Annotated in this window: 42 protein-coding genes (1 of these 42 cut by a window edge); 24 read left to right on the top strand and 18 right to left on the bottom strand. The window is 63.4% G+C overall.

Annotated features, from left to right (window positions below):
• A partial coding sequence (locus ACNFBR_RS14625) for an acetolactate synthase large subunit (RefSeq protein ID WP_416735555.1) occupies positions 1-948 on the bottom strand: 948 nt, incomplete at its 3' end.
• Between the two features lie 185 nt (positions 949-1,133).
• Between ACNFBR_RS14625 and ACNFBR_RS14620 the strand changes: the two genes are divergently transcribed.
• The 7 genes from ACNFBR_RS14620 (at position 1,134) to ACNFBR_RS14590 (ending at position 8,191) form a co-directional block, all read left to right on the top strand.
• Positions 1,134-2,015 carry a LysR family transcriptional regulator gene (locus ACNFBR_RS14620; RefSeq protein WP_416735554.1) on the top strand — a complete coding sequence of 294 codons (882 nt, stop codon included), beginning with the start codon at positions 1,134-1,136 and terminating at the stop codon, positions 2,013-2,015.
• Between the two features lie 353 nt (positions 2,016-2,368).
• Positions 2,369-3,334, top strand: coding sequence for an amino acid ABC transporter permease (locus ACNFBR_RS14615; protein WP_416735553.1), 966 nt, complete (start codon positions 2,369-2,371; stop codon positions 3,332-3,334).
• Between the two features lie 54 nt (positions 3,335-3,388).
• A complete protein-coding gene (locus ACNFBR_RS14610; RefSeq protein ID WP_416735552.1) occupies positions 3,389-4,114 on the top strand; it encodes an amino acid ABC transporter ATP-binding protein in 726 nt (241 codons plus the stop codon).
• 61 nt (positions 4,115-4,175) lie between these two features.
• Positions 4,176-5,015 (top strand): ABC transporter substrate-binding protein, encoded by an 840-nt coding sequence (locus ACNFBR_RS14605; RefSeq protein WP_416735551.1) that lies wholly within the window; start codon positions 4,176-4,178, stop codon positions 5,013-5,015.
• 97 nt (positions 5,016-5,112) lie between these two features.
• On the top strand, positions 5,113-6,408 hold the full coding sequence (locus ACNFBR_RS14600; RefSeq protein WP_416735550.1) for an NAD(P)/FAD-dependent oxidoreductase: 1,296 nt from the start codon (positions 5,113-5,115) through the stop codon (positions 6,406-6,408).
• Between the two features lie 20 nt (positions 6,409-6,428).
• On the top strand, positions 6,429-6,899 hold the full coding sequence (locus ACNFBR_RS14595; protein ID WP_012272218.1) for an Lrp/AsnC family transcriptional regulator: 471 nt from the start codon (positions 6,429-6,431) through the stop codon (positions 6,897-6,899).
• 107 nt (positions 6,900-7,006) lie between these two features.
• Positions 7,007-8,191 carry an MFS transporter gene (locus ACNFBR_RS14590; RefSeq protein ID WP_416735549.1) on the top strand — a complete coding sequence of 395 codons (1,185 nt, stop codon included), beginning with the start codon at positions 7,007-7,009 and terminating at the stop codon, positions 8,189-8,191.
• Positions 8,192-8,203: 12 nt separating this feature from the next.
• On the opposite strand, the gene ACNFBR_RS14585 is transcribed toward ACNFBR_RS14590, so the two are convergent.
• Positions 8,204-9,409, bottom strand: a complete 1,206-nt coding sequence (locus ACNFBR_RS14585) for a diaminopropionate ammonia-lyase (RefSeq protein WP_416735548.1) — start codon at positions 9,407-9,409, stop codon at positions 8,204-8,206.
• A gap of 79 nt (positions 9,410-9,488) precedes the next feature.
• A complete protein-coding gene (locus ACNFBR_RS14580) occupies positions 9,489-10,739 on the bottom strand; it encodes a Zn-dependent hydrolase (protein WP_416735547.1) in 1,251 nt (416 codons plus the stop codon).
• 159 nt (positions 10,740-10,898) lie between these two features.
• Between ACNFBR_RS14580 and ACNFBR_RS14575 the strand changes: the two genes are divergently transcribed.
• Positions 10,899-11,360, top strand: coding sequence for an Lrp/AsnC family transcriptional regulator (locus ACNFBR_RS14575; RefSeq protein WP_416735546.1), 462 nt, complete (start codon positions 10,899-10,901; stop codon positions 11,358-11,360).
• 31 nt (positions 11,361-11,391) lie between these two features.
• Here ACNFBR_RS14575 and ACNFBR_RS14570 read toward each other — a convergent pair whose 3' ends face one another.
• Entirely contained in the window at positions 11,392-12,657 is a 1,266-nt protein-coding gene (locus tag ACNFBR_RS14570) for a HAMP domain-containing sensor histidine kinase (RefSeq protein WP_416735545.1), read from the bottom strand.
• Complete coding sequence (locus tag ACNFBR_RS14565) at positions 12,654-13,346, bottom strand: response regulator (protein ID WP_416735563.1); 693 nt, start codon at positions 13,344-13,346, stop codon at positions 12,654-12,656. The genes ACNFBR_RS14570 and ACNFBR_RS14565 overlap by 4 nt, the downstream gene beginning before the upstream one ends.
• A gap of 197 nt (positions 13,347-13,543) precedes the next feature.
• Here ACNFBR_RS14565 and bamA point away from each other — a divergent pair, with 197 nt between their 5' ends.
• The 3 genes from bamA (at position 13,544) to ACNFBR_RS14550 (ending at position 17,501) form a co-directional block, all read left to right on the top strand.
• Positions 13,544-15,907 (top strand): outer membrane protein assembly factor BamA, encoded by a 2,364-nt coding sequence (gene bamA / locus ACNFBR_RS14560; RefSeq protein WP_416735544.1) that lies wholly within the window; start codon positions 13,544-13,546, stop codon positions 15,905-15,907.
• A gap of 230 nt (positions 15,908-16,137) precedes the next feature.
• On the top strand, positions 16,138-16,521 hold the full coding sequence (locus ACNFBR_RS14555; RefSeq protein WP_416735543.1) for a hypothetical protein: 384 nt from the start codon (positions 16,138-16,140) through the stop codon (positions 16,519-16,521).
• Positions 16,522-16,535: 14 nt separating this feature from the next.
• The gene (locus ACNFBR_RS14550; protein ID WP_416735542.1) at positions 16,536-17,501 is read left to right on the top strand and encodes an endonuclease; all 966 of its coding nucleotides are present in this window, start codon (positions 16,536-16,538) and stop codon (positions 17,499-17,501) included.
• 137 nt (positions 17,502-17,638) lie between these two features.
• On the opposite strand, the gene ACNFBR_RS14545 is transcribed toward ACNFBR_RS14550, so the two are convergent.
• The 8 genes from ACNFBR_RS14545 to ACNFBR_RS14510 all read right to left on the bottom strand — a co-directional run bounded on the left by ACNFBR_RS14545 (position 17,639) and on the right by ACNFBR_RS14510 (position 26,860).
• Positions 17,639-18,601, bottom strand: a complete 963-nt coding sequence (locus tag ACNFBR_RS14545; protein WP_416735541.1) for a 2-hydroxyacid dehydrogenase — start codon at positions 18,599-18,601, stop codon at positions 17,639-17,641.
• A gap of 10 nt (positions 18,602-18,611) precedes the next feature.
• Positions 18,612-19,904, bottom strand: coding sequence for an MFS transporter (locus ACNFBR_RS14540; protein ID WP_416735540.1), 1,293 nt, complete (start codon positions 19,902-19,904; stop codon positions 18,612-18,614).
• A gap of 58 nt (positions 19,905-19,962) precedes the next feature.
• On the bottom strand, positions 19,963-20,913 hold the full coding sequence (locus tag ACNFBR_RS14535; RefSeq protein WP_416735539.1) for a sugar kinase: 951 nt from the start codon (positions 20,911-20,913) through the stop codon (positions 19,963-19,965).
• Positions 20,906-21,685: a sugar phosphate isomerase/epimerase family protein gene (locus ACNFBR_RS14530; protein ID WP_416735538.1), complete on the bottom strand. Its 780-nt coding sequence runs from the start codon at positions 21,683-21,685 to the stop codon at positions 20,906-20,908. Before ACNFBR_RS14530 ends, ACNFBR_RS14535 begins: the two co-directional genes overlap by 8 nt.
• 66 nt (positions 21,686-21,751) lie before the next feature.
• Positions 21,752-22,771, bottom strand: a complete 1,020-nt coding sequence (ptxS, locus tag ACNFBR_RS14525) for a transcriptional regulator PtxS (protein WP_416735537.1) — start codon at positions 22,769-22,771, stop codon at positions 21,752-21,754.
• Between the two features lie 300 nt (positions 22,772-23,071).
• Complete coding sequence (locus ACNFBR_RS14520) at positions 23,072-24,313, bottom strand: c-type cytochrome (RefSeq protein ID WP_416735536.1); 1,242 nt, start codon at positions 24,311-24,313, stop codon at positions 23,072-23,074.
• A 12-nt stretch (positions 24,314-24,325) separates the two neighbouring features.
• Positions 24,326-26,110, bottom strand: a complete 1,785-nt coding sequence (locus ACNFBR_RS14515) for a GMC family oxidoreductase (protein WP_416735535.1) — start codon at positions 26,108-26,110, stop codon at positions 24,326-24,328.
• A gap of 3 nt (positions 26,111-26,113) precedes the next feature.
• Positions 26,114-26,860, bottom strand: a complete 747-nt coding sequence (locus ACNFBR_RS14510; protein ID WP_416735534.1) for a gluconate 2-dehydrogenase subunit 3 family protein — start codon at positions 26,858-26,860, stop codon at positions 26,114-26,116.
• A 273-nt stretch (positions 26,861-27,133) separates the two neighbouring features.
• Here ACNFBR_RS14510 and ACNFBR_RS14505 point away from each other — a divergent pair, with 273 nt between their 5' ends.
• From ACNFBR_RS14505 to ACNFBR_RS14470, 8 genes are all read left to right on the top strand, one after another.
• A complete protein-coding gene (locus ACNFBR_RS14505; protein ID WP_416735533.1) occupies positions 27,134-27,823 on the top strand; it encodes a histidine phosphatase family protein in 690 nt (229 codons plus the stop codon).
• A 2-nt stretch (positions 27,824-27,825) separates the two neighbouring features.
• Positions 27,826-28,644, top strand: a complete 819-nt coding sequence (locus ACNFBR_RS14500; protein ID WP_416735532.1) for a phosphatase PAP2 family protein — start codon at positions 27,826-27,828, stop codon at positions 28,642-28,644.
• Between the two features lie 301 nt (positions 28,645-28,945).
• Entirely contained in the window at positions 28,946-30,274 is a 1,329-nt protein-coding gene (locus ACNFBR_RS14495; RefSeq protein WP_416735531.1) for a hypothetical protein, read from the top strand.
• A 32-nt stretch (positions 30,275-30,306) separates the two neighbouring features.
• Positions 30,307-32,538 carry an Ig-like domain-containing protein gene (locus ACNFBR_RS14490; RefSeq protein WP_416735530.1) on the top strand — a complete coding sequence of 744 codons (2,232 nt, stop codon included), beginning with the start codon at positions 30,307-30,309 and terminating at the stop codon, positions 32,536-32,538.
• 15 nt (positions 32,539-32,553) lie between these two features.
• Entirely contained in the window at positions 32,554-33,027 is a 474-nt protein-coding gene (locus ACNFBR_RS14485; protein ID WP_416735529.1) for a curlin, read from the top strand.
• A 16-nt stretch (positions 33,028-33,043) separates the two neighbouring features.
• The gene (locus ACNFBR_RS14480) at positions 33,044-34,489 is read left to right on the top strand and encodes a curlin (RefSeq protein ID WP_416735528.1); all 1,446 of its coding nucleotides are present in this window, start codon (positions 33,044-33,046) and stop codon (positions 34,487-34,489) included.
• Between the two features lie 219 nt (positions 34,490-34,708).
• Positions 34,709-35,356, top strand: coding sequence for a DNA oxidative demethylase AlkB (gene alkB / locus ACNFBR_RS14475; RefSeq protein ID WP_416735527.1), 648 nt, complete (start codon positions 34,709-34,711; stop codon positions 35,354-35,356).
• Between the two features lie 169 nt (positions 35,357-35,525).
• Positions 35,526-35,813 carry a hypothetical protein gene (locus ACNFBR_RS14470; RefSeq protein ID WP_028612962.1) on the top strand — a complete coding sequence of 96 codons (288 nt, stop codon included), beginning with the start codon at positions 35,526-35,528 and terminating at the stop codon, positions 35,811-35,813.
• Between the two features lie 66 nt (positions 35,814-35,879).
• Here ACNFBR_RS14470 and ACNFBR_RS14465 read toward each other — a convergent pair whose 3' ends face one another.
• The 5 genes from ACNFBR_RS14465 to ACNFBR_RS14445 all read right to left on the bottom strand — a co-directional run bounded on the left by ACNFBR_RS14465 (position 35,880) and on the right by ACNFBR_RS14445 (position 39,840).
• The gene (locus ACNFBR_RS14465; protein WP_416735526.1) at positions 35,880-36,140 is read right to left on the bottom strand and encodes a DUF1652 domain-containing protein; all 261 of its coding nucleotides are present in this window, start codon (positions 36,138-36,140) and stop codon (positions 35,880-35,882) included.
• Between the two features lie 186 nt (positions 36,141-36,326).
• Positions 36,327-37,256 carry a DNA-3-methyladenine glycosylase family protein gene (locus ACNFBR_RS14460; RefSeq protein ID WP_416735525.1) on the bottom strand — a complete coding sequence of 310 codons (930 nt, stop codon included), beginning with the start codon at positions 37,254-37,256 and terminating at the stop codon, positions 36,327-36,329.
• A gap of 85 nt (positions 37,257-37,341) precedes the next feature.
• On the bottom strand, positions 37,342-38,229 hold the full coding sequence (locus tag ACNFBR_RS14455) for a pirin family protein (RefSeq protein WP_416735524.1): 888 nt from the start codon (positions 38,227-38,229) through the stop codon (positions 37,342-37,344).
• 96 nt (positions 38,230-38,325) lie between these two features.
• Positions 38,326-39,198: an alpha/beta fold hydrolase gene (locus ACNFBR_RS14450; protein ID WP_416735523.1), complete on the bottom strand. Its 873-nt coding sequence runs from the start codon at positions 39,196-39,198 to the stop codon at positions 38,326-38,328.
• Positions 39,199-39,219: 21 nt separating this feature from the next.
• Positions 39,220-39,840: a LysE family translocator gene (locus ACNFBR_RS14445; protein ID WP_416735522.1), complete on the bottom strand. Its 621-nt coding sequence runs from the start codon at positions 39,838-39,840 to the stop codon at positions 39,220-39,222.
• A 133-nt stretch (positions 39,841-39,973) separates the two neighbouring features.
• On the opposite strand from ACNFBR_RS14445, the gene ACNFBR_RS14440 reads away from it, so the two are divergent.
• The 5 genes from ACNFBR_RS14440 to ACNFBR_RS14420 form a co-directional block, all read left to right on the top strand.
• Positions 39,974-40,453 (top strand): GNAT family N-acetyltransferase, encoded by a 480-nt coding sequence (locus ACNFBR_RS14440; protein ID WP_416735521.1) that lies wholly within the window; start codon positions 39,974-39,976, stop codon positions 40,451-40,453.
• 124 nt (positions 40,454-40,577) lie between these two features.
• Positions 40,578-41,468, top strand: a complete 891-nt coding sequence (locus ACNFBR_RS14435; RefSeq protein ID WP_416735520.1) for a LysR family transcriptional regulator — start codon at positions 40,578-40,580, stop codon at positions 41,466-41,468.
• Between the two features lie 202 nt (positions 41,469-41,670).
• The gene (locus ACNFBR_RS14430) at positions 41,671-42,834 is read left to right on the top strand and encodes an acyl-CoA dehydrogenase family protein (protein WP_416735519.1); all 1,164 of its coding nucleotides are present in this window, start codon (positions 41,671-41,673) and stop codon (positions 42,832-42,834) included.
• A 24-nt stretch (positions 42,835-42,858) separates the two neighbouring features.
• Positions 42,859-43,653 carry a class II aldolase/adducin family protein gene (locus tag ACNFBR_RS14425; protein ID WP_416735518.1) on the top strand — a complete coding sequence of 265 codons (795 nt, stop codon included), beginning with the start codon at positions 42,859-42,861 and terminating at the stop codon, positions 43,651-43,653.
• Between the two features lie 163 nt (positions 43,654-43,816).
• A protein-coding gene (locus ACNFBR_RS14420; RefSeq protein WP_416735517.1) for an LLM class flavin-dependent oxidoreductase crosses the window boundary here: on the top strand, positions 43,817-44,364 show its beginning. It continues 553 nt past the right edge of the window; 548 of the gene's 1,101 nt are visible here — the first part of the coding sequence; it begins with the start codon at positions 43,817-43,819; the stop codon falls past the right edge of the window.

Raw genomic sequence — 44,364 nt, 5'->3', positions numbered from 1 at the left:
GGCGTTGGCGATGTCGCCGATCACTTCCACCTGCGGGAAGTACACGGCATCGACTTCGGCGGAGCGGAAGTTGATGTGGATGACTTCGGTGCCGCCACGGACCATGAAGAACGGCGGCTTCTCGATCACGTCGTGGCCGATGTTGATGATCAGGTCGGCTGCTTCGACGGCGCGGTGGACGAAGTCACCCGACGACAGCGCGGCGTTGCCCAGGAAGCGCGGGTGGCGCTCGTCGACCACACCTTTACCCATCTGGGTGGTGATGAACGGGATGCCGGTCTTGTCGATCAGCTGCTTGAGGACCTTGGCGGTCATTTTGCGGTTGGCGCCGGCGCCGATCACCAGGATCGGGCTGCGAGCGTTCTGCAGCTTCTCGACGGCAGCTTCGATGGCCACGTGCTCGGCCAGTGGGCGACGGTGCAGGCTGCGCGGGATCGGCAGTGCGTCGGTCTGCTCGGCGGCGATGTCTTCCGGCAGTTCCAGGTGTACCGCACCCGGCTTCTCTTCTTCGGCCAGGCGGAAGGCTTCGCGCATGCGCGACGGGATGTTGTCGGCCGAGGCGAACTGGTGGGTGTACTTGGTGATGGGGTCCATCATGCCGCACACGTCAATGATCTGGAAGCGGCCCTGCTTGGACTTCTTGATCGGCTTCTGCCCGGTGATCATCATCATCGGCATGCCGCCCAGGTAGGCGTAGGCGCTGGCGGTGACCAGGTTGGTGGCACCAGGGCCGAGGGTCGACAGGCTGACGCCGGTCTTGCCGGTCAGGCGACCGTAGGTGGCAGCCATGAAACCTGCAGACTGCTCATGGCGGGTCAGTACCAGCTTGATCTTCGACTTGCGCAGGGATTCGAGCAGGTCGAGGTTTTCCTCACCAGGAATGCCGAACACATACTCGACACCTTCGTTTTCCAGGCATTGCACAACGACATCGGCGGCCTTGGCCATTTGGGGTACTACCTCAAAATCTTTGTGGGATTGCAGATTTATTAAGCTGCGTGACTGAGATGTTGCAGGATGTCTCAGTGGCGCGCATCGTAGGCCCTCTGGTTAATAATAATAAATATATTGTTATGATGCCTAGCATCACAGATTGTTATGAGTGCAGCTCGCATGAAAGGTAGCACCCCTGAATGAACCTCAAGGCATTGCGTTGCTGTGTCGAAATCGTCCGCCAAGGCAGCTTCACCAAGGCCGCGCAGCACCTGCACATCGCTCAGCCAGCGCTGAGCATGGCCGTTACCCGGCTGGAAGAAGAACTGGGCGTGACCCTGTTCAACCGCACCACGCGTAAAGTGATCCTCACGGCAGAAGGCGAGCAATTTCTGCCACGCATTGCCTCGGCCCTGCGCGAGATGGATGTCGCCCGGCAAGAACTGCGCGACATGGCCGACCTGAAGCGCGGCGAAGTGCGCCTGGGCATTCCGCCCATGTTCGGCCTGCACTACGTGCCCGGTTTGATGAACGCCTTCCGCAAGTTGTACCCGGGTATTGCCATGACCGTGTTCGAAGGCAGTGCCGAAGACATTGGCCATCGCCTGGAGCAGCGCGAAATCGACTTGGCGCTCCTGGAATCCCGGCGTGTGCCGCCGGACAAGGAGTCGATCCTGCTGGGCAGCGACGAGATGCTGGCGTGCATGCACCCCGACCACCCCTATGCCGGCAAGGCCTTCCTCACCGCCGAAGACCTGCGCAATACCGACATGGTGGTGTTCGACCGCACTTTCGTGCAACGCCATCTGCTGGACGCGTTCTTCGCCGAACATGGGATCACCTACCAGGTCGCACTGCAGAGCAACTTCGTCTCGCTGGTGGTACAGGCCGCGCTGGACAACATGGGGGTGGCGACCTTGCTGCGCTCGGTGCAGCAACGCACGCCTGGCATCGTCGGTGTGCCGTTCCGGCCGGCCCAGCAGATGAGCTTCCGCTTGTGCTGGCGCTCAGGGGAATACGTGTCGCTGGCCAGCAAGCGGTTCATCGACTTTGCCGCGCAGACGCATTACCTGGAACGTTGAAGTTAGCCTACGTCGATTTCAAGACAACACAAATCCTGTAGGAGCAGCCTTGTGCTGCGAAGAGGCCCGTATCGCTGACACATCACTGTCAGTCGTACGGGCCTCTTCGCAGCGCAAGGCTGCTCCTACAGGATGATGCGCCAGCCTGAGTCGACGCAAGTGCCAGACGGCTGACCACCTGTCCAAGGGCAACAATCTGTCAGGCATCCCACTGCAGATGTCAGGATCATGCCTCGGCAATTGCAATCAGAAACGCTTGAATCACAGCAATTCGCCAGGTTCTTGCCTGCGCTTCGCCTCCCTACAATGACCCCACAACAACAAACGAGCCCAGCTCCGTGAGGCACGCCCCCATGTACAGAGACCATATCGTCAAACCGCGCGCGACTGACAACCCGGCATTCATGGGTGTGACCGCCGCCGTGATATTCGCCCTCGCCCTGCTCTACGGCGTGGGCGACGGTAGCCTGGCCCGGCTGATGGGCCCGATCGTGCTCGACCTGCAAGTACCGCAACTGCGCAACATTGCCGTGGCCGGCACCCTGGCCGTGACCTTGGTATTGAACCTGTTCATTCTTGGCCGCTTTGCGATGCGGGCCCAGGTGATTACGGTCTGGTGCGAGCTGTTGCTGTTGTTCCTGCTGTTCTTCGACACCTTCGACCTGTCCTACAGCTTCATCGCCAGCAAGGTCGGTTTCATGATCACCCAGGGGGTGTTCACCACCGTCTACGTGTCCACCCTGTCGATCGCCATCGCCTTCGTCCTGGCGTTGCTAGGCGCAACCGCTCGGCTGTCGTCCAACGGCTTCGCCATCGCCATTGCCAGCTTCTACACCTCGTTCTTTCGCGGTGTGCCGCTGCTGATCCAGATCTACCTGATCTACCTCGGCATCCCCCAGCTCGGCTATGTGGTCGGTGCCGTGCCGGCGGGGATCCTGGCGTTGTCGCTGTGCTACGGCGCCTACATGACGGAAATCTTCCGCGCCGGTATCAGCAGCATCCCGCGCGGGCAATGGGAAGCTTCGCGGGCGATCGGCCTGACGCCCTTCCAGGCCATGACCCGGGTGATCCTGCCGCAGTCGATGCGGCTGATCATACCGCCCACCGGCAACCAGTTCATTTCCATGCTCAAGGACAGCTCGCTGGTGTCGGTGATCGGTGTGTGGGAGCTGATGTTCCTCGCCCGCACCCAGGGCCGTGCGGAGTTCCGCCACCTGGAAATGTTGATCACCGCCGCCGTCTTGTACTGGGTGCTGTCGATCCTGCTCGAAGCCGTGCAGTCGCGCCTGGAAAAACGTTTCGACCGCGCCCATCGCTGATCGAGGAGCCCCATGATGAACCAGCCTTTCACCCCCGCTGCCGCCTAGGCCGCCGTGTCGATTCGCGGCCTGCAGAAATGGTACGGCGAGTTTCATGTGCTCAAGGGCATCGACCTGGAGATCGCCAGCGGCGAGATCGTGGTGGTTTGCGGGCCGTCCGGCTCGGGCAAATCCACCTTGATCCGCTGCCTGAACCTGCTCGAAGATTTCCAGAAAGGCCAGGTATTGATCGCCGGCAACCCGCTGAACCGCGATGCCGCCAGCGTGGCCGCCATTCGCCGCCAGGTGGGCATGGTGTTTCAGCAGTTCAACCTGTTCCCGCACCTGACCGTGCTGGAAAACCTGATGCTCGGCCCGCGCCTGGTCAGTAAGCTCAGCGAGGCCCAGGCCCGCACCCTGGCGTTGGAATACCTGGACCGGGTGCGCATCGCCAGCCAGGCTGACAAGTTCCCCGGGCAGCTTTCCGGTGGCCAGCAACAACGCGTGGCCATTGCCCGCGCGCTGTGCATGAAGCCACGCATCATGCTGTTCGACGAACCCACCTCGGCGCTGGACCCGGAAATGGTCAAGGAAGTGCTCGATGTGATGGGCGAGCTGGCCCAGGACGGCATCACCATGCTGTGCGTCACCCACGAAATGGGCTTCGCCCGCCGGGTAGCCGACCGCATCATCTTCATGGACCAGGGCCAGGTGATCGAACAGGGCCAGCCCAACGCGTTTTTCGACAACCCGCGCCACCCACGTGCCAAGGAGTTCCTCTCGCAGATCCTCAGCCACTGAGGCCTGTGTCTACCGCTGTGCCAACACTACAACAACAATTGCATGCCCGGAGACTTACCCAATGAACCCAGTCGCACGCTTGTTCGCACTCACCGCCGTTGCCGGCAGCCTGACCCTGATGGCCGGGGCCGCCTGGGCCGGGGCCACCCTTGACCGCATCCAGCAGAGCAAGGTCATGAAAGTGGCCACCGCCGCCAACTGGCCTCCGCAGTCGTTCCTTGGCGACGACAACACCCTCAAGGGCTTCGACATCGATGTGGCCAACGAAATTGGCAAACGCCTGGGCACCCAAGTAGCCTTTGTCACCCCCGAGTACGGCATCATCACGGCAGGGCGCTGGGCCAGCCGCTGGGACCTGTCGGTCGGTTCGATGACGCCCACCACCGAGCGCGGACGGGTGCTCGACTTTCCGGCCATCTACTACTACACCCCCTACGTCTTCGCCGTGCACAAGGACGCCGCCGGTGCCAGCACCGCCGACCTCAACGGCAAGACCATCGGCGTCGAGGCCGGCACCACTTCCGAGGACTACATCAACCGCCGGCTGAAGATCGACGCGGCAGATGTGCCCGCCTTCAGCTACAGCGTAGAGCCAGGCGAAGTGCAGACCTATGGCGACAGCATGGGCCCGCTGGACGACCTGCGCATGGGCAACGGCACCCGCCTGGATGCCACCTTGTCGGCACTCCCAACCGTCATGGGCGCGATCAAGGCCGGGTACCCGATTGCCCCAGTGCAAGGCAAGCCCGCCTACTACGAGCCACTGGCCATCGCCACCGACAAGGGCGACGAAGCCTTCAACGCCGAACTGGCCAAGGCTATCGACGGCATGAAAGCCGACGGCACGCTGAAGCAGCTGTCCGAGAAGTGGTACGGCGCCGACCTCACGCAAGTGCAGTAACCCCCAGCCCTGCAGGCCAGCGCCCTTCCCTTGAAGGGCGTGCGGCACCCTCATGCCCGCAAAACATACAGCGCCCAGCAAAAGGATGACCCAACCGATGTCCAGCTACAGCAACAACTACTACACCGGGACCATGCGCGCTGCCCCCCCGCGCCCGGCCCTGGCCGGAGAAAGCCGCGCCGATGTATGCGTGATCGGTGGCGGCCTGGCAGGCCTCAGCGTGGCCCGCGAGCTGCTGATGCGCGGGCGCTCGGTGGTGTTGCTGGAGGCGGCACGGGTGGCCTGGGGCGCCTCCGGGCGCAATGGCGGCTTCGTGCTGCAGGGCTGGTCCGAAGGGCTGTCGGCGATCGAGCGGCGCTGCGGCAAGCAGACCGCCGCCGCACTGTTCCGGCTGTCGCTGGAGGGCGTCGATATCGTCCGTGACACCATCGCCCACCACCAACTGCCAGGCTGCGCGGCAACCACCGGGAAACTCAGCGTGGTGCGCTACGACGACGCCGACAACTTGCAGCGCACCCGCGACCGCATGGCCCGCGACTTCAATTTCGACATGGAGTACCTCGATACCCAGGCACTGCGCAGCCGCCTGAACACCGACCGCTACTTCCAGGGGCTGCGTGATAGCCATGGCTTTCACTTCCACCCGCTGAACTACTGCCTGGGTTTGGCCGAACTGGTCGAGCTGGCCGGCGGCCGCATACACGAACAATCGCCAATGCTGCGGGTAGAACGCAAGGCCGGCCACCACCGGGTGATCACCGCCAAGGGCGTGGTCAGCTGTAGCGATGTGGTGTACTGCTGCGGCGGCTACGGCGGGCCTGAGTTCGGCCCGTTGCGCCGTGCGTTCCTGCCGATCGCCACTTATGTGGTGTTGACCGAGCACCTGGGTGAACGCTTGCACGATGTAGTACGTACCACGGATGCGGTGGGCGATAACCGCCGCGCCTCGGATTACTACCGCATCGTCGAGGGCGACCGCCTGCTGTGGGGTGGCCATATCACCACGCGCAACCTGCAGGACGAACAGCGCCTGGGGCAGTTGCTGACCCGCGACATCCTTAACGTGTACCCACAACTGCAGGGTTTGAAAATCGCCAAGGCCTGGTCTGGGCTGATGGGTTACGCCCGCCACAAGATGCCGCACATCGGCCCTCTGGGCCCGGGGTTGTGGGCCTGTACTTCATTTGGGGGCCATGGTATGAACACCGCACCCGTAGGTGCACGGGTGGTCGCCGAGGCGGTCTGCAACGAGAGCGACCGCTACCGCCTGTTCGACGCCTATGGCCTGCAATGGAACGGCGGGCCGTTCGGGCCCGCGGCAGCGCAAACGGTGTATGCCGGCCTGAAGCTGATGGACAAGCTCCAGGAAGCCCGCGCGCAGTACAACCACTAGAACAATCACCAGGAACCACCATGGACGCCCTTCCACCCGGCGCGCTGTTCAAACTGACCGAAAAAGATCGGCAACTGCTGGCACTGCTGCAGGCCAACGCCCGTGAGCCTACCGCCTCGCTGGCACGCAAGCTGGGCGTATCGCGCTCTGCGGTGCAGGAGCGCATCAACCGCTTGGAAAACGCCGGGGTGATCACCGGCTACAGCGTGCGCATCGACCAGGACAAGCTGCAGCAGGTGATCAACTGCTTCACCATGACCTCGTGCAGCAACAAGAGCTACACCGACGTGATGACCACCCTGCGCAAGATGGACTCGGTACAGGCGGTGTATGCGGTGTCGGGTGAAATGGACTTCATCATCCACCTGACCACCCACACGTTGGGGGAACTGAATGCCGAGCTGACCCGCATCAACATGATCAAGGGCGTGACCCACACCGCTTCGCACATTGTCATGGAGACCAAATTCAGCAAGAAGCTGACACTGTGAGTGCCCCACGGGCACGGCAAGTAACCGCCCGGCGTCCTCGACGTTGCAGTCACAGATTGACTATGATCCCGCCTTGAACGTTTCAGCATGTTTCAATAGGGATACAGATGTCAGTCCAGGAACTCCCCCCGCTTGCCAGTAAAAGCACCGTCGCCAAGATGGAGGCCGCCATGGCGCTGGGCAGCTTTGCCATCGGTACCGGCGAATTCGCCATCATGGGCCTGATGCCCGACATAGCCAGCAACCTTCAGTTGAGCGAGCCACAGGTGGGCCATGCCATCAGCGCCTACGCACTGGGAGTGATGGTCGGCGCCCCTACGCTGGCGATTCTCGGTGCCAAACTGCTGCGCAAGCACATGCTGCTGCAGTTGATGCTGCTGTATGCCTTGGGCAACCTGGCCACTGCCTTCGCCCCTTCATTCAGCGGCCTGGTCGCCTTCCGCTTCATCAGCGGCCTGCCCCACGGCGCCTACTTCGGCATTGCGGCGGTGGTGGCCTCGAGCATGGTGGCCAAAGATCAGCGCGCGGGTGCCGTTGCCCGGGTGATGATGGGCCTGACCTTGGCCATGTTGCTTGGCAACCCGGTGGCCACCTTCCTGGGCCAGTACTTCGGCTGGCGTTCGGCCTTCGTGCTGGTCGGCGCGATTGCCCTGTGCACCATCGCCCTGGTCTGGCGTTTCGTGCCCCAGCGCCACGACGAAGTACGCAGCGACCCGCGCAAGGAGCTGCAGGCGTTTGCCCTCCCGCAGGTATGGATGGCGCTGGCCATCGCCTCCATCGGCTTTGCCGGCATGTTCTGCGTGTTCAGCTACCTGGCGCCGACCATGCTGCAAGTGACCCAGGTCTCGCCGCAGTGGATTCCGTTCGGCCTGGCGGCGTTCGGCATAGGCGGTATCGTCGGCAACATTGCTGGCGGCAAACTGTTCGACCGCCTGCAATTTCGCGCGGTAGGGCTGGTGCTGATGTGGTCGATTGCCGTGTTGCTGTTCTTCACCTTCGCCGCGCAAGCGCTGTGGAGCCTTTTGCTGGGCATCGGCCTGGTGGGCACCATGATCGCCCTGGCCGCACCGCTGCAGATCCGTCTGATGGACATTGCCCATGAAGCGCCGAGCCTGGCGGCCGCGTCGAACCATGCGGCGTTCAACCTGGCCAACGCACTGGGACCCTGGCTGGGTGGCATGGCGATCACGGCAGGTTTGGGCTGGACCAGCACCGGATACATCGGCGCAGCGACTGCGCTGGTTGGCCTGGGTATCTACCTGGTGGCGCGGCGGATGAAGGGTGGGCACTGAAACACCCGGTCGCTAGGCCCAGCGGTGCTGACGTGCCAGCACCGAGGCGGCCGTTTCGCCCAACAGCTCGGCGTAAACGCCTGGGGCGGTGGCACCTTCGGTGTTGATGAAGAGAACACGGGCATTTTCGCCGACCCCCAGCTTGGCGGCTGCGCCGGTGTCCTTGACCAGGCGGGCCAGCCCAGCCAGCCCGGCGACACCTGACTCACCCGCGACCAATGGAATGTCCCGAGCGCTGCCGGCTGCCAGGCGGCGCATGGCAGCCACGGCCTCGTCATCGCTGATGGTCATGAAGCCATCGACGCTCGGCGCCAGGAAGCGCCATGCCAGGGGTGATGTCTCGCCACAGGCCAGGCCGGCCATGACCGAGTCCACCGAGCCAATAGCCCTGGCCGGCTTGCCAAGCAACGCGCTTTGGTACAGGCAGTCGGCCTGCTCGGGTTCGACCATGACGAACAGCGGGCGCTGCTCGCCGAAGTGCTCCCACAGGTAGCTGACGATGCCCGCTGCAAGGCCACCTACCCCACCCTGCAGGAACACATGGGTGAATGGCGGTTGCCCGGCTGTGGCTTCGATGATTTCAGCAGCGATGGTGCCGTAGCCCTGCATCACATCACGCGGGATCACCTCATAGCCTGCATAGGAGGTATCGGACACCACGGTCCAGCCATTGCTGGCCGCCAGCTCGGCAGCGTGCTCGACCGAGGCGTCATAGTGGCCGGCAACCCGCACGATCTGTGCCCCGTAGGCGGCAATCGCCTGTTCGCGCTCATTGCTGACATTGGCGTGCAGCACGATCACGCAGCGGCAGCCGATGCTGTGTGCCGCTGCCGCCAGGCCTCTGCCATGGTTGCCATCGGTGGCGCTGACGACGGTGTAATCGGTCACTAGGTCAGCGTAGCGGCCTTCCAGCAAACCACAGGGGTCGAAGTGCTGTTCGGGGAAGGTGCGCAGGATCAGGCGAACCAAGGCGATCGGCGCACCCAGGGCCTTGAAGCTGCCCAGCGCCGAGCGCACCGATTCATCCTTGACCGACAACTGGGCTATGCCCAACTCTGCCGCCAGGTCAGGCAAACCGTACAGCGGCGTAGCCCCGGCATTCAGGCAGGGCCAGCCGGCCAGCCACTGGCGGCTTTCCTTGGCTTTGGCGATGCTCATCAGCTCTTGTAACGCTTGCGGGTAAGGCTGGCGCCCAGCCTTGGGGTTGAAAACAAACATTCGGTACTCCTTTCTGCAGGCAACAGCAAGCCCATGCCGCTGCAGCCAGGCTTCAGCGAGCGGGGCGTTTCAGTGAGCATTACGCGCGAGTCAGGCGACGGCTCACCACATCCAGCAACACCTGCGCGCCCTGGATAAGCTGGTCGTCATCGGTGTACTCACGCGGGTTATGGCTGATGCCGCCTTGGCTGGGCACGAAGATCATCGCGGCCGGCGCGATACGGGCGATCATTTGCGCATCGTGGCCGGCGCCAGAGGTCATGCGCCGGTGGCTGAAACCAAAACGCTGTGCCGAGGCCTCGATGGCATCGGCCAGACCGGCATCGAAGATGACCGGTTCGAAGCGCACCAGGCGTTCTGTAGTGATGCTCACGCCTTCGCGCTCGGCGAGCGCATCCAGGTATTGGCTCAGGCGGCTTTCGGCGTAGGCCAGGCAGGTTTCGTCGGGGTCGCGCAGATCGACGGTGAAAGTGGCCCTGCGTGGAATGACGTTGATGACATTCGGTTCGAACCGCATGCACCCGACGGTAGCCAGTGTGGTGCCAGAATCCACGGCCATGGCGCGCAGTTCGGCGACAATCGCACTGGCCACATAGCCGGCATCATGGCGCAGGTGAGTCGGCGTGGTGCCGGCATGGTTGGCATGGCCCCGCACCTCTACCTGCTGCCAGGAAATGCCTTGCAGGTTCTCGACCACGCCAATCAGGGTGTTCTCGGCTTCAAGGATCGGGCCCTGCTCGATGTGCAGCTCAAGGTATTCGTGTGGCACGATGGCCCCTGGCTGCAGCGTGCCGGCATAGCCGATACGCGCCAGTTCGTCGCCCAGGCGCGTGCCGTCGGTGCCAAGCGTATCCAGGGCCTGCTGCAGCGACAGGCCACCGGCGTATACCAGCGAGCCCATCATGTCGGGCTGGTAGCGCACGCCCTCCTCGTTGGTAAAGGCGCCAACCGTGACCGAACGCTCGGGCAGCCGCCCCGCCTGGCGATAGGCACGGATCACTGCCAGCCCCGCCAGCACCCCGTAGCAGCCATCCAGGGCACCTGCGTTGGTGACGGTATCTATGTGCGAACCGATCATCAATGGGCGCTGGGCGCCGCTGTCAGTGGCTGAGCGCAACGTGCCGAAAATGTTGCCGATGCGGTCGATCTGCACCTCGAGATCAAGCTCATTCATCCATCCGACCAACAGGTCGCGCCCGGCCTTTTCTGTATCGGTCAGCGCAATCCGAGTGCGCCCACCGTGGATGGCGTCTGCGCCTACTTGCCCCAGCGCACTGATTTGCTGCAACAGCAAGGCGCCGTCCAATTGCAGCGGGGTGCTCGCATTCATCAATCGTTTCTCCCTGGGTGCCATGGCAACGCACCGTTTTTTGGTCATAGGAGAATTCTATTCGCTGGAAACGTACGAAAAACTTGATTTTCGGCCTTTTCATGCACTTTCATTACGCTTTTCCAGCCTTTGGTGCTGCTCAGCAACGGAGAACCGCTCATGCCCCTCGATCACTTCGATCTGGCCCTGCTCGAGGCCGTACAGCACAATGCCGCTACGTCGCAGTTGGACCTGGGCACGCAGGTCAACCTGTCCTCGGCAGCGGTCAACCGGCGCCTGAAGAAAATGGCGGCCGACGGTGTGATCCGTGGCACGCTGGCACAGGTGGATGCCGCTCAGCTGGGTTACACGCTGACCGTGATCACCGAGGTCGAAGTGGAGAACGAGCGGCTGGACCTGCTGGACGAGATGAAGCGCACCTTCCTCGCCTGCCCGCAGGTGCAGCAGTGCTATTACGTGGCCGGTGAATGCGATTTCGTGCTGATCATGCTGGTGCGGCACATGGAGCAGTACACCCAGCTGACCCGTGAGTTGTTCTTCGAAAACAATAACGTCAAACGCTTCAAGACGTTGGTCTCGATGAGCAATGTGAAGACCGGTATGTTCGTGCCGACGCTTTAGATCGTCGGGACTGCTTCGCAGCCCTTAGCGCTTAAGCAGGGTTCGCCTGTGGCAACTCGATACGCACCCGCAGCCCGCCACTGTCAGCAGCCAACGCAGCGATGCTGCCGCCATGCAGCGCAATGGCCCGCTGGGCAATCGCCAACCCCAGGCCAAAGCCATCGTCACTGTTGTCGGTACCCCGGTCGAACGGCTCGAAGATCCGCGGCAGGCGCGTTGGGTCTACGCCCGGCCCATGGTCGCTGACACTGACCTGAAACCATTGCCCACCCGGTGCCAGCGCGGCCTCCACCAACACCTCCGTACCGGCTGCGGTGTAGCGCACCGCGTTGCGGATGATGTTCTCGAACGCCCGGTACAGCAGTTCTTCATGCCCATGGATGAGAAACGCACCCTGGGCTTGCAAAGACACCTGGCACCGCTTCATGCCGGCCTCGAAACGGGCGTCTTCGACGATTTGCGCCAGCAGCTCCACCACATCCACGCTGGCAAAGTCGCCATCGCCCTGGCGAGCCTGGGCGCGGGCCAGGGTCAGCAGCTGCTCGATCAACTCATCCATGCGCCGCGATTCGCGCTCAACCCGCTCCAGCATGTCGTGCCGGTCCGGTTGTTGGCGCATCAGGCCGATGGCGGCATGCATGCGGGTCAGCGGCGAGCGCAGTTCGTGGGAAATATCGTGCAGCAGGTTCTGCTGCGCCTGCACCAGCGCCTTGAGCTGGCCGGCCATACGGTCACAATCCTCGGCCAGTTCGACGATCTCGTCGCGGCGCTTGCCCAGCCTGGGCTTTACCCGCACATCGAAGCGGCCTTGGGCTACCTGGCCCATCGCTTCGCGCAACCAGGCCAGCGGGCGAGTCAAATACAAGCTGCACAGGAAGGCAAACAGTGCACTCATCAGCGTGCCGGTAAACAGCGGGCCCATGCCACGCGGGCGCGGTGGTTCGCCAAGCAGCGTGGCCACCGAAGCACGCAGCACCAGCGGTCGACCTTCACGGTCGCTCAACACCTGCTCGAAACGCGCCACCGCCACCGCTCTGCCGGCAAGCAACCGGCCTTGGCTGTCGTAAAGGCCCACTTGCACATCCGGCGGTTGTGGCGACACCTCAAGCAGCTGCCGGCCCGCCTGTTCGCCGTAACGCTGCAACAACTGCAGCTCGGTGCTCAGCAGCGAACGCAGCGCCGGCGTATCGCCACGCCAGTCATTGAGCATGAAAGCGCCCGCCCCCACCAGGAAGGTCAGGCAGTTGGCCAGCCAGAACGCCAGAAACAGCTTCCAGAACAGGCGCCGGCGCATCATTCGACAATCAGCATGTAGCCCATGCCACGCACGCTCTGGATCCAGCTGCTGCCGTCGGCGCGCGGGCCGAGCTTTTGCCGGATGCTACTGACATGCACGTCGATGCGCCGGTCGTATCGGGTCAGCGGCCGGCCCAGGGCGTTGAGCGACAGGTCCTGCTTGCTGACCAACTGGCCAGCCTGACGGGCCAGCGCTTCCAGCAGGCTGAACTCCGAGCCGGTCAGCTCCAGCGTGGCGTCGCCCCAGTGCGCTTCACGGCGGCCAGGCCACATTTTCAATGCCCCGGTGCGTACGTGTTCGGGCGCACTGGCCTCGCCCATCTGCTGTGGCTGTACCCGGCGCAAAATCGCCCGCAGGCGTGCCACCAGCTCACCCGGGGAACTGGGCTTGGGCACATAGTCATCGGCCCCCAGCTCAAGGCCGGCAATGCGGTCGATATTGTCGCCACGGGCGGTCAGCAACAACACCGGCACCTGGCTGCGTGCCCGCACGCGGCGCAGCACTTCGATACCGGAGATGCCGGGCAGCATCACGTCCAGCACCACCACCTGGAAGTTACCGGACAAGGCCTGGGTCTCGCCCTCTTCACCGGTATCCACGGCCGTGGCCTGGAAGCCTTCGCGGGCCAGGTACAAAGCGAGCATTTCAGTCAGTTCGCGGTCGTCGTCGACCAGCAGCACAGGGATCATCAGGGCCAGATATCGCAATTGCAGGGGCGGCAATGATCGCCCCGCAGGCCGGCACTGTCACCGCCAGCCGGTCGGACTTTACACATCTTTACCCTCGGCTAACCGCGCCGTACACGGCCCGCCCGTATCCTCATCGCCCGCTGCATGCGGGTTGCCCGCGCTTGCTGTCTTCCGAATCCGCTTGTCTGGAACCCCTGATGAACTACCCGCGCCTGTTGCTCTCCATCCTGTTGCTGAAAGCCACGCTGGCCCAGGCCTCCCCCTTCAGGATCGCCGACATCCGCGTCAACGGCCTGCAGCGGGTTTCCGCCGGCAGTGTGTTCGGTGCCTTGCCACTGAACGTCGGCGACCAGGCCGATGACCGTCGCCTGGTGGACTCGACCCGTTCCCTGTTCAAGACCGGGTTCTTCCAGGACATCCAGCTGAACCGCGATGGCAATGTGCTGATCATCAACGTGGTCGAGCGCCCGTCGGTGTCGAGCATCGAGATCGAAGGCAACAAGGCGATCAGCACCGAAGACCTGATGAAGGGTCTGAAGCAGTCGGGCCTGGCCGAAGGCGAGATCTTCCAGCGTGCCACCCTCGAAGGCGTGCGCAACGAGCTGCAGCGCCAGTACGTGGCTCAGGGCCGCTACTCGGCCGAAGTCGACGCCGAAGTGGTGCCGCAGCCGCGCAACCGTGTGGCGCTGAAGATCAAGATCAACGAAGGCACCGTCGCCGCCATCCAGCACATCAACATCGTCGGCAACAACGTGTTCGACGATGAAACCCTGGGGCAGCTGTTCGAGCTGAAGACCACCAACTGGCTGTCGTTCTTCAAGAACGACGACAAGTACGCCCGCGAAAAACTGTCCGGTGACCTGGAGCGCCTGCGTTCCTACTACCTGGACCGTGGTTACATCAACATGGACATCGCCTCCACCCAGGTGTCCATCACGCCGGACAAGAAGCACGTCTACATCACCGTCAACATCAACGAAGGCGAGAAGTACACCGTGCGCGACGTGAAGCTGTCGGGTGACCTCAAGGTGCCGGAAGACCAGGTCAAGTCGCTGCTGCTGGTGCAGCCAGGTCAGGTCTTCTCGCGCAAGGTGATGACCACCACCTCCGAGCTGATCACCCGTCGTCTGGGTAACGAAGGCTACACCTTCGCCAACGTCAACGGCGTGCCACAGCCGAACGACCAGGACCACACGGTCGACATCATGTTCGTGGTCGACCCGGGCAAGCGTGCCTACGTCAACCGCATCAACTACCGCGGCAACACCAAGACCGAAGACGAAGTGCTGCGCCGCGAAATGCGCCAGATGGAAGGTGGCTGGGCTTCGACCTACCTGATCGACCAGTCCAAGACCCGCCTGGAGCGCCTGGGCTTCTTCAAGGAAGTCAACGTCGAGACCCCGCAGGTAGCCGGCACCGACGACCAGGTCGACGTCAACTACAGCGTCGAAGAGCAGGCCTCCGGCTCGATCACCGCCAGCGTCGGTTTCGCCCAGAGCGCCGGCCTGATCCTGGGCGGCTCGATCAGCCAGAGCAACTTCCTAGGTACCGGTAACAAGGTGGCCATCGGCCTGACGCGCAGCGAATACCAGACCAAGTACAACTTCGCTTTCACCGACCCCTACTTCACCGCCGACGGTGTCAGCCTGGGCTACAACCTGTTCTACAACAGCACCGACTACAGCGATTACTACGACGATGGCGTTTCCTACTATGCGATCAACAGCTATGGCGCCGGGCTCAGCTTTGGCTACCCGATCAGTGAAACCTCGCGCCTGACCTATGGCCTGACCCTGCAGCACGACGACATTTCGCCGGGCACCTACAGCGCCGACGAGATCTACGATTTCATCTCCCGCGAGGGCAAGCGTTTCAACAACCTCAAGGCCTCGATCGGCTGGTCGGAATCCACCCTCAACAAAGGTGTGCTGGCCACCCGTGGCCACTCGCAGAGCCTGACGCTGATGGCCACCACCCCGGGCAGCGACCTGTCGTTCTACAAGCTGGACTACAACGGCCAGACCTACCTGCCGGTGACCAACAACACCTCGCTGCGCCTGCACACCAGCCTGGGCTATGGCAACGGCTACGGTTCCACCGATGGCCTGCCGTTCTACGAAAGCTATACCGCAGGTGGCCAGGGGTCGGTGCGCGGGTTCAAGGACGGCACCCTCGGCCCACGCAATACCCCGGCCACCGGGACCTACGCAAGCGCAGGCCAGGCCTACTACTCCGACCGCGACACCGATGTGCTGGGGGGCAACATCCTGATCACGGGCGGTGCCGAATACATCTTCCCGTTGCCGTTCGTGAAGGACCAAAGCCAACTGCGCAGTTCGTTGTTCGTCGATGCGGGCAATGTGTATGCCGACACCTGCTACCTGTCGACTACCCAGGGCTGCGGCAGCGTCGACCTGGCACAGATAGCCGTGTCGCTGGGGGTTGGCGTGACCTGGTACAGCCCGATGGGTCCGCTGAGTTTCAGCCTGGCGGCGCCGTTGAAAAAGCCGGATAACGCCGAAACCCAGATCTTCCAGTTCTCCCTGGGGCAAACGTTCTGATCGCTGATGAATAACGCCCTTGTAGGAGCAGCCTTGCGCTGCGAAGAGGCCAGTAATGCCGACGCATTTCTATCGCCTTTGCTGGCCTCTTCGCAGCGCAAGGCTGCTCCTACAAGGGCCGCGTGGACCTGGGTTTGAGCATTACCCGCTTTTACCCCCGCTTAACCCAAGTTGACAGTGACATTGCCTAAGCTGACCTGCACTCGAACCCCGCCCAGCAGGACACGCTCATGCCTCCCTTCACCTCTTGCTTCCCCACCACACTGCGGCACGATGAAGTACCGCTGGCACTGCTCGACCTGGTTCAGCAGCGTCTGGCCAGCCTGCTCGGCCCACGCTTCACCGTGATCCTGGGCGGCAGCGGCGACGGTGCCGGGGTCAGCCATTACCACCTGGCAATCCAGCACAACCAAAGCGGTGTTTCCCTGGAAGACTACGGCGATGTCGGTGCCGGTTTCATCGAGCGTCTGTTGCGCATGGCCACCCAGGTGCGGGACATGCTCGACTCAGCCACCTTCAGCCTTATGGCCAGCGAACACCCTGGCCGACCACTGGTATGGCTTCGCGAGCTGGCCTGCACCGGGGAAAGCATTACAATGCGCGCCCCAATCTGAAATATGTTTTCTCCATGAAATCACTGCTTTACGCCGTAACCTTATTGTTTTCCTTTACCCTGCCCGCCCAGGCCAACCCGCCGGCAACGTTCACCGAAGCCAAGGTGGTGGCCAAGCAGAAGGTGTACCTGGACCAGGCCAGCAGTGCCATGGGCGACCTGTACTGTGGTTGCAAATGGACCTGGGTGGGCAAGTCCGGTGGGCGCATCGATGCCGCCTCGTGCGGTTATCAGACGCGCAAGCAGCAGAACCGCGCCGAGCGTACCGAGTGGGAACACATCGTGCCCGCCTACACCTTCGGCAACCAACGCCAGTGCTGGAAGAACGGCGGCCGCGAGCATTGCGTGGACAACGACCCGGTGTTCCGCGCCATGGAGGCCGACCTGTTCAACCTGTACCCCGCCGTGGGTGAGGTGAACGGTGACCGCAGCAACTTCAACTACGGCATGGTGGCTGGCAATGCCGGCGAATACGGCCAATGCACCACCAAGGTCGATTTCGTCCAGCGTGCCGCCGAACCGCGCGATGAAGTCAAAGGCCTGGTGGCCCGCACCACGTTCTATATGTTCGACCGCTACCAACTGAGCATGTCGCGCCAGCAGCAACAGCTGCTGATGGCCTGGGACAAGCAGCACCCGGTGTCGGCCTGGGAAAAAGAGCGCGACCGGCGCATTGCCGCGATCATGGGGCATGCCAACCCGTTCGTAAGCGGAGAGCGCAAGTGGACAGCCGACTACAAGCCGGTTGGCAGTGGCGTGGTGCAAGCGCTGCCGGTGAAGGCCGCCAAGGCAGAGGCGAAACCGAGCCTGGCCAGCGCCGAGTCGGTCGGGGCTGTGCTGGGCAACCGCAACAGCCATGTCTACCACCTGTCCGTTGGCTGCCCGGGCTACAGCCAGGTTGCAGCGAAGAATCAGGTGACCTTTGCCAGCGAAGGCGAAGCGCAGGCTGCGGGTTATCGCAAGGCGGGTAACTGCCGGTAGTCGGCTAGCCTCGGCACTGTAGGAGCAGCCTTGTGCTGCGAAGAGGCCATCGCCGAACAAGGTGATTACAGCCTTGCCGGCCTCTTCGCAGCACAAGGCTGCTCCTACAGGGGATTGTGCAAGCCCTCGGACTCTCGTCAGCCGTTGACCAGGTTCGCTGGTCGCTCACCGGCCAGGGCGCTGAGCAGGTTGTCCACCGCGCAACGCGCCATGGCCTGGCGGGTTTCCTCGGTTGCCGAGCCAATGTGCGGGGTGGCCACCACGTTATCGAGCTGCAACAGCGGCGAGTCTGGCGCCAGCGGCTCCTGCACGAACACATCCAGCCCCGCACCGCGTATGCGCTTGGCCCGCAGCGCTTCGATCAGCGCTTGCTCATCCACCACGCGCCCGCGTGAAATATTCACCAGAATCGCCTCAGGCTTCATCAGCGCCAGTTCCCGTACGCCGATCAGGCCTTCGGTGCTGGTACTCAGCGGCACCGTCAGGCAGACGAAATCCGCCTGCTGCAACAACTCATCCAGGCTGCATTGGCATGCGCCATAGCGCGCCTCCACCTCGGGCTTGGCACGCTGGCTGTGGTACAGCACGCGCATGCCAAAGCCGGCGGCCGCGCGCCGGGCCAGGGCCTCGCCGATGCGGCCCATGCCGACGATGCCCAGCGTCTTGCCATGTACGTCACTGCCAAAATGCGCCGGCCCCAGGTTGGCCTGCCAATGGCCGTCGCGCACCCAGCTCGCCAACTCCACCACCCGCCTGGCACTGGCCAGGATCAAGGCAAAGCCGGTGTCCGCGGTGGTCTCGGTCAGCACGTCAGGCGTATTGGTCAACATCACACCACGGCGGCTGAGTTCGGCAACGTCGTAGTTGTCCACGCCTACCGAAACGCTCGACACCACTTCCAATTGCGGCGCCAGGTCGAGCAAGCTGGCATCCACGCGCAGGCTGGCTCCCAGCAACCCATGGGCCCCCGGCAACGCATCGCGCAGGCGGGCCAGGCCATCGGGCTGGGTGGTATCCACCCAGGTCACCTCAACACGAGCTTGCAGGCGGGCCATCAAGTCGTCGGACAGGCGTTTATACAGGACGATTCGCTTCTTCATTACAGGTTTCCTAAGGGTTCATGGCCAGCCGCGAGCCATCGCGTTTGGCCCGGCCAGATGTCTGGGAAGTATTGAGTGCGGCGGTGAGCGCCACTGCGGTCAGCAGCGCGCCGCACATGAACAGGTAAGAGGCGCCCGGCCCGCCCGTAGCGCCATTGAGGTAGCCCACCAGCCACGAGCCGCCGAACGAGCCCAACGCGCCCATGCTGTTGATCAGCGCCATGGCACCGCCTGCGACGTTGGCCGGCAGGATCTCGGGCACGATCGCGAAGAACGGGCCATAGGGTGCGTACATGCAGGCGCCGGCGACCACCAGCAACGCGTACGACAGCCAGAAATGCTCGCTGCCCAAGGCGTACGAGCCATAGAACGCCACGGCGGCAATCAGCAGCGGCGGCCAGACGAAGCGCTTGCGCTTTTGCAGGCGGTCGGACGCCCAGGACACGCCCACCATCGCCAGCACCGCCGCCAGGTAAGGCACCGAGGCCAGCCAGCCGGCCTGCACGATATCGACGTTCGCCGCCTGCTTGAGAATCGACGGCAGCCACAGCACGAAACCATACACGCCAATGCTCCAGCAGAAGTACTGCAGCGCCAGGATGATCACCTGCGGCGAGCGGAACGCCTCGCGGTAGTTCTTTACGGGCTTGATGCCCTGCTGCTCGGCGGCCAGTGCTTGCGCAAGGGCGGCCTTTTCCTGCGCGCTCAGCCAGTTCACCTGGGCTGGGCGGTCGTCCACCAGGCGCCACCAGAAGAACGCCCAGATCACAGCAGGCAGGCCTTCGATGATGAACATCCAGCGCCAGTCGTAATGCTTGATCAGGTACCCCGACACCACCGACATCCACAGGATGGTCACTGGGTTGCCGAGCATCAGGAAAGTATTGGCGCGCGAGCGCTCGGCACGGGTGAACCAGTGGCACAAGTACACCAGCATCGCGGGCATGACCGCGGCCTCCACCACCCCAAGCAGGAAGCGAATACCGATCAGCATGTAGACATTGCTGACCATGCCGGTGAGCGTGGCCAGACCGCCCCAGAGGATCAGGCAGACGAAGATCAGCTTCTTCACGCTGCGTTTTTCGGCGTAGATGGCGCCGGGCACCTGGAAGAAGAAGTAACCGAGAAAGAACAGCGCGCCCAACAGTGAAGACAGCACGGGCGTGATGTGCAGGTCTTCGGCCATGCCGGAGGCGGCGGCGAAGCCATAATTGGCGCGGTCCAGATACGCCAGGCTATAGGTGACGAACACAATCGGGATGATGTACCACCAGCGGCGAGGTGCCAGGCTTTGGCTTTGCATGGTTCGTTGCTCCTGAGCTTGTTGTTTTTGTTGCAACAGGTGATTCGGGGTGGTTGGCTCACGCGCTTATGCGCAGGTCGTAAGCCTCCAGTTCGTGGCGCAGCGGCAGCCCTTCCATGTCGCCCCGCGACTGCACGGCACGGCTGCCGCACCAGTTGCCACGCGCCACGGCCTCGGCCACGGCACGGCCCTCCAGCAACGCGCTGAGCACGCCGACGGCAAAGGCATCGCCGGCGCCAACGGTGTCCACCACACGGCTGACCGGCACCGGCGCGACCTGCCCTTCGCCCTTGGCACTGCGGAAGTAGGCACCGGCATCGCCCAGCTTGATCACCACCAGCTCCACCCCTTGGTCGAGGTAGAACGCGGCGATGTCCGCCGGGGTGTGCTGGCCGGTCAGCAGCCGGCCCTCCTCCAGGCCTGGTAACACCCAGTCGGCCTTGGCCGCCAGGGTATTGATTTCACGCACCATGCTGCCTTGATCAGGCCACAGCGAGGGGCGCAGGTTGGGGTCGAACGAAATGCTGCGGCCCGATGCGCGCATGCTGTCGAGCAACGCGTGGGACAGCGCCCGGCAGCTGTCCGACAGCGCCAGCGGGATACCGGTGGCGTGCACGTGGCGAGCCTGCAGCCAGCTTGGGCGCAGCACTGCGGGCGACAGCCTGCTGGCAGCCGAGCCTCGCCGGAAGTACTCCACTGCCGGGTCGCTGCCATCATCGCAGCGGCCCTTGAGCTGAAAACCCGTGGGGTAGCCGGCATCCACCTCGACGCCGGAGCAATCCAGACCTTCGCTGCGCAAGCTGTCGAGCACGAAGCGGCCGAGCGAATCGTCACCTACCCGACTCAGCCAGCGCACCTTGAAACCCAGCCGCGCCAGGCCGATGGCTACGTTGCTGTCCGCACCGGCGATGCGTTTGCCGAACTGGCCGACACTGGCCAGATCGCCAGTGTGCTCGGCAACGAACATGGCCATGGTTTCGCCGAAACACAGCACGTCATGCTCATGCATGGGCCACCTCCTGCTGCGCGCCCAGCGCGGACAGGCTACGCACCTGAGCACGGGTCAACGCCAGCAGGTCTTCGCCAACCAAGGGGTATTCGACGGCGCGTACCACGCCAGGCGCGAACTCGGCCAGCAGCGTTGCCCACTCATGGAGGTCCGCCGCTTGCGGCGGCACGGCAACCCGTTGGCCATCGGCCCGGTGCTGCACAGCCTTGCAATGCACGTAGCGCACCCAACGGCCCAGTTGCCGGGCGGCTTGCCGCGCAGATTCGCACTGCCATTGCCAGTTACCGATATCGAAGGTCATGCCCAAGCGCAGCCCAAGCGCCTCGGCTCGCTGGAAGAACTGCAGCAGCGGTTCGACCTTGCCACCTTGGGCGGTCTGATCGTTTTCCACCAATAGCAGCGGCCCATGCGCAGGCATCAACGCCGCCAGGGCCGTCATATCGCAGCGCTCATCGAAGTGGCCCAGGGAAACCTTCAGCGCCACTGCGCCAAGCGCCTGGGCCGTTTCCAGCTTCTGTACCAGTAGTGGGTCGGGGATGCCTTGCGCAGTCCACAGTTCAAGGGGTGTCGAATACAGGCACTCCAGGTGCAGTGCGGCAATCACCCCACCCAGGGCAGATGCGTCTGGTGCACTGGCGAACAATTCTTCGCGCAATTCCACTCGGCTAACGCCAGCGGCAGCCAGCAGGTCCAGGAACTGCTCCTGGCCACGCTGCCGCACGAAATCGGCGCCGTAGCTGGAGAGACTGATGGAAACGGGGTTCGGGTGCATTGTTTTTATCCTTATGAAACCGGTTTCATTTTTGATCAACAGCGACGGGCACAGGCCTGCCGTTGCTTACTGGGGTTGGGTTGAACCGCGGATGATGAGGTCGGCCTTGAAGTCGATGCGCCGCGCTGCCCCGCTGTCGCCGTGCAGGCGACCGAGCAGGCTTTCGAACGCCGCCACACCGATACGCTCGGTGGGTTGGGCCAATGCAGTGATGCCTTGGCCAACCAAGGGGTACCAGTCGAGGTCGTCGAGGGCGATCAGCCCGACGTCGGTAAACAGGTTGCACCCGGCTTCGTGCAGGGCCCGGGTCACCGCCAAGGTAGCAACGCCGTTGAAGGTGAAGATGGCTTGTGGGCCATGGCCACGGTGGGCAAGAAACGACGCCAGCTGCCCCGGCAGCCCGGCGCTGATTTCAAGTACCTGCTGGCGCATGCCGGGCCGGCGGCTGACCGACGCGCCGAATGCCTGCACCCGCTCCAGGCGAGAGCTGGTGCCGTCGAGGGGCTCGCTGACCGCCAGGATATCGCGGTAGCCCTGGGCCTGCAGATGGTCGAGGGCCTGCTCGACCGCGTCGGCATTGTCCAGGCCGACCAGGTCGACGTTCAGTTCGGGTAGCTGGCGGTCGACCAGCACCATGGGGATGTCACGCTGCAGGTTGAGCAGTTCGCCGGGGTGATGGCCAAGCGTGTTCACGATCAGCCCTTCAACGTTGTAGCTCTGCAGGGCCTCCAGGTGATGACGTTCCTGCTCGTCGTCGCGGTTGGTGTTGCACACCACCAGGCTGTAGCCGTGCTGACGGCACGCGGTTTCCACACCGTGCATCACGGCCACTGAATAAGGGTTGAGGATATCGGCCACCAGCATGCCGATCAATCGCGTCTGGCCGCGCTTGAGGCCGCGAGCCATCTGGTTAGGGCGGTAGCCAAGGCGTTCGATGACCTCTTCCAGGCGCTTGGCCGTGGCTTCGGCCAGCAATTGGCGATCGCCGCCGATGTAGCGGGAGACGGTGGCTTTGGAAACGCCAGCGACACGCGCCACTTCGCTGATGGTGACCCGTTCGCGGGCATGGGCAGGCGCGTCGGTCATGGGTTGTCCTTATGATTGTTGTGATGACGATGAAACCGGTTTCAATACAGCAAAACTGTGGCCGTTCGTCAACCTGCCGTTGGTCAGGAGCGATTGATTAATTCTGATGAATTACTTTAATTAAATACAATATATAACTGATTTATATGGTTTAAATACTATAACTGTGGGAGCGGGCATGCCCGCGAAAAATCCACCACGGTGGCTGGCACCGGCTACGCCGGTGTTCGCGGGCACGCCCGCTCCCACAGTGCCCCTCTGGTCGATCAAGCAGCTGTCAACAGAGCGATGAGGAGGCAGTTAGCGGAGCGACTTCACATCAGCGGCAGTCACTGTACTTCCCTGGTTACCCCAGCTAGTCCTGATAAAGCTCACCACCTCGGCAACCTCCTGGTCACTCAGGCGCCAGCCGAACGCTGGCATGGTGAAATTCGACGGCGCGGCATGCGTTGCCGGTACCGTGCCCCCCGCCAGCACCACATGGATCAGCGACGTGGCATCGGTGGTCTGCACCACCGGGTTGCCAGCCAAGGCCGGGAACACGCGGGTGTAGCCCTGGCCATCGGTGCGGTGGCAGGCTGCGCAATTGTCGATGTACACCACCGCCCCAGGCTTGCTGTCATCACCCTTCCACAGCGCCTGCGTCACCTGCTTGTCGTAGACGTGCGGCTGGTCGTCGGGGTTGCTCGGCGGCAAGGTCTTCAGGTAGCGGGCGATCGCGGTCAGGTCGGCATCACTCAGGTGCTGCATGCTGTGCTCGACCACGTCGCTCATGCCGCCGAACACGGCGCTGCGATCGCTGCGCCCAGTCTTGAGGAACTGCACCAGCTCCCCTTCGCTCCAGCTGCCCAGCCCGTCCTTGTGATCGCCTCGCAGGTTCTTGGCAATCCAGCCTTCCAACGGTGCGCTGCCGGCCAGAAACTGCTCGCCGTCCGCTGGGCTCAGCGCTTTTTCCTGCATGGTCAGCGCTCGTGGCGTATGGCAGGCGCCACAATGCCCAAGCCCTTCGACCAAGTACGCACCACGGTTAACCACCGGGTCGGCTGCGGCCGAGGCCTGCCAAGCCTTGGCCTCTGGTGCGAACAGGCCACGCCAGACTGCCAGCGGCCAACGCATGCTCAGTGGCCAGGGAATGTCGGTGGCCTTGTTCGGCTGCTCGACCGGCGCCACGCCCTTCATGAAGTAGGCGTACAGCGCCCGCATGTCCTGTTCGCTGACCCGCGCATACGACGGGTATGGCATGGCCGGATACAGGGTACTGCCGTCCTTGCCGATACCCTTGCGCACGGCCTGGTCGAAGTCGTCGAAGCTGTACTGGCCAATGCCGCTGGCCGCCGGGGTGATGTTGGTGGAGTACACCGTACCGATCGGCGTTTCCATTGGCAGGCCGCCGGCAAAGGGCTTGCCGCCCTTGGCCGTATGGCACGCCACACAGTCACCGGCGCGTGCCAGGTACTCGCCCAGGCGCACCTGTGCATCGTCATGCGCTGCAGCCTGCGCAGCCGCACCCAGCAGCAGGGTTGCGATCAACATTGTCTTCATGCTCATCGCTCCTCAGGCTTGGACCAGCGGGCCGGGGTTTTTCAGGTACTGCTCGCGGATGGCGCGGGCCGACCAATAGGTCAGCGCGGCCACCAGCCCGGTCGGGTTGTATCCCAACCCCTGGGGGAACGCCGAAGCCCCCGGGACGAACACGTTGTGCACGTCCCAGCTTTGCAGATAGCGGTTCAAGGCACTGGTCTTGGGGTCGGTACCCATGATCGCGCCGCCGTTCAGGTGGGTGGTCTGGTAACTGGTGGTGTTGAAGCGATCCTTGACCTGCTTGCCCAGCACAGCAATGGCCTTGGGGTTCATCGCCTGGGCGATCTTGCTCAGCTTGTCGACCATGAACTGGTTCATCTTGATGTCGTTTTCCTGCCAGTCGAAGGTCATGCGCAGCAGCGGCTGGCCGTAGGCGTCGCGGTAAGTGGGGTCGAGGTCCAGGTAATTGCCACGGTAGGACTGGTGGGCACCGTGGGCGTCCATCGACACCTGGTGGGTGTAGTAGTCGGCCGTGGCTTTCTTCCAGGCGCTGCCCCAGGCCGGCGTGCCCGGCGGGTTGGAGGTACCGGCAATCGGCCGGCTGCCGGCCTGGTTCACCCACATCGGCGAGCCGCCGACGAAGCCGTGCGGGCCATGGTCGAAGTTGTCGGCGTTGAAATCGTCGATGGCGATGCCGTTGCCACCAGCACCGATGAAGTTGTTGGTGTAGGTGTCCTTGTCGAAGAACGCCTTGACCGTACCCATGTTCTGGTAGGCGAAGTTACGTCCGACCACACCTTCGTTCTTGACCGGGTCGTAAGGCTTGCCAATGCCCGAAAGCAGCATCAGGCGCACGTTGTTGAACTGGAACGCCGCCAGGATCACCAGCTCCGCCGGCTGCTCCATTTCGCGCCCCTGGGCATCGATGTAGGTCACGCCGGTGGCCTTGCGCTTGCTGTCGTCCAAGTTCACCCGCAGCACGTGGGCATTGGGCCGCAACTCGAAGTTGGGCACCTGGCGCAGCGCCGGCAGAATGTTCACGTTGGGTGAGGCCTTGGAGTACATGTAGCACACGTAGCCGCTGCAGAAACCACAGAAGTTGCACGGCCCCATTTGCGCCCCGTAGGGGTTGGTGTAGGGCCCGGAGGTGTTCGCCGACGGCAGGTTGTAAGGCTTGTAGCCCAGGCCGGTGGCGGCTTTTTCGAACAGCCTGGCCGACACAACGTTCTTCTGCGCGGGCAGCGGGAACGGGTTTGAACGGTCCGGCGCATAGGGGTTCCCGCCCTTCCCTTCACCGACCACCTGGCCGTTGACGGTCCACGCCTGACCAGAAGTGCCGAATACCTTTTCGGCAAAGTCGAAGTACGGTTCCAGCTCTTCGTAGCTGACGCCGAAGTCCTGGATGGTCATGCCTTCGGGGATGAACCTGCGCCCGTAGCGCTCTTCGTAGTGGCTACGCAGGCGCAACTCGACCGGGTCCACTCGGAAATGCACGCCCGACCAGTGCAGGCCCGCGCCGCCCACCCCCTTGCCTGGCAGGAAGGCACCGAGCTGGCGATTAGGCAGTGCCACGTCGTTCAGGCCATGGCGGACAGTGACGGTTTCTTTCGACACATCCACGAACAGCTTCTTGCGCACGCTGTAGGTCAGTTCATCGATCACCTGCGGGTAACTGCCTTCCGGGTAGGTGTCCTGCATCGGCCCACGCTCGAGGGCCACCACATGCAGCCCGGCCTCGGTCAGCTCCTTGGCCATGATCGCACCCGCCCAGCCGAAGCCGACGATCACTGCATCCACTTTGTTCAACACAGTCGCCATGCCTCAAGCCCTCTCGCCGCGAATCGATACCGCCGGGAACGGGTAAGGCTCGTTGCGCTCGACCCAATCCATGAAATCGGCGCGGGCGCCGGGGAAGCCGATCTGGGTCCAGCCGACCATGCCTTTGTTACCACCATGAATCGGGTCGCAGAAAAACCCTTCGCGGGTGTTTTGCACCAGCAGGCTGAAAAACACCTTGGCCGGAACAGTGTCGAATTTCAGCTCACCTGCCTCGACCTTGCTGAGAATACGGTCTCGGGTAGCGCTATCTTGCGCAGCAAAAACCTGCCCGCCGTTGGCCTTGCACCAACCGTCCACGGCAGCGATGCCCAGGCGGTAGATCTGTTGCGGGCTGAGTTGCAGTTGGTAGCCCAGTTCGGGGGCGGCGTCGGCATTGAACGGGCCCTGCATGTACCACTGGGCGCCAGTCGCGTAGGGGGTGTTCATCTGCCGGTCGATGAATTCGGCGGCGCCAGCTTCGAGTGCGCCGGGGCCAAGCTCATCGGCCGGGATGATGCGGGACACGGCCGCCTGTACAAAGGCCCACTCTTCGGCGCTGAAGAACGTCGGTTGATAGTTGCCCGCAGGTGGCGTGGCCGGCACCTTCGGCTGTTGATGCGGTTGCGGGGCCGCAAGCAACTGGCTGGCACCTACGCCAAGCCCAGTACTGGCCACGGTGACGACAGGGATCAGGGTCAAGGTCTTGCGCAGAAAATCCCTGCGCGGGTTGTCTGGGGCATGCTCAGGCATTGCGAATCCTCATCGGCTGTGGGGCGGCCTTGATAAGCGCCATCTGATTGGTATGGGAGGTGGTCTTGATAGGCCGTCAAGAAGACAGCCGAATAATCTAGCGCGTTCAGAAATGTTTTGAAACCGGTTTCATCCTTGGCTTCTCAATGCCTGAGGCGATCACGCACTGCTGTCGGCCAAGGGTTTTTTCACATCTCGCTCACCCTCTACCGACATCCCGCTACCTACAGTGCCGACGCTCCCGTGTGGAGCGAGCTGACTGGAGTGGTAATCATGCTGCAAGGCGTTATCGACAAATCCCCCACCTCACGGCTTGTGCAGGTGAGCCGGTTGCCTTGGGGCACGGCGCTATTAGCAGTCCTGGGCCTGCTGTTCATCCTGGGCGTGGCGGCAGCCTGGGCGCATGCGCGCACGGCCATCCCCAACCTGGGCAACCCGCATCACTTGCAACGCAGCGGGCTCGAGGCTGCCTGGGCGAAAGGCTCGGTGATTGTGGTGGTGCGCCATGCCGAACGCTGCGACCGCTCCAGCGGTGCCTGCCTCGGTGACCCCAGCGGCATCACGGTCGCGGGCAGCCAGGTGGCGGCCAATGTAGGGCACGGCCTGCAACACCTTGGCCTGGGCGTGGCCGATGTGTGGGCCAGCCCAGAGGTGCGTACCCGCCAGACCGCACAAGCCATGTTCGGTCAAACCATTGCCACGCAAAACTGGCTCAATCAGTGCGACGGCCACTTTGCCGACAACGCCTTCGCCCACAAGCGAAGCGGCCACAACCTCGTGCTGGTTAGCCACAGCGGCTGCATGGAACGGCTGGAGCAAGCGCTTGATGTGCCCTCCAGCGCGATATCGAACAGCTATGCCAGCGCCCTGTTCATCACCCAGGGCAGCGATGGCAAGGCGAAGCTGCTGGGCCAGATGGCGGCCAGTGAATGGCGCAAACTCGTAGATGCCAAGGAATTCTGAACATGCCCTCCCGTGCCACCTTCTACCGCAACAACCTGCTGCTGCCACTGGTACTGGCTGCAATCGTGTTCCTGGCATTCGACCTTACCGAACTCGATCGCTGGATCAGCAACCTGCTGCTCGACCCGGCCTCCGGCCAGTTCCCACTGCTGCATAACCAGTGGTTCGAGAAAGCTACCCACAAATGGCCTCGCATCCTGCCGGACTGGACGGGTGAGCTGGCCGTCATCGGCAGCGTCCTGTCGTTCATCTGGCCGCGCCTGGCCAACCACCCTCAATGGGGCATGACTCGGGGGTTGGAAAAGGCCAGGATCGCACCGGTATTGCGCTTTACCCGCCAACACCGCCGCGACCTGCTATTCGTGGTGGTGGCATTTGCATTGAGCACGACCGTGATTCATTACCTGAAAAGCCACACCAGCGTGTATTGCCCTGTGGAAACCACGCTATATGGCGGTTCGCAGGCCCGGGTCGAATGGTTCGAAAACTTTTCCTTCTGGAGCAAGGCCGGCGATGGCCGCTGCTGGCCGGGCGGCCATGCTTCCAGTGGCTTTACCCTGTTGGCGCTGTATTTCGTGGCCCTGCGCCACCGCTGGGCGCATGCGTGCAAGTTGCTGGTGGCCATTCTGCTGATTGGGTTCGTGTACGGCACTACCCGAGTGCTGCAGGGCTGGCACTACATGTCTCATACGTTCTGGGCCGGGATATTCGTCTGGCTCACGACTTGGGCAACTGCAATGCTGTTCTATGGACGCCGCGCGTTGCAGGCGACTGAGCACAGTCCGGCAGCAGTGGGTACGCAGGCTGCAGACTTCGCGTAGTACCCGGTAGGAGCAGCCTTGTGCTGCGAAAGGGCCATTGCAGCCGAAGAGGATCTCTAGCCCTACCGGCCTCTTCGCAGCACAAGGCTGCTCCTACAACTGGGTTGGAATTACATGCCCCCAATCCCCAACCTTGGGGGAACGCTGCCCACCGCCAGCCTCTCATAAAATCCTCGGCTAAAAACCTCTACCCCCTGCGCCACAAGGCCTGCAACGCAATTTTCAACTGTTGGCACAGCTCTTGCCGATCTCCTCCCAGACGCCCCAAGTCCATGGGCCCGTTTGCAGGAGGAATTGACTCATGCACCGACCGATACCCCACCCGCTGGCAGTGGCGATTTTCGCCGGAATACTCCAGCTTCCAGCGCAGGCCGCCCTGAACGCTGTCGATCCAGGCGCCTACGTCCCCACCAACGGCGGCTTCCCCGCCTGGTACCAGGACAGTCACGGTCGAACCCTCGATCTGTGCCTGACCAAAGCCGTCAGTTCACGGGTCGCCGGCGCACCCGGCGCCCCCTCGTACATGTGCACGCTACTGCCCACCCCCGGCGTGTTCGACGATACCCAACCCATCGTCTTCCCCACCAACTTCCCTGACGAAGCATTCTGGTTCACCGCCGACGCCGCTATCGTCGACGCCGCCCGAGGCATCGACCTCAGCTATGGCACGGCAATCGAAGCGGCATTCGCCGCCGAAGAGCCGGTCGAGGGTGACCAGGTCAGCTTCGCCCGGGTGCGTATCCGGGTCGACGTACCTACCGCCGGCACCTACGTGGTCACCCACCCCTACGGCGTGGAAGTGTTCGATGTCCCCGCCGCCGGGCGCCGGGCGATCAACATGACCCGTGACATCGGTATCGCCGGCGCAGGTGATTTCACCGGGGCGCTCAAGGGCGATGTGGGGCCGTTCCTGCGCAGCGTCAACGGCCCGTACACCGAAGGCAACGAACGCTTCATCGGCGACCCGAACCTGGAAGAACGGGTGACCGGCAGCCCGTTCAACACCAACTTCGTCCGCATCGAAGGCCCAGGTGGCATCGACCTGCGCACCGAGCTGTTCGCCATCTCCGGCAAGCTCTCGACCGTTGCCCTGCCTACCCCGCTGATGCCACAACGCAGCACCTACTCGCGGCATAACGAGAATGGCGACCTGCGGGCCCAGCAGGACATCTTCGTGATGGCCCCGCCGCCACCAGCCAGCGTCACCTTGACCAGCCAAACCCCTAACCTGGGCCTCACCGAAGCCAACGGCACCGGGGCCTGGTACGCCCAGTCGGCCTTGAACCCGGCAGCCGGCACCGTCCTGACACTCACCGCCGACAACAGCGTGGCGATCCCGACCAGCAGCCTGACCACCCACAACGTGCCGCTGACCGACCTGGTCACCATCACCCAGGCCCAGTACCGCCTATCTACCGGCGAGCTGACCCTGGTAGCCAGCACCAGCGACGAAACCACCCCGCCCGTGCTCACCGCCCATACCGGCAACGGCACGTTGATCGGCAACCTTGGCGGCAGCGGCGCGGTGAAGTCGTTGAGCATGACCGTCTCGCCCATCCCGCCGGCCAAGGTGCAGGTCACCAGCGCCAATGGCGGTAGCGACACCGAAGACGTGGTGCTGGTGCCATGAACAGACAAAGGCTCAGCCTTCAAGGAGGCAGCATGAACACTTGGTCGCGCCGTGCGCTGTTCGCCGCCGGTTTTTCCCTTACCGTTACCAGCGCCGCCTTTGCCGCGCTGTCTGAAGTCGACCCGGGGCCCTACACCTTCGCCACGGGCGGCTACCCGATGTGGTACAAGGACAGCCTCAACCAGTCCCTGGAGCTGTGCCAATCGCGTGCCACCAGTACCCGCGTGCCCGGCACCCCGGCCGCGCCGTCCTACATGTGCACCCTGCTGCCGGAGCCCGGCATCTACGACGACGCGCTGCCGCTGGTGTTCCCGGACAACTGGCCACCAGAAATGTTCTGGTTCCTGGCAGAAGCCACCATCCCTGCCGTGGGAAACAGCGGCTATGAACTGGATGCCTACGTCGCCGGCCTGGAAGCCGCCTTTGCCGCCGAGAACCCGGTAGACGGCGACCAGCAGAGCTTCGCCCGCATCCGTATTCGTGTCTCGGTACCCCGCGCCGGTACCTACACCATCACCCACCCCTACGGTGTGGAAACGGTCAACGTCACCACGCCGGGCCGGCGGGCAATCAACATCACCCGCGACATCGGCATCGGCGCACCGGGCAACTTCACCGGGGCACTCAACGGTGCACTCGGGCCATGGCTGCGCGGGGTTGGCGGGCCTTACACCGAGGTCAACCCGGATACCGGCGCCACCGAAACCTTCATTGGTGACCCGAACCGCCCGGAAGCCGTGGTGGGCAGCCCGTTCAACACCAACTTCATCCGCATCGACGGCCCGCCCGGGCGCATCGAGACCGCGCTGTTCACGGTTTCGGGCAAGGTGCTGGACCAACGCGCGCAAACCCCGGTCACTTTGGAGCGCGCCACCTACTCGCGCAACGGCAACGGCACCCGCGTGGAAGTGTTCGCCAAGGCCCCGAAAGAAGCCAGCCTGTGCATGCGCAATGGCCTGGCACTGATCGGTACGCCACCTTCGCCCTGCCAGTTCAACCTGACGGCGGACAACAACGGCCTGTTCTTCAGCCAGCAACTCAGCCAGGCCGTGCCGCCCGCCGTGGTCGTGGTCACCGCCAGCAACAGCGCCGGCGGCACCCAGCCGACCGCGCTGTCGAGCAAGCTAACCGACGTGGTCAAGGTCAGCACCGCACGCTATGACTGGGCCAACAAACGGCTGCTGATCGAGGCTAGGTCGAGTGACGAAGTCACCATCCCCGACATGCTCGCCCAAGGCTATGGCCGCCTGTCGAAATCGGGCACGCTGCAAAGCCTCACGGTCAATGACGTGGCGCAACCGCCAGCCACCGTTACGGTCAAGTCCGCCCATGGGGGTAGCGATGTGGAGCCGGTGATCGTGGTCGGCAACGCACCGGTCGAAGCCGCCAACCAGCCACCGCTGGCACAGGCCGATGTCGGCAGCACCAGTGTCGGTGTGCCGATCACCCTCAACCTGCTGCAAAACGATAGCGACCCGGACGGCAACGTACCGCTCACCATCAGTGACCTTACCCAACCGGGTACTGGCCTGGGCGGCGTCGTGCTCAACGGTACCACCTCGGTTACCTACACCCCGCCCGCCGGGGCCACGCAGCCGCTGGTGGCCACCTTCAGCTACCGGGCGGTGGACGCCAAGGGCCTCAAGTCGGAACCGGCCACGGTGACCATCAACGTCGCGCCCAACCAGGCACCGACCGCCAACCCGGAAACCGTCGCCACCCTGGGCGTGCCATTGACCATCAACGTGCTGGCCAACGACACCGATCCAGAAGGCAACGTACCGCTGGCCGTTGCCGCCGTCACCCAGCCGGCTGTCGGCCGGAGCACGGTGAGCACCGACGGCGCCACGGTGACCTATACCCCACCGGCCACGGTGACGACGGCCTTCACCACCACCTTCACCTACCAGGCGCGTGACTCGCTGGGGGCGCTGTCTACCCCGGGCACGGTCACCGTCAACGTGTCGCCACGGCCAGCCGCCGAAACCTTCGCGGTCACGGCAGCCACCGTCACGGCGCGCTCCAACAACCGCTTCAACTGGGACATCAGCGGTACTTCGTCGGTAACCACCGGCAACGTTGTCACCGTCCGGGTCACCACCACCACCGGCGTGCAGACGCTGGGTACCGCCACGGTGCCCGTGAACGGCCGCTGGCGCCTGGCAGTGAGCAATAGCACCACGATCATCCCGACCGCCGCGCCGACGGCAACCATCACCACCAGCCCGGGTACCACCCGCACCGTCAACGTGGTTGTGCAGTAAAGGCGGGGAAACGCCATGAAACGCCTGTATCCATTGCTGTTCAGCCTGGCCCTGGCGGGCCAGGCCTGCTGGGCCGACGACCTGATGGACAATGCCGACCTTGCGCCCGGCAATGACCTAGGTGACCCAGTGATCATCCGCCTCCTGCCGGTCGGTGCCGGTCAGGCGGCGGTGATCGAGCAGCAAGGGTCGGGCAACCGCGCCGCCCTCGACCAGAACGGTCAAGCCCTGCTGGGCCGTATCGTCCAGTCTGGCGGAGCGCAGGAAGCGTACATCCTGCAAGAAGGTAGTGACCTGATGGCCAGCATCAGCCAACAGGGAAATGGCAACAGCGCGTCGATTCGCCAGAGCGGCAGCAGCAACAGCGCAGCCATCGAGCAGATCGGCAACGACAACAGCGCCAGCATCGTGCAGTCCGGCTCGGGCCTCAACAGCTCCGTCACCCAGACCGGCAATGGCCAGCATGTTCAGATCACCCAATACCGATAGACCTGGAGGCACCACCATGTACAAGCTCGCTCCGTTAAGTGCCGCTATCGTCCTGGCCCTCGCAGGTCAGGCCATGGCTGCTGACAGCACCTCGTCCCAGACCCAGGACGGCAAGGAAAACATCGCCGAAGTCACCCAGAGCCAGGCATCCTTCGCCTCGGCCACCCAGAACCAGACCGGCAAGGGCCACAACCACCTGGCGGTGCAAACCGAAAGCACCAGCGATATCCAGCAGAGCGCCACCGGCCAGTACAACGCCGGTTACGCCGAGCAGTTGTTCGAAAATGGCAGCCAGATCAAACAGCAGGCTTCAGGCAGCTACAACGACGCCTTCGCCAGCCAGTCGGTTGGGCTGAACAACGAATCGCTGCAAACCCAGCAAGGCACCGGCAACAAATCCACGGTGTGGCAGGACAGCCAGGAAGGCAGCAAAGCCACTACCTGGCAATCCGGCCAGCGTAACGAGGCCTTCATCGAGCAGACCTTCGGCGGCCTCAACAACCGCAGTACCGTCAACCAGACCGGCCAGGACAACTATGCCGCCGCCGAGCACCTGAACCATGTCGATGGCGACATCCAGGTCTACCAGGATGGCCACGACAACTGGGCCTACGGCGACCAGCGCGAAGGCACCGGTGGCACCATCGGCATTGGCCAATACGGCGGCGGCAACTCGGTGGAAGTGTGGCAGGACACCCAGATCGGCAGCCAGGCCTCCGTCACCCAAACGGGTCAGTCGAACGAAGGCTACATCGACCAGAGCTTCGGCACCGGCAACAAGGTCAGCTTGTCGCAGCAAGGCAATGCCAACGCCAGCTGGTCGGATCAGTTCGAGACCAACAACGCGACCGCCACCATCACCCAGACCGGTAACAACAACCTGCACTTCACCTATCAAAATGGTGAAAACCTCAACCTGACCATCAACACCAAAGGCAATGGCAACAGCATCACCGCCAGCAACTGGAAAGGCGCCAAGATGGGTGGCCAGTTCGGCACCAACCAGAACGCCACCATCAACCAGACGGGTAATGGCAACGGTGTCAACCTGACCCAGAAGGGCGCTGACCAGGTGGCCACGCTGACCCAAACGGGTAAAGGCAACCAGATGCAAACCAAGCAGGATGACGTCAACAACGAGCTGTATTTCGAACAGAACGGTACCGATAACATCCTGATCGCCGACCAGCGTGGTACCGACAACTATGCCTACGGCAACAGCCAGGGCACCGGCAACTCCATCACCCTCGACCAGTCCGGCTACAGCAACCAGAGCTACACCAACCAGCTGTACGGTAGCGGCAACGAAGCCACCATCAAACAGACTGACAGCATCAACGTCGCCTACGTGACCCAGGGAGGTCAGGGCAACAAGGCGTTCGTCGACCAGAGCGGTATCGCCCAAACCGCCACCATCACCCAGCTGGGCAGCGCGAACCTGGCCACTGTGACCCAGAAGTAAACCTCTCCCCCCTTGAACCGCGGTGCTCCTCTCCCTGGCACCGCGGTTCCTTTTTTTGTACCCGCCCGGCCTGTGCGTTTGCTGTAGGAGCAGCCTTGTGCTGCGAAGAGGCCTATACGTTCGTCAGGCTTACTGACCGCTTCGCAGCGCAAGGCTGCTCCTACAGGAATTGCATCTGCCGGGATACACTGGCCATACCCACAGAATGTGCAGCTCCTCATGATCCAGTCCGACCTCGACCTGTTCGGCCCGCAGCCACAACGCCTGGCCAGCCATACCGTGTTGCTGCCCGGCTTCGCCCTGGCCGAAATCGAGACGCTGCTCGACGCCCTGCGCCCGGTGCTGCGCGCCGCCCCCTTGCGGCACATGCACACCCCAGGTGGCCTGCGCATGGCCGTTGGCCTGACCAACTGCGGCACGCTGGGTTGGGTGAGTGATGAACAGGGTTATCGCTACAGCCCCAACGACCCGCTCAGCGGCAAGCCCTGGCCCGCCCTGCCCCCGGTTTTGCTCGCCCTGGCCACCCGCGCTGCAGCCAGTGCCGGGTTCGAGGGTTTCGTAGCGGATGCCTGCCTGATCAACCATTACCTGCCAGGCACCCGCCTGAGCCTGCACCAGGACCGCGACGAGCAGGATTTCGGCCAGCCGATCGTGTCGGTGTCGCTTGGCTTGCCGGCGGTGTTCCTGTTCGGCGGCTTGCAGCGCGCCGACAAGGCACGGCGCATCCCGCTGAGCCATGGCGATGTGCTGGTCTGGGGCGGCGAAGACCGCTTGCGCTTCCATGGCGTGCTACCGATCAAGCCCGGCGTGCATCCGCGGCTGGGCGAGCGGCGTATCAACCTGACCCTGCGCAAGGCAGGTGCCTGAACAAGGTCAGTCATCAGCCACCCGGCGCGAACAAGATGAACGTACATGAAACAGGTTGAACATCTTGGTCAGGCAAGCTTCAAATAAATAGCCGCGCCTTCCTTCGCCTGGAGCCTGCCATGCCCAATCCACCCAGCCTTTCATGCCGTTGCCACGGAGCCACGTCCCGATGAAGATGCCTGGCCGCGCCCCCAATGCCTCACTGCAGCTCGATTATGTCCGCGACACCCTGTTCGGCCCGGTGGCGCAAAGCGTGGAATGCCAATGCCAGCTCGCCGCCCTCAACCTGCAAGGCCGCCCGGGGCTGCGCCTGCACATTTGCCCACCGCTGCCTGACAAGGTCGACCGTGCGCACAGCGTGGCCTTCGTCTGGGATGGGCGTAGTTACCATGGTGTGGTGCGCGACAAGGGCAAATGCGGCGATGGCGGCCTGAACCTGCTGCTGGAGCTGCAGTGAGCCGATCAATACTGTGCAATACCTGAACCCGGCCAACCTGGGCTGACCGGGGTACGATGGGTGCACTCAGGCAATCGACCTGAGTGGCGCCGGATGGTGGTCACGCAGCGCATGCAACTGCCCCACCAGGTTGACCAGGTCACGGCAACTGTTGAGGTTTTGCAGCGGGACCCCGCTTAGGGTCACGCCCTGATCGAGACTCTGGCCCTGACCCAGGCGGATGGTCAGGTTGGCGCCGTCCGGGCAGCTGACTTCACAGCGATCCGGCAGGCAAGCCTGCTCGATCAGCTGCCGCATCTCTAGCATCGAAACTCCTATCAACGACATGGTACGACCCTCTCTGTGCGATGGCCTGTTGTGTGGAAGTACGCCTTTGTCGGGCGGGGCGCCAATTGATATTGCGCATGCCTGGGCAGGCGTCCATGCGCCGGGGCAATAATGATGCGGGGAATCCTCTAGCACCTTAGTGGAAGATTGCGCGGGTGGGCCGAGTGTTCGAACGCAATGATCAACTTAACGACGAGTGGTCCCCGCACTGCCCAGCGATGCCCACAGGTGCTGCGCCGCATAGGCCCGCCACGGGCGCCAGGCCGGTGCCCGTTCTGCCAGTTGCGCGTCATCGCCCTCGAGCAGCCGCAACGCTTTGATCAGCGCTACGTCACCCAACGGCAAGGCATCGGCGGCACCGGCCTGGCGCAGCGCCAGGTAGTGCGCGCTCCACGGCCCGATCCCTTTTAGCTGGCACAGGTTACGCAGCAGTTCATCCAGCGCTTGCCCACGGCGCAGCAACCCGGGTTCGGCCAGCAAGGCGCTGGCCAGGGTGCCAAGGGTAGTGGCGCGCGCTCGCGGCATGCCCATGTTCTCGAACTGCGCCTGCGCCAATACCGACAACGCCGGAAACACATGGGTCAGGCCCGCTACGGGCAGGCGCAGCGCTGCGCCGTGGCGTTGCACCAAACGGCCGGCCAGGGTCATGGCGCCAGCCACACTGATCTGTTGGCCCAGCACGGTTCGCATGGATTGCTCACAGGCGTCCCAGCCCTGCGGCACACGCAGCCCCGGGCGCGCTTCGAGCAGGTTTGCCATCAACGGGTCGCGAGACAACTCGGCGCTGATGCGGACGGGGTCGGCGTCAAGGTCGAAGACTCGCCTCAGCCTGGCGATCAGGCCGGGCAGAGTGTGTGAAGGAACACCTTCAAGGTGCACCCGCAGGCAATGATTGGGTAGTGGCGTAGCGTGCAGGACGCCGTGGTGGCCTGCGACGCTCAGGGTACGGTGGTAGGTGCCATCGCAGCAGGTCTCGATGCCCGGAATACAGCGGGCGGCGAGGAAGCCCAGGGTCGAGGGCCAGTGATAAGGGGCACGGTAGCGCAGCCACAAGGTGTGGTGGCCCAGGTTGGGCAATGATCTGCGCACAGCATGCTGTCGAGTGAGGTTGGGCATAGGCTGATCATGCCAGAAAACCCTGGGGGCCAACCCAACTTCAAGCATGCCGGGCCTGCTTTGCAGACCCGGCTTCAGGCAAGACTCAGTGTCGAGCACCTTCGCGCTCATCCTGCATCTGACCAAACCGCCCGGCATGGAAATCATCGAACGACTCGGCAATCTCCGCCTGGCTGTTCATCACGAACGGGCCATACCCGACGATCGGCTCATCGATCGGCTCACCGCTGAGCAGCAACACGCTGGCACCGTCCAGCGCCTCGACGGTGACATCCTCGCCCGCCCGGTCAAGCAGCACCAGGCTGGATGGACCTGCTTCGCGCTCACCGTTGATGCGCACGCTGCCGCGCAATACCACCAGCGCCGCGTTGCGCCCCGCGGCCACCGGCAGCGGCAAGGCGGCGCCCGCGTTCAAGCGCAAATCCCACACGTCCATCGCGGTGAAGGTCCGCGCTGGCCCCTGGTGCCCCTGGTAGCTACCGGCAATCACCCGCAAGCTACCGGCGTCACCGTCCATTGCTACCACTGGGATGTCGCTGGCCAGCAGCGTCTGGTAGCCGGCCGCTGCGCGCTTGTCTCGCGCCGGCAGGTTCACCCATAGCTGGACCATTTCCAGTGTGCCGCCACTGCGGGCAAAGCCTGGGGAGTGAAACTCTTCATGGATGATGCCGTTGGCCGCCGTCATCCACTGCACGTCACCCGGGCCGATCAAACCGCCGGCACCGGTGGAGTCGCGGTGCTCCAGTTCGCCCTGATACACGATGGTCACGGTCTCGAAACCACGGTGCGGGTGCTGGCCTACGCCACGCCGTGCGGCGGTCGGGGTGAAATCATGCGGGCCGGCGTAATCCAGCAGCAGGAACGGGCTGATACGGCTGGCCAGGTTGTCGTAGGTAAACAGGCTGCGTACCGGGAAACCATCACCCACCCAATGGGCGTGAGGGCTGCGGTGGATACCCAGAATCTGTTTCATGAGAAGGCTCCTCTCTTGGCTGGGATAACCTTATCAATGATGCCAATTCGTCGGTAGACGGCTGGAATGGCATGCATCGTCTCACTGATAGAACAATTAGCCCTGCAAAAAGCCGAGCACCTGCTCTGCAGCCATCGCCGGGTCCTCCTGCATGAAACAGTGCCCACCGGCCACCTGTTGTGCGGTCACATGGTGGTTGAGCGCCGCCAGGCGGTTTACCGAGTGTGGCACGAAGGGGTAAGTATGCTCGCCGTACAGCACCCGCGTCGGCGTGCTGATTGCGCCCAGGCTGGCCCACATGCGCTTGGGGAACGAGCTGAAGATTTCCACTTCGCGGCTGGGCCGGCACTTGAGCACCACGGCCTCGCCACAGTCACCGATGGCATGCTCGACATAAGCCTGCAGCGCAGCATCGGTCCAGCCTTTGAAGATGCCACGCCCTTGCAGCGAAGCCAGTGCGGCCTCGCGATCGGGCCAATGGCTACGGCGGCTGGCAGCCTTGCGGGCCAGTGCATGGCGCTGATGCAGGCCGACCAGGGCAGCCGCTCCCATCACGCCGATCATGCGCCGGCTGAACAGCACCGGGTCGAGCAACACGGCACGTGCAAACAGTTGCGGTTCACTGGCCAGGATCAGCCCGGTGAGTACGCCACCGAAGCTGTGCCCCACGGCAAACCGCAGTACGTCGCCGTACTCGCCCCGCCCTTGCTCGAACGCCTCCACGGCCAGCGCAGCGGTGCGGTTCCAACCACGAAACACCCCGCCATGGTCGCTGTCGCCATGGCCCTGAACGTCGCAGAGCCACAGGTCGAAATGCTCGCCCAGGCGCATCAGCAAGGGCTGGTAGGCCAGGCAACAGAAGCCGTTGCCATGCAGAAAATGCAGCAACGGCTTGCCACTGGCCGGGGTTCGCCAGCCACGCAGGGTGAAGCCTTCGGCACATTCGTGGGACCAGGGAATCAACTGCATGGGCTTGCTGTACTCGCGGGGCTAGGAAAACGCTGATTCTACAAACAGCAGCGGGTACAGCGATATCACCAGCAGCAAGGCCATCAGGACATTGAACAGCATCAGCCAGCGTGGGTTCTGCAGCAAGTTGCGCAGGGCGCTGCCGAACATCACCCACACACCGACGCTGGGCAGGTTGACCAAAGCGAACAAGGCGGCGATGACGATCACGTTGGTCACATAGCCTTGCGCCGGCGTGTAGGTGGTAATCGCCCCCACCGCCATCACCCAGGCCTTGGGGTTGACCCACTGGAACGCCGCCGCGCCCCAGAAACCCAGCGGTTTGCGGGCGCTTGACGAAGCCGTGCCGACCGGCCCGGAGGTGGCAATCTTCCAGGCCAGGTACAACAGGTAGGCCGCGCCGGTATAGCGCAATACCGTGTACAGCGGTGGCCACGCCTTGAACACCTCGCCCAGGCCCAAGCCAACGGCAAGCACCATGACCATGAAGCCGACGCTGATACCCAGGGCATGCGGGATCGAACGGCGCACGCCAAAGTTGACCCCCGAGGCCAGCAACATGGTGTTGTTGGGGCCAGGGGTGATGGAAGACACGAAAGCAAACAGCACGAAGGCCGTGAGCAGGTCGGCAGAGGCAAGCATGGCGGGCAATCCACTTTTTTTATGGGTGCTGTCACACTACCGGAGTCGCCCTACCCCGCGACCGATACAGTCATGTGAAATTTTGTAGATACACACTACTGTACCGCTAACCCGGACCAAGGAAGCCGTCACCATGAGCCTCACCATTCGCCCTGCCGTTCGTACCGATGCCGAGCAGATCCTGGCCTTCATCACCGAACTGGCCGATTACGAACGCGCCCGCCACGAGGTGGTCGCCACCTTGGCCGATATCGAGCACAGCCTGTTCGACGAGGGCAGCACAGTGCACAGCCTGATCTGCGAGCGTGATGGCCGGGCAATCGGTTTTGCCGTGTATTTCTACAGCTACTCGACCTGGCTCGGGCGCAACGGCATTTACCTGGAAGACCTCTACGTAACACCCGAGCAGCGCGGCGATGGTGCCGGGCGGCAGCTGCTTCGGCACATTGCCCGCGAGGCGGTGGCGAACGAGTGCGGGCGCCTGGAATGGAGCGTGTTGGACTGGAACGAGCCTGCGATCGGCTTCTATCAGAAGTTGGGGGCCGAGGCGCAGGATGAGTGGGTGCGCTACCGGCTGGATGGGGAGAAGTTGGCGGCGTTTGCACGCGGTTAACAGGCTATTGGGAAACCCGGAAAAGCGCATGAGGCGCAGGGCAGCAGAGGCGCTGTGACAATCCCGCCAATGAGGATTATTCTCCCAAGGTATGTCCCACCGCCCCAATATGTGAGCGCCGAATATGAAAATCGATGACATGGACGCCTTCGTGGCGGTCATCCGTTGCCAGTCGACCAACCTCGCCGCCGAGGCCCTGCAGCTGACTCAACCGGCCATCACCCGGCGGGTGCAAAACTTCGAGGAAGACCTGGGCGCCACCCTGCTCGACCGCAACACCAAGCCGCTCAAGCCTACCCCCATGGGCCTGCGGGTGTACGAACAGTGCAAGGCGATCTTGCGCGAGATCGACTCGCTGCGCGAATTGGTGGCCAACGACGGCGCCCCGTCCGGGACCCTACGCCTGGGTGTGCCGCAAACCCTGGGCGATGTGGTGCTGCTCGATGCCCTGGCGCAAATCCGCGAAACCTACCCGGACCTGCGCACCCAGGTCACCAGCGGCTGGGGCAGCAGCCTGATCGCCCGCATGGAAAATGGCGAACTCGACGCCGCCGCCGCGCTGTTCCCACCGGGCAAGATCTTCCCCGAGGGCATCGCCAGCCAGTCGATCGCACGCATGCCGCTGCGGGTAGTGGCAGCCAAGGGCAGTGCCGGCAAGCGCAACCTCAAGCTCAAGGACTGCTACACCCGGGGCTGGGTACTCAACCCCGATGGCTGCGGCTTTCGCGCCGGCCTGCAGCGTGCCCTGAGCGAACAAGGGCTGAGCCTGTCGATCAATCTGGAGACCTTTGGCACCGAGCTGCAGCTGGGGCTGGTGGCCAATGGACAGGGGCTTGGCCTGGTGCCGGAGCCATTGTTGCAGAACAGCCGCCATCGGGATGCGCTTGATGTGATCAACGTGACGGACTTCAAGCCGCAAGTGGATTTGTGGCTGTTCCATCCGCGCTACCTGGGCAACTTGCAGGAGCCGGTGGAGCTGTTTGGTCGGGTGGCGGGGCAGCAGCTGTGCGGGTGATCCCATAAAGCCAGGGCGCTTTGCGCCCCTTTCGCGACACAAGGTCGCTCCTACACAAGGTAATAAATACCAACAACGCATAACTAAACGACAACTTAATCAATACAATTCATAATTAGCATAGAACCAAAAAGACTTTTACAGCCTTCATTCATACGAATACGGTCTTATAAACCCACCGTGTTTCAGGGATGAATACCCCATGAGTCACCCCCCTTCCGCCAGCGCGCTTGCCGAACTCACCCAGGCCCTGGCCGCCAATGCCGAACGCTACGACCGCAGCGGCCAGTTTCCCGCCGACAACTTCAACCTGTTGCACCGCCACGGCCTGCTGGGCTTGACCGTGCCTCGCAGCTTGGGCGGCGGCGGGGCCGACCTGGCCTGCGCACGCCAGGTGATCGCCGCCGTTGGCAAAGGCTGCCCGTCCACCGCGCTGATCCTGGTGATGCAGTACCTGCAGCACTTGCGCCTGCAGGACCAAGACCGCTGGCCTGAGCACCTGCGCCTGCAAGTGGCACGCGACGCCGTGGCCAACGGCGCGCTGATCAACGCCTTTCGCGTCGAGCCGGAACTGGGCACTCCTACCCGTGGTGGCCTGCCAGCGACCATCGCCCGACGCACCGCCGAAGGCTGGCGGTTGTCTGGGCGCAAAATCTATTCCACCGGCAGCCATGGCCTGAGCTGGTACCTGGTGTGGGCCCGCAGCGACGACCAGGACCCACTGGTGGGTGGCTTCCTGGTGCACAAGGACACCCCGGGTATCCGTATCGTCGAAGACTGGGACCACCTGGGCATGCGCGCCACCTGCAGCCATGAAGTGCGGTTCGACGAGGTGCTGATCCCGCTGGACCATGCCGTCAGCGTCAGCCCGGCCAGTGCGCCACGCCCCGAGCTCGACAGTACCGCCCTGCTGTGGATGGCGGTGTTGCTGCCAGCGCTGTACGACGGTGTGGCCCAGGCCGCACGTGACTGGCTGGTGCAGTTCCTGAACCAGCGAACGCCTTCCAACCTGGGCGCACCACTGGCCAGCCTGGCGCGCTTCCAGGAAGTGGTCGGGCGCATCGACACCCTGCTGTTCGCCAACCAGAGCCTGCTGGACGCGGCCGCCAGCGGCAAGACCGACCCGCGCCACGCCGGGCAGCTCAAACACCTGGTCAGCGGCAACGCCATCCAAGCCGTCGAGCTGGCCATCGAGGCTGCCGGCAACCCCGGCCTGTCACGGCGCAATCCGTTGGAGCGGCACTATCGCGATGTGCTGTGCAGCCGAATCCACACTCCCCAGGATGACGTGGTACTCGGCCAGGTCGGCCGCGCAGCCCTGGCGCAGGTGCTGCACAGCCAGGTTGGCACCCAACGCGGCTACTGAGCCCTCACATTTTTGGAGAACACCATGACTGTACTGTCTGTCGTCACCCCCCAGGGAAACACCGTACGCCAGCGGGTCAGCGCCGAAGAATGGGAGGTACGGGTAAAGCTGGCCGCGGCCTACCGGCTGGCCGCCCTGTTCCGCTGGACCGACCACATCTACACGCACTTCTCGGCTCGCGTGCCGGGGCCAGACGAGCATTTCCTGATCAACGCCTTTGGTTTGCTGTTCGACGAAATCACCGCATCCAACCTGGTCAAGGTCGATGTAGACGGCACGATCATCGATGATCCGCTGGGCCTGGGTATCAACCAGGCCGGTTATGTGATTCACAGCGCCATTCACCGTGCGCGGCCCGACCTCAAGGCCGTGCTGCACACCCACACGCGTGACGGCGCTGCAGTGTCGGCGCAACGCGATGGCCTGCTGCCGATTTCGCAGCACGCCCTGGCCTACTACAGCCGCGTGGTGTACCACGACTATGAAGGCGTCGCCTTGGACCTGGATGAGCAGCAGCGGCTGGTGGCCAACCTGGGCGACAGCAACATCCTGATCCTGCGCAACCATGGCCTGTTGACCGGCGGCATCAGCGTCGAGCATGCCTTCCGCGAGCTGCACGGGCTGGAGCGCGCCTGCAACATCCAGGTGGCGGCGCAGGCCGGGGGCAATGACCAGCTACTGCATGCGGCGCCGGCGGCAATTGCCAAGGTGCATGAGCAGTCGAAGCGGTTTTCCGATGGGTTGGGGGAAGGCATCCAGCGGCACTGGGATGCACTGATCCGCCAGTTGGATCGGGAGGGGCTGGATTACCAGGACTGACAGCGTTACAGGGGCCTGAGTCAACCTTTTCGCGGGCAACCCCGCGCTCACCGCCAAGCGCCCCAGAGCCAGGCGCAGGCCCTCTACCACCGCCCTGCAAGGCCGCTTATCTCGCCGCCTGCGCGGCCCGAATCGCCCACTCAACAGCACAGGAGCTTCACCCATGAGCCTCGAATTCATCGGCCTCATCGGCCCGCAGGAAAGCAGCGAATCTCAGGCCCCACGTGGCCCGCTGGTGGACCTGGAGTTCATCAAAGCCTTTTCCCAGGCCCAGGAATACGGTGGCTTCGACAAGGCCTTGCTGGCGGTCAACACCAGCGCACCGGACTCGCTGATCCTGGCCAGCTATGTGGCCGCCCTTACCGAGCGCATCGGCCTGCTGGTAGCCCACCGTCCCGGTTTTCAGGCCCCGACTTTCGCCGCCCGCCAGTTTGCCACCCTCGACCAACTGAGCCGTGGCCGCGCTTCGATCAATGTCATCACCGGCGGCGACAGCGGCGACCTGCAGCGCGATGGCGACTTCCTCGACAAGGATGCCCGCTATGCCCGTACCGACGAATACCTGCAGGTCCTGCGCGACACCTGGACGCGCCATGAACCGTTCGACCACCAGGGCACGCACTACCGCGTCGAAGACAATCTGACCCTGGTCAAGCCCGTGCAGCACCTGCCGATCTACTTCTCCGGCGCCTCTGACGCGGCGGTCGAAGT

The sequence above is a fragment of the Pseudomonas sp. NY11955 genome (assembly GCF_048068035.1).
Taxonomy (GTDB): Bacteria; Pseudomonadota; Gammaproteobacteria; order Pseudomonadales; family Pseudomonadaceae; genus Aquipseudomonas.
This window is presented reverse-complemented; position numbering and strand designations above follow the sequence as displayed.

What these genes read in the sequence shown, in the direction of transcription:
- ACNFBR_RS14470 (WP_028612962.1), top strand. Translation starts at nt 35,526, where the DNA reads ATGAAGATGCCTGGCCGCGCCCCCAATGCCTCACTGCAGCTCGATTAT.
- ACNFBR_RS14595 (WP_012272218.1), top strand. Translation starts at nt 6,429, where the DNA reads ATGGACGCCCTTCCACCCGGCGCGCTGTTCAAACTGACCGAAAAAGAT.
- ACNFBR_RS14555 (WP_416735543.1), top strand. Translation starts at nt 16,138, where the DNA reads ATGCCTCCCTTCACCTCTTGCTTCCCCACCACACTGCGGCACGATGAA.
- ACNFBR_RS14435 (WP_416735520.1), top strand. Translation starts at nt 40,578, where the DNA reads ATGAAAATCGATGACATGGACGCCTTCGTGGCGGTCATCCGTTGCCAG.
- ACNFBR_RS14615 (WP_416735553.1), top strand. Translation starts at nt 2,369, where the DNA reads ATGTACAGAGACCATATCGTCAAACCGCGCGCGACTGACAACCCGGCA.
- ACNFBR_RS14480 (WP_416735528.1), top strand. Translation starts at nt 33,044, where the DNA reads ATGTACAAGCTCGCTCCGTTAAGTGCCGCTATCGTCCTGGCCCTCGCA.
- ACNFBR_RS14465 (WP_416735526.1), bottom strand. Translation starts at nt 36,140, where the DNA reads ATGTCGTTGATAGGAGTTTCGATGCTAGAGATGCGGCAGCTGATCGAG.
- ACNFBR_RS14520 (WP_416735536.1), bottom strand. Translation starts at nt 24,313, where the DNA reads ATGAAGACAATGTTGATCGCAACCCTGCTGCTGGGTGCGGCTGCGCAG.
- ACNFBR_RS14570 (WP_416735545.1), bottom strand. Translation starts at nt 12,657, where the DNA reads ATGATGCGCCGGCGCCTGTTCTGGAAGCTGTTTCTGGCGTTCTGGCTG.
- ACNFBR_RS14550 (WP_416735542.1), top strand. Translation starts at nt 16,536, where the DNA reads ATGAAATCACTGCTTTACGCCGTAACCTTATTGTTTTCCTTTACCCTG.
- ACNFBR_RS14450 (WP_416735523.1), bottom strand. Translation starts at nt 39,198, where the DNA reads ATGCAGTTGATTCCCTGGTCCCACGAATGTGCCGAAGGCTTCACCCTG.
- ACNFBR_RS14565 (WP_416735563.1), bottom strand. Translation starts at nt 13,346, where the DNA reads ATGATCCCTGTGCTGCTGGTCGACGACGACCGCGAACTGACTGAAATG.
- ACNFBR_RS14575 (WP_416735546.1), top strand. Translation starts at nt 10,899, where the DNA reads ATGCCCCTCGATCACTTCGATCTGGCCCTGCTCGAGGCCGTACAGCAC.
- ACNFBR_RS14515 (WP_416735535.1), bottom strand. Translation starts at nt 26,110, where the DNA reads ATGGCGACTGTGTTGAACAAAGTGGATGCAGTGATCGTCGGCTTCGGC.
- ACNFBR_RS14485 (WP_416735529.1), top strand. Translation starts at nt 32,554, where the DNA reads ATGAAACGCCTGTATCCATTGCTGTTCAGCCTGGCCCTGGCGGGCCAG.
- ACNFBR_RS14530 (WP_416735538.1), bottom strand. Translation starts at nt 21,685, where the DNA reads ATGCACCCGAACCCCGTTTCCATCAGTCTCTCCAGCTACGGCGCCGAT.
- ACNFBR_RS14430 (WP_416735519.1), top strand. Translation starts at nt 41,671, where the DNA reads ATGAGTCACCCCCCTTCCGCCAGCGCGCTTGCCGAACTCACCCAGGCC.
- ACNFBR_RS14580 (WP_416735547.1), bottom strand. Translation starts at nt 10,739, where the DNA reads ATGAATGCGAGCACCCCGCTGCAATTGGACGGCGCCTTGCTGTTGCAG.
- ACNFBR_RS14510 (WP_416735534.1), bottom strand. Translation starts at nt 26,860, where the DNA reads ATGCCTGAGCATGCCCCAGACAACCCGCGCAGGGATTTTCTGCGCAAG.
- ACNFBR_RS14540 (WP_416735540.1), bottom strand. Translation starts at nt 19,904, where the DNA reads ATGCAAAGCCAAAGCCTGGCACCTCGCCGCTGGTGGTACATCATCCCG.
- ACNFBR_RS14445 (WP_416735522.1), bottom strand. Translation starts at nt 39,840, where the DNA reads ATGCTTGCCTCTGCCGACCTGCTCACGGCCTTCGTGCTGTTTGCTTTC.
- ACNFBR_RS14620 (WP_416735554.1), top strand. Translation starts at nt 1,134, where the DNA reads ATGAACCTCAAGGCATTGCGTTGCTGTGTCGAAATCGTCCGCCAAGGC.
- ACNFBR_RS14505 (WP_416735533.1), top strand. Translation starts at nt 27,134, where the DNA reads ATGCTGCAAGGCGTTATCGACAAATCCCCCACCTCACGGCTTGTGCAG.
- alkB (WP_416735527.1), top strand. Translation starts at nt 34,709, where the DNA reads ATGATCCAGTCCGACCTCGACCTGTTCGGCCCGCAGCCACAACGCCTG.
- ACNFBR_RS14460 (WP_416735525.1), bottom strand. Translation starts at nt 37,256, where the DNA reads ATGCCCAACCTCACTCGACAGCATGCTGTGCGCAGATCATTGCCCAAC.
- ACNFBR_RS14590 (WP_416735549.1), top strand. Translation starts at nt 7,007, where the DNA reads ATGTCAGTCCAGGAACTCCCCCCGCTTGCCAGTAAAAGCACCGTCGCC.
- ptxS (WP_416735537.1), bottom strand. Translation starts at nt 22,771, where the DNA reads ATGACCGACGCGCCTGCCCATGCCCGCGAACGGGTCACCATCAGCGAA.
- ACNFBR_RS14440 (WP_416735521.1), top strand. Translation starts at nt 39,974, where the DNA reads ATGAGCCTCACCATTCGCCCTGCCGTTCGTACCGATGCCGAGCAGATC.
- ACNFBR_RS14455 (WP_416735524.1), bottom strand. Translation starts at nt 38,229, where the DNA reads ATGAAACAGATTCTGGGTATCCACCGCAGCCCTCACGCCCATTGGGTG.
- ACNFBR_RS14600 (WP_416735550.1), top strand. Translation starts at nt 5,113, where the DNA reads ATGTCCAGCTACAGCAACAACTACTACACCGGGACCATGCGCGCTGCC.
- bamA (WP_416735544.1), top strand. Translation starts at nt 13,544, where the DNA reads ATGAACTACCCGCGCCTGTTGCTCTCCATCCTGTTGCTGAAAGCCACG.
- ACNFBR_RS14535 (WP_416735539.1), bottom strand. Translation starts at nt 20,913, where the DNA reads ATGCATGAGCATGACGTGCTGTGTTTCGGCGAAACCATGGCCATGTTC.
- ACNFBR_RS14495 (WP_416735531.1), top strand. Translation starts at nt 28,946, where the DNA reads ATGCACCGACCGATACCCCACCCGCTGGCAGTGGCGATTTTCGCCGGA.
- ACNFBR_RS14605 (WP_416735551.1), top strand. Translation starts at nt 4,176, where the DNA reads ATGAACCCAGTCGCACGCTTGTTCGCACTCACCGCCGTTGCCGGCAGC.
- ACNFBR_RS14585 (WP_416735548.1), bottom strand. Translation starts at nt 9,409, where the DNA reads ATGTTTGTTTTCAACCCCAAGGCTGGGCGCCAGCCTTACCCGCAAGCG.
- ACNFBR_RS14545 (WP_416735541.1), bottom strand. Translation starts at nt 18,601, where the DNA reads ATGAAGAAGCGAATCGTCCTGTATAAACGCCTGTCCGACGACTTGATG.
- ACNFBR_RS14500 (WP_416735532.1), top strand. Translation starts at nt 27,826, where the DNA reads ATGCCCTCCCGTGCCACCTTCTACCGCAACAACCTGCTGCTGCCACTG.
- ACNFBR_RS14490 (WP_416735530.1), top strand. Translation starts at nt 30,307, where the DNA reads ATGAACACTTGGTCGCGCCGTGCGCTGTTCGCCGCCGGTTTTTCCCTT.
- ACNFBR_RS14425 (WP_416735518.1), top strand. Translation starts at nt 42,859, where the DNA reads ATGACTGTACTGTCTGTCGTCACCCCCCAGGGAAACACCGTACGCCAG.